This window comes from Coleofasciculus sp. B1-GNL1-01 (genome assembly GCF_040220235.1).
GTDB lineage: Bacteria > Cyanobacteriota > Cyanobacteriia > Cyanobacteriales > Coleofasciculaceae > Coleofasciculus.
Window position 1 is genome coordinate 57,672 of sequence record NZ_JAVJTO010000047.1, and the last position, 57,671, is coordinate 115,342.

Sequence of the window (57,671 nt, forward strand, 5' to 3'; positions counted from 1 at the left end):
CGATTATTCGCCGCTTGGTCGCGGATCTAAATTTGCCTGTCACTATCGTATCTTGTCCGATCGCCCGTGAGCCATCGGGACTTGCCTATAGTTCTCGCAATCAGTATTTGACATCAGCACAAAAGGCACAAGCTCCGATTCTCTACAAGGGTTTACAAAATGCCCAAAATGTGTTCCAAGCTGGGGAGCGCGATCGCACCTCCTTAATTGCCGCCGTTACCTCAGAACTCAGCTGGATAGAGGAGATTCAAGTTGAGTACATCGAATTAGTGCATCCCACTACTCTGACTCCCCTAGAACAAGTAGAAGATCAAGGATTACTCGCGATCGCGGCTCGTCTGGGTTCAACTCGTTTAATTGATAATATTCTGCTGCGAAATCGCCGACCGATTATTGCTATTGATGGACCGGCGGGAGCGGGGAAATCGACGGTGACTCGGTTAGTGGCGCAGCAATTAGGCTTAATGTATCTGGATACGGGAGCCATGTATCGGGCGGTGACGTGGCGAGTGCTGCAAGCCGGAATTGATTTCACCGATGAACCTGCGATCGCGGAATTGGTGAGTCAATGTCAAATTTCCTTAATCAGTAGTGGTTCCCAACCCCAAAGTTTGAGGGTGTGGATTGATGGCAAAGAAGTCACCCAAGCGATTCGCTCCTTAGAGGTTACCGCCAATGTTTCTGCGATCGCGGCGCTCCCGGTTGTACGTCACGAATTAGTCAAACAGCAGCAGCGCTGGGCGTCTAAAGGTGGCGTTGTCGCTGAAGGGCGAGATATCGGGACTCATGTTTTCCCCGATGCTGAACTGAAAATTTTTCTCACCGCCTCAGTTCAAGAACGGGCACGCCGACGCCTGCAAGATCTCCAAGACGAAGACCAAGGTACTGTTAGTTTAGAACAGCTAGAGGCGGATATTCAACTGCGAGATCAGCGTGACAGCACTCGCACCTTAGCCCCCCTGCGCCAAGCTGCTGACGCGATCGAAATTAATACGGATGGATTAACAATTCCTGAGGTTACCGATAGAATCATTAGTGAATACCACACAAAAGGATTATTGTCAACTAACGAATAAAAGCTTGCCTAAAAGCATTACCCTTCTACCTTCTGCTACACCTCCCACTAAAAAAAAACTAATCCTTTATCCCGGATATACTGCCATTTGCGTCGTAACTAACAAAAGAATCATTAACACTAAGGCGGATTTCGGTATCCAGTTGCCCTACAGCGAACTGAATATCCCCCGAAATGGTTGCGTTTAACGATTGAGACGCAGGGTTTAGCATCAGAATTCATCAAGCGGGTTGATCTACGCTTAGACATTTATGTCTGGCGATAGATTAACCCGCCGCTTGGATTATTCTGCAACAAGAATGATCCAAACATTGCTGATCGGCTAAACAACCATGACGCGCCGCCTGTGTATTTAGAGGAGTGAAGGAGACGTAAGGTGGCAAACCCTTGTCAGTTAGTTTGGCAGTACAAATTATTCATTAGTTTAACCGCTGCCACACTTGGTTTTATTGCAAGTTTGAGTGTATCGGTTGCTCGTTCAGTTAACCCAAAGCTAGCGATTCCTAGTCCAAAGCTGAACCAACAAGAACGCTCTAATTCCCAGAGTTTACAAATCAAGGGTTTAATTGGAGAGGAACAAGAAATCTATGAAAAAATGTTGGCTCACTTGGCAGAGGAAGAAGCCAAACGCTTAACTTTTTCTGTGCCAGTAGAATTTCAAGGCAAAACCATTCATTCTCGTGTCCTTAAGGATAAGGCTAAAGTAATTGCCCTCACGTTTGATGATGGACCTTCATCGCAGACAACTCCCCAAGTTTTAGACATTCTCAAACGAGAAAATATCAAAGCCACCTTTTTTGTTGTCGGTAAGACAGTTAAGAATCATCCCCAGCTTATGAAACAAATTGTGACTGAAGGTCATGCCATTGGTAACCATACTTGGAATCATCACTATCATCAGTACAGTCCATCGGCGGCAGCGCATGAACTGGAGACAACCGCCACTTTAATTCATCAACTCACTGGTGTCAAAACGGCGTTATTCAGACCGCCTGCTGGGATTTTAAATAACGGCTTAGTGAGCTATGCTCACCAAAAAAAGTATGCCGTCATTATGTGGTCAGCCGATACAAAAGATTGGCAAAGTCGCCGGATTACTGTGCCAAAATTAATCAATAACGCCCTTGAAGACGCGCAACCGGGTGGTATTATTTTATTACACGATGGCGGGGGCGATCGCTCTAAAACAGTGGCAGCTTTACCGAAGTTGATTACTGAACTTAAACAGCGCGGTTATCAATTTGTAACCGTGCCAGAATTATTGGATATGCCAGATTAATACTAATAGGATTTACTCAAAGAATTTACAGCTCTTTGCGCTGTAATAAAGTACAGTAGATCAAAGTCCCCCTTCAGATCCCCCTCCCGTTCCCCTTCAAAAGGGGGAAGCCAAAGGATGCTTCGCTTTTTTTGCACGGGGATTTAGGGGGATCGACAATGTACCGCATAGCAGAGCAAACTGCTGTATATGTAGGGTGTGTTAGCGTAGCGTAACGCACCTTAACTAAGTGGCTGCGTAAGTCCTGATTAAGTATTTAATTGAGTATATATCACCTTGGGTTATCCCGTAGGGGCGACCCGCTTACACCAATTCACAACGGTCGAAAACTCCCACTCCTCTAGTTAAAGTTACCCCATCACCCAATTAAATCTGGTGCGTTACGGCTTACTTATGTTCTGAATTAATAACTGTTAATCCAAAAATTTGCCTAACGCACCCTACGAGTATAACCAATGGTATTATTTTAGCGGTATCCTCTACATGACTAAGTCGCGTTCTAAGCTGTCATACATTGAAATACAAAGGACAAATGACAAATGACGAATGACAAGCGGCTTTTGTGAAGAGTTTGTGAACACAAAATTATTTCTAGGTAGATTTAGCATAATGGGTAAAGAAATGTAAACAACTAGCACCTAAAAGCAGTGCCACTCATAGCAAGGGAGTTGAGAAATGGAATTCTTCCATAAAATTCACCAGGTCATTCGAGCCAATTTTAACGAGAAGATTCAACCGGAGCAAAATTCCGAAACTGTAGGGTTGACATTTTCTTCTCGTGAGTGCTTAAAAGATTACCAAACAATTGCCGAAATAGCTAGAACCCAACGTGATGGACAGCAAGAAACAGTGGAGATAATAAACCGCAGTCTAGTAACCTTAGAAAAAAAACATGCTGCGGGAAAAAACCTAGAGTATCGGTTATTCGATAGCACTCACTTCAGCCAATTCCCGTTTTATGAGGATCAAGAGACTATCAACATACCCGATAATGTTCCTCAATTCCAGGAGTCTGCCTGGAAGGAGATAGAAGGGTTATTTATTTCCTTAACATCCTCTAGCGAGATGGATAATGAATGGCTAACCCTGGAAGAATTAGCTTCAAAAATCTCTGTTTGATTCAGACAGCCGGAATTGACTGTGATACCAACTTCATAAGTATGGCATCACCTTGCTCAGGGAAAATGTACCCTTGCTCCCCCAGCTCCCAGACGTAGCATGCTACGTCTCTACACCGCTTCCCCAGCTTCCCCAGCTCCCCCTCACCACAACACTTATTCAGCAGCCCCTAATTCCTGAGTACAGAATGTAGAATCCAGATAGGGTCGCAGTGGGACTAATCCGGTTTTAGACAATAAACATTGCGCCTGTTCAGTTCTGAGAATTTCAGCAAACTTTGTGCCAATGGGGGGACGGCTATTATCTCTTGGATAAATAACAGCTAAGGGATAAGCTAAGGGATAGGTTTGGCTAATAAATGCCTCCACATTAGCACCATAACTCCCTTTAGCATTACATAAATCTGTGTTCGGAGTAATTGGTTGTCGGTTATCTTGTACTAAGGGTGAAACCGGATCATTTTCTCCGTCCACGATGGCTAGGGGATAGACTGAACATTGTCCTAACACTTTACTCAAAGAATCAAATCCGATCGCGCCAATGTCTCGCCCCTCAAAATCCCGAATGACTTGTCGCAGTGTCTCAAAGGTTTGGGTGCGGATAATTGGCGGACGACCTAAGTTGGCAAATGATCGACTCGGTTGGTTACTTTGTTGCAGAAGTGCTTCAAATTCGGCAATATTACTTGTATTCGTATCCTCTCGCAGAACCCGCTGCTTAAACAGTTCAATGGCTTGATCACTGGGGGGAACATAGAGTTGAACGGGGAGATTAGGTCCTCCTAATTCTTGCCAATTGGTAATTTCTCCGGTGTAGAGTAAGCGTAATTGCTCAAAGCTAATTTGCCCCTTTAAGGCGGCGGGTAAGCTGTTTTCCCGTTGTGCATAACTGAAAGCGACAAAGACAACTAAGCCATCATGCGCCACTTCTTCTGTGTCTAAGGTAAATCCTAGGGGATTCAGGGGAGTCGCGATCGCAAACTCCGCCTCCTCCTCCCGAACCTGGGCGATCGCGTCTGTCCAAGAGGGTACAGGTTGATAGTTTAACTCTAATTTCGGTTGACGCTGGTATAATTCACCTGCCAAGGTGGTATCCTTAGCAATTAAATTGGGTTGCTCTAGGATATAATCCCACGCTCCGTATTCTTCTGCTGTATAAGTAAATGTTCCTGTGGGAATCCCGGATACCTGTTCAATACAGCAGGGAAATGGGTCGGTGTCCATCGCGGTTTGGGGTTGATTTCTGCCGAATAGCCACCAGATTAATAGTCCCAATAACAGGAGTAGCCAAAGTAGCAAAAATAACCGAGGACGCCACCATCGCCGTTTCTTTTTCTTCGCCTCGGCTTCGGCTTCCGGTTGGGAGAATGGTGGGATAATTTGCGGTTCAGGGGGCAATTGTAATAAAGCGCGGCGGGCAATTTCTGCGGTTTCAAAGGATGATGTACCAATACCAATCAGGGATAAAATATAGTCCTTAAACACGGGTTTAATGAGGGGCCAATGCTTGGTAATCCGGGGATTAAAGGGTTGAAGAGTAACCGGATCATGAGTACCGCCGTTTAAGAGATAAAATGCCACATACCCCAAGTCTTGTAAATCCTTTTTGGCAGAGATTAAAGGACGTTCGAGTAAGGGCGGATCAAATCGTCCTTCCCACAAGAGGAGGTCACACAAATAGATAAAAAAGCCTTGGAAACTGGGAACAATCAGTAAACTATCTAAACTGATATTGCCATCGGTGAGTCCCTCTTGGACTAAACCCGAAGGGAGACGAAATTTTTGTCCATGGAGAAATTCTAAACTTTGCAACACTTGTTCCAGGATTTGTCGCACCTGATAACTGGTCATCGCCCCAGTTTCTGCCACGTAACTGGCTAGACTAGGATAGGTATCTAAGATCCCCTGGCTAACTAAATAGCAGCGTTCAAAACGGGGATCTGCGATCGCGTCCCAGGGAGAGACAAGCCGAAAGTCTTGCATTCGCCCATCAGCTAAGGTGACACCAGCGAGATTGACAAAGGCTTCTTTGCGTAACTGAGTTTCTTGGAAATTAAAATAGCGATCGGGCAGGAGGTATTCTCGAATCACCACAGGTTGACGAGTCGGGAGTTGCAGGGCTTGATAAAGCCGACCTCGACCCCGATTTTTCAGGAAGCCTTCAATTTGATAGGTTCCCCGACGTCCGCGAATTTTTGTTTCTGGCGGTAACAGTGTCGGAAACCCACATTGAGTACAATAGTTGGCACCGGGTTGTTCAAGCAGGGTTTGTTGCACCCATTCACAGTACAAAGGATTTCCCCGAACACAGCGATACTCTGGATAGAGGGACTTTACCCCGGGCGGAACGACGACTTCTGTCACCACGCCACCTTCGGCTTCGGCTTCTAATCCTTCACCGGGTTTCGTTTTACCCGCCATGCGATCTTTGAGTTCATCCAAACTTGGCGCACGCTGTTTCAGTTCATCTTGCAGAAAGGGAACTAACCAAAGGAAACGCGCCGGGACAAACCGCAGCAGGATTGCCCGCAAGCGACCTGGGATCGTCTTGAAGCGATGGAAAACCCGACTCCCTTCAACGCTGCGAAATTGTTGGAATAAACGTCCCAGAAATCCTTTTGGGTTCCCCTTAACCATAATGGCTACTCCTGCCAAGCTGTGTTTCGCGGTGTACTGCTATCCTGCCATAGCTACGGTGTTACTATAATCAATTGTTTCCCAAAGTGTTGAGAAATTTAACACAAATGGCTTTGACTAGAGTCGGAAGTCTGCTAGTGTAGCATTATTTGGTCAAGTTAGGAGTTACCGGGAATGGCAAAGGAGCAAGTAGCGAAGCTGTTTCGAGATGCTAAGGCGAATCCGGCTTTAAGAGAGGAACTTAGTGCTGCCCCCAACGTAGACGCCTTTATCGAAATGGCGAAAGAGCGGGGGTATGAGTTCACGGTCGAAGAATGGCAAGAAATGACAGGGTTTTCGGTTGAAGAAGTCGAGGGTAAGTTGTCAGAAATTCCGGGGTTATAACGGTTTATTCGTAATTTGTAAAAATAATATTAAATCCATTGACCTTTTCCTGCGTTCGAGGGACTGCTTTTACCTGTTCATTGCTCCCTATTTTCTTTTTTAGTAGAGACGTTGCATACAATGTCTCTACAATAGTGTCGAACGTCCTAATCGATGTGTCTATTGCTATATCATCTGAAAAAAGCTTGTATCCCAGCCTTAAAGCACTGGAAACTCGGCGATTGATTATTTTGAGGTTGCATATACTCAGAAATTGTTCGCGCTGCTTCAACCTTGTTCAAGCCGCCTTGATGGTATCCCTTTCCTTTTAGTAAGGCTTCCAAAGCTTCCCAGGTTCCTCCTTTAATTGCATCAGGGTAACGATAACGTTGTTGAGTCGCAAAACTTTTTGCGATTTTGGGATATGCTTGGCAGATAGCAGTTGCGTCTCCTAAAAACCAGGCTTCAAGCTCTTCAATGGCAATGCGATTGAGTACGGTGAATTGTTGGCTTGAAGTGCTGGATTTAGTTGTAAATCCACTGAGAATGGCAAAATCTTCAAGCATTTTTTTTAAGTCTTGGCAATCATCATTGTCACGATCACAAAGGACAACAATCCGCCAATCATCTGGTAGCCAAGAGAGATAACCTTTGAGTCGTTGAGGAAGTTTCTTCAACAAATCCGGTTTTCCTTGGAATGAGTGAATTTCAAATTCAACATCAGAGGGAATAATTTTAGGCAATAGGTTTTTAAGAGCAACTTCTGCGGAATATTCTTCAACTAAAACTTCTAAATGTAATACCGTCATGTTGAGCATAACTACTAACGTTTAGTTTTAGGCGCACCCTGGTTTTTGAGCGGATCACCAAATTCAAAGTATCCCTCCATCCAGAGATTACCCAGGGTTGCACCTTCAGCCATAAATTCAGGAATACCGCGCATATCGGCAGCACACTTCGCCTGAGTGAAGCCCTCTTGATCACGATAGAGTACCCAAAGTTCTTCTGGGCGCAGAGCATCGACAAAGTACGGTGAGTGAGTCGTCACCATTAACTGGCTTTGTCCAGATGCAGTTCGGCACTCTTCGGCTAGCTCAGGTAGCAAACGAGGGTGGAGATGGTTTTCTGGTTCTTCAATGCCGATGAGTTTAGGTGGATCGGGATCATAGAGAACAGTCAAATAGGCAAACATTTTCAGGGTGCCATCTGAGGCAAATTTAGCCAAAATGGGTCTTTGGAATGGGGCATCTTTGACTTGTAAGAGCAATCGCCCATCCTGCATCATCTCAGCATCAATGCTTTCTAGGCGCGGAATCCGACGAGTCAGGGTTGTTAGAATTTGATCGAGCTGCTCAGGATACTGCTCTTTGAGATATTGAATGACATTAGGCAGGTTATCACCTGTTTCAGAGAGCCTTTCTTGAGGACCCGCTTCGGGTGTGCTACGAGTATGATCGGCTGTAAGATAAGACAGATACCAACCACTGATAAATCGACGCAGAGCGCTCACCCGAGGATTACTCGCGAATTGTCCCAGGGTATTCACTGCGAGAATGTCAGGAGAGTCTAGCTGTTGAGAAATACCTTCGTCTTCTTTCTCCGGCATTTCACCGCTGATGACTTCACCTGTCCCCTCCTTAAAGTTCAAAAACCGAAATGGCGCACCTTTTTGTCCTCGTCGCCATTGTAAAGATTCTTCGGCAACATAAGGACCACGAGAACCTTCGTCAATTGCCAGGTAGTAGGTGATAATTGGATCTTGTGGCTTTTCCCTATATTTCAACTCAAAAGATATTGGACCTTCCTCCCCCCGAGTTCGCAATTCTCGAAACCGTCCCCGCCGATCCCAAGCCCGACGTAGACCAAATTGAAAGCATTCGGACAGAAATGCGAATATATCAAAAATGGTGGATTTACCACTGCCATTTGGACCCAAGAAGACTGTTAGTGGTGTAATATTTTTCAGTTCAAGATCCCGTAAAGCACGATAGTTTTTGACTCTCAGTTGTTCAATGCGGGGAATAACGGGTTTGGGCATGGTGGATTGGATGGGTAGTCTTCTAGATTGTACAACCGCCTCCTTCCCCCTCAGTTCGTCAAACGCTGTCTATGATTGCCGTTCCCAAAGATTCCAGCCGATAAAGGAATCAGCCACGCCCTCTGACGTCGCTACAATAGGAAGACTGAAGCGTAATGCTTCCTATAAGTTAGGGGGATGACGATGGGTTTGCCAGTAGTTGCTGTAATCGGACGCCCGAATGTGGGCAAATCAACGCTTGTCAATCGGTTAGCCGGGGTGATGGATGCGATTGTCCATGATCAACCGGGAGTTACCCGCGATCGCACGTATCGACCCGCGTTCTGGCAAGACCGGGATTACTCGATTGTAGACACCGGGGGTTTGGTTTTTGATGATGATACCGAATTTCTGCCCCTGATTCGAGAACAGGCAATGGCAGCCCTCAGCGAAGCCAGCGCCGCTATATTAGTGGTCGATGGTCAAGCGGGTCCCACGGCGGCTGATCAGGCGATCGCAGATTGGCTACGCCAGCACCCTGTCCCGGTTGTTCTGGCTGTAAACAAGTGCGAATCCCCCCAACAAGGACTAATCCAAGCGGCTGAGTTTTGGGAACTCGGTTTAGGCGAACCTTTCCCCGTCTCGGCGATTCACGGTGCAGGAACAGGAGAACTTCTGGATCAACTGATTACCCATTTGCCCACGGTGGGAATGCTTCCCGACTCCTCAGAAATCAACGTGGCGATTGTCGGACGTCCGAATGTGGGTAAATCTAGTCTATTAAATGCCCTGACGGGAGAAAAACGGGCGATCGTCAGTTCCGTTTCGGGTACGACCCGCGATGCCATTGATATGATTGTCGAACGCCCCGGAAACCCAGAAACTGAGAGTGAATCTCAACTCTATCGTCTTATTGATACCGCAGGCATTCGTAGGAAGAAAAATGTCGAATATGGACCGGAATTTTTTGGCATTAATCGCGCCTTCAAAGCCATTCGCCGTGCTGATGTGGTTCTCTTCGTGGTTGATGCCCTAGATGGTGTTACCGAACAAGACCAAAAACTTGCTGGACGCATTGCTGAAGATGGACGGGCGGCGGTTATCTTGGTCAACAAATGGGATGCGATTGAAAAAGATACCTATACGATCTATGAATACGAAAAACTGCTGAAAAATCGCCTCTATTTTATTGAATGGGCACCGATGATTTTTGTCAGCGCCTTGACCGGAAAACGAGTAGACAAAATTCTCGATTTAGTCGATACTGTTGCCGCCGAACACCAGCGCCGCGTCAGTACGTCTGTGATTAATGAAGTGCTTGAAGAAGCCATTAACTGGCATTCCCCGCCCACCAACCGCCAAGGACGCCAAGGCAAAATTTACTACGGCACCCAGGTTAAAACTAAACCCCCAACGATTGCCCTGTTTGTCAATGATCCGAAACGATTTAATGAAAACTATCGCCGCTATATTGAGCGTCAATTTCGCCAACAACTGGGTTTTACAGGGACACCCTTGCGTCTATTATGGCGCGGTAAGAAAGTCCGCGATGTTGAAAGCAGCCGAGCTAATCGAGCCGTTCGGGTTTAATTTGTCCTTTGTCTTATGTCCTTTGTCAAGGGTCAATGGTCAAAACAAGAGTGAGATGGGATACATTGATTCTTGACAACCTTCGAGGGTATATTTTTGCCTATTCCCCATTCCCTTTTGCCGAATGACGTAGCTTGCTTCTCGCGAAGCGAGTATGACGAATGACGAATGACGAATGACAAATGACAAACCATGGACTTACTGCGATCGCTCCCGTTAGGGCTATACCTGGAACAACCTGTAACTTGGCTCCATTACCTGGATTCTCGGGTAAAACTTATCTGGTTAATGAGCTTTTTGGCAGTACCTTTATTAGCCAATCCCTATTGCCGTTTGGCAGTTGTTGTGGTACTTATTTTGCTCACCCTGTCAGCCCGTATCCCCTTACGGGTTTGGCGTCAGCAGATGGGTTGGTTGCTGATGCTATCAGTATTTGTGTTTATTCTCACCGCGATCGCACCCGATGGATTGGCGGTTGATCATCAGTATCGGCTTCCTGAGGCGGACATCCTCATGGTTGAGTCTGCTGAAACCTCAGCACAGGCATCGCCTCAACCTAGACCCTGGTATAATCCTTTTGGCATCGGACGTGAATTGGTTCCAGAGGCTTCTGAAAGTGAAACCTTTATCTTGACCAATTTACCCCAACCGACGGACTACAGATATATTCTCCTGGAAGCGGGTCCAGTAACAATTACCCGTCGCTCATTGGATCTAGCGGTTCGGGTCAGTACCGTAATTTTTACACTAATTTATAGTACCAATCTTTACTTGCTCACCACCGCCCCAGAAGAAATTACCGCCGGGTTAGAAAGTCTAATGCTTCCCTTACGGCGTCTGAATATTCCAGTGACAGAAATTGCTCTAACATTAACCTTATCCTTGCGTTTTATTCCCTTAGTTTTGGAGGAAGTTCAAAATTTAGTCCGTTCGATTCGGACTCGTGCGATTAACTGGAAAAAGCTAGGGGTTCGCCGCAGCGCCCAAGTTTGGATCATGGTGACTGAACGGTTATTAGAAAACCTACTCATGCGAGCTGATCAAATTGCCAAAGCGATGACAGTGCGTGGTTTTACCAGTCCCAACCAGCATCGAGTCCAATGGCATCAACTTCGCTTACACTGGGGAGACTGGATCGCGATCGCGACTTTAGCGCCGTTTTGGGTAGCGCGGCTGATTTGGGGAGGAATGGGGTGATGGAGGTAAACAGAATGATAACTGAAATCACATAGTTGTAGGGGCGGGTTTAGGCACTCAATCTGCTTATTACTGATGACGGAACAACAAAACCCGCCCTTCCTTACGATCAAAAATAGGTTCTTGAGTCGCTCGATTCTCTATTCATCGGTGAAATTCTGACAACGCGAATTGTGTGGATAAGACTCACAAAATTCATCTAAATCTGTTGAATAAGTCTCGGAATTATCGACTGTTGTTTCTTGAGTTTCCGGTTCCTCTTCGGCAGGAATTTCCGCGAAAATTCCCGTTAATCGTTCCAAATTGCTTCTTAACGTCAGTCCCAATTCCCGTTCGGTTACTAAGGTCAAAACCTGTGTCGTTGCGGGCTCAGATTCTCCGGTGAAACCTACCTCAATTTGGGCAATCTTATCCGGTTTGGTGAAAACGGCACCCAGAACGCCGAACAGCAAAGTATTACCAATAATCCGACCCACGTTAGCTTTTTTGCCTTCTTGATAGGTTAGGGTATCAACATTACTTGCCGCAACAGTAATTTCCTGGGTGGGTCTTTCATCATCCAAAACCGCAAGGCGATCGCCTTGTTCAATATAAGCGGTTATGATTCCCTCAGTGAGGGAGATTTTGCATTTACCGGATAGATCAGTTTCACCAGAGGTTAAGGCGCAGATTCCCTCATGACCCGAACGCTGTTTGAGCGAGACGGGGGGTTCGTAGCCTTCACAGCGCGAATTTAAGGGGAATTTCGTACATAAGGTGTAAAGGTCAACTTCCGGGTTAGCTTGTGCGGGACGTGAGGCGGTAAGAAAAAAACTGGTTAGGGAGGTGGTGGCTAGGATTATGGTTGTGGTTCCGCTGAAAACCAGGCGATTCAGTTTAGGGTAGAAGCTGGAAGTCATAGTCAATATCCAAATTATGCCGTCGCTGGAACGTATATCTCGGTAGTGTCAGCTTATGCAGTTTGAATTCCCTGTTCCCTGTTACACACCGAGCGAAGCCGAGGTGTTCCCTGTTCCCTAACAAATGACCAATGACCAATGACCAATGACCAATGACCAATCACAAGCGGTAGGATGATAAATCTACAGTTCTTAGTATCGGTCTATACTTAATCACTCTGCCCTTGTTGTCAGTTTATTGCTGATGACGGGAGTGAAACGCTGAAACTGAGAACTGTTGTTGTGTGTGTGAGGTTGGAAAACCCCTTCGTTCATGCTGTCTCTATTCGCCAATTTCTCGCTGGCTCAAGTTGTTATCCCTGTCCCCCCGACAACCCCAACTCCTCCTCCCGCCCAGGAATTGGTGGTGCAACCCCAGCAAATACGACCCCTACCCGGACAACTGGATCAGATACCTGTCTTTAATAGCAATAGTCCCGAAGTGATCCAAACCGAGGGGATTCTACTGTCAACCTTCCCCCCTTACGGAAAAGCGAGTCCCGGCGCTCATTTAAATTTTCCGCTTTCTGGACGCTTTGATATCTTTGCTCATCATATCGCCCGCTCCAATACGCCAGAGGAATGGCGACCCATGTACCAAGGGGTTCTGGTTCACAATGCAGGGAGTCAACCTGTAACCTTAGATATTTTGCAAGCGGTGAGTTATGTAACCAATCCGGATGCTCCGTTTATCAACTTACCGCCCTATATGGACAATCCCTTTGGTTTGGTCTACTCTGGTCCTGGTTCACGGGTAGCCACCGATATCCTGCGTGGTGTGCATCAATCCTCCTTTCCGTCTCAAGTTGTTATTCCGCCGCGACAGAGCGAAATGGTATTCAATTTACCGATTGCTTTGGGCAATTCCCGGTCTACGTTGATGCGTCTGCGAACCAATCGACCTGTTTATATGGCAAGTTTAGCCATGTATGCACCCCTGAATTCCGATCGCAAAGTGGATGGAAAACCTTTAGGAACACCTGGGCTTCCCTATCGTCCACCGACTCTTGACGAATGGCGGTATTTATTATTTAAAGGCAATTTAGCCGGACCACGCGATCGCATCCCGACACCACCCAACCAGACGGACGGTAAAATTGTCTATGGTCGGGTCGCAGGTGTGGCGGTCGGTTCTCAATGGCGTACTGAGGTTGTAGATCGCCCGGGTGCGTCGAATCTGAGTATTCCTCAACCGGGTCAAGCATTTTCCTATCCCCTAAGTACGGTACCGTTTATCACCTTAGGGACTGATCAAGTGCAGAGTGCGCCCCTGAAAGTCCGTTACCCCGATACTGCTTATCGCGCCCATGGTAATTATGGGGTGCATTATCACCTCACCTTGCCTTTAGTCAACCGGACAGATGCTTCCCAAACCGTAACTTTAGCCATTCAAACCCCGCTTAAACCCGACGAAGAAGAAGAAACCGACAACCTGCACTTTTTGAATCCTCCCGATTCCCAAGTCTTCTTTCGGGGTACAGTACAACTTCGCTACACCGATGATCGGGGATTAGCCCGTACCCGTTCAGTTCATCTAGTGCAACATCGGGGTCAAGCTGGAGAACCGTTGCTGACGCTAAAAATGCCTCCAGGCGATCGCCGTTTTGTCGAAGTTGACTTTATCTATCCGGCAGATGCAACGCCACCCCAGGTGTTAACCATTCGGACATTACGATCGCCTTAAGAAGGCTGGGGGCGCTGGGGAAGCTAGGGAAGCTGGGGAAGCTGGGGAAGCTTGGGAAGCAATTAGAACGTCTATTGTAGGGGCGGGTTTTACCATTAACATTGGCTTGTCATCCTGATATCACTAAACCCGCCCCGATTGAGTGCTTCGATAAATGACGTAGCTTGCTGGGAGCGAAGCGAGTATGAGCAATGACCAATGACCAATGACCAATGACCAATGACAATCTAAATTATTCCCACCTCCTTAATTTAGCCATCTGGGAACTGCCAACAGGGAATCCGTTCAATATTGTGGCTACCGCAGTGATTACAGGCACTCTTTAACGAGGAGTCCACCCATTCATCACCGCAATGGCGACAATGACAAAAAATATTGTTGTGATTGGCGATTTCGATTTTCTGACGCCATTGGTTCAACAGAGTATTATCTTGTTCGTTTTCGTTGCCAATTTCTGACATAGTATTATTCAACACCTGCAAAACCGTTGTAATGCGTTAAGCGAAGCCATGCCGCAGGCTTTGCATCTTGCTCGCTACCCATTCCCAATTTAAATGGGTGACAACTTATGCAGCAAACCCTAGCTTAAATCTGAGGTAGGAGCAGGTGCAAGTCACTCCAGAAAAGATATCATCGATACATTCAACTAAACCCGCTCTTCCAGGGCAAACCCCAACGAAGAGGGCGATACAATTAGTTAGTGCCAGCGCTCTTGGAAACATGGAAATTTACTGCACTCGTCCCACCTGTCCTCGCCCTCAAAACTTTTTTGCCGATCTCGATGACAAGGCGACACTGCAAACGGCACAACAGAAGTATTGTACGGCTTGTGGAATGCCCTTGATTTTAGTGGGTCGCTATCTTCCTACCAAGTTACTGGGTCAGGGCGGCTTTGGTACCGCATTTCTGGCACGCGATCGCTATACGCCAACGATGCGTGATTGTGTCGTGAAGCAGTTCCAGCCGTCTGGTGATTTAAGCCCCCAACAACTCGCTATTGCCCAAGGTTTATTTGAACGGGAAGCGGAGGTATTAGAACAACTCGGTAATGATCATCCCCAAATTCCCAATCTTTATGCTTTTTTCCCCTTAAGTGTTAGTAACCTACACCAATCGGGTAAAGAAGACCAGTTTTTCTACTTAGTCCAGGAATTTATTGATGGACAAGACTTGGAGGAGGAACTGCAAACCAAAGGGACATTCTCTGAAGCTGAAGTCTTAGAGGTGTTACGAGCAATGCTCAAGGTACTCCAGTTTGTCCATGATAATGGTTCAATCCATCGGGATATTAAGCCCTCTAATATTATGCGTCACCAGAATGGACGCTTGTACCTGTTGGATTTTGGTGCGGTTAAACAAGTCACCAAAGGCGCAGCCGGAACCCCCTCTGGTAAATCTACGGGAATTTATTCGATGGGATTTGCGCCACCCGAACAGATGTCAGGGGCGCAAGTGTACCCGTCAACAGACTTGTATGCGTTGGCGGTAACGTTGATTATGTTGCTGACGGGGAAAGAGCCAGAAGAGTTATATGATTCCTACAATAACTCTTGGAACTGGAGACCCTACACCCAGGTTAGTGATACGCTAGCAGACGTCTTAAACCGTATGCTTCTGCCAACCCCAAATAAACGCTTTCAATCGGCTCAAGAGGTGATGGACGCCCTCAAACCGCGTCGAACTCCCCCAGCACCACCGCCTCCACCTCCCCCCACTCCCAAACCCCAACCAGCCGTTCAACCCCAACCTGTGGTTCAACCGCAACCTGTGGTTCAGCAACAACCCGCGATTCAGCGACAAAAACCCAACTTTACCCTATCAGAAACCTTAATCGGGGCAGGGTTTACTGGCTTTGAAGGAGCGTTACTGTTTATTGCACTGAAAAGTTTTCTGGGAATCTCAGGGATTAGTGTGGGATTAGTGGGAATGATTGTCGGGGGTTTAATTTATACGCAATACCGCCGGATTATTGAAGGCAAAGACTTGCTAATTTTAGCTGGAATAACATTGGTATTACTGTTCATACCAGCATTACGGCTTGGGTTATCCATTCCTGGCGTCATCTTGGCTGGAGTGTTGGTTGGCGCAGGTGCGATCGCCATTACTGCTCTATTTCGCTTGATTTATTTACTACTGTCTCGTTTTCTGTGAAGCTAAGGGAGATACAAGGCGCGATCGCACCGCTCATATTTGATAACCGTCTTGGTACTATAGACTACCAGTTTAGTCATAAAATCGATCTAAAATTGACCCAAAACTGTAACTCAAACTAGGCAATACTTCATTCTATAACTTATAGATTCTGCCCTATGTCTTCTTTGGATATGAACAGTCAACAACTCACCGCTAAGTTCTAGCGAACTATAGCGGGAGCTTGTGAAAACAGGCTCTAGTTGACCAGACTAAGTTCTGCGAGAACTACGTTATTCAGCTCATGACACCCTAAGATGCGTGCCAGTTTTAGGCTCTGTCGTACAGTTTTAAACAGGTGTAGAGAGTTAAGCCAGTGAGCTGTACCCAACAAGGCTGGATAACATTGTCGAGGCAAACTTTACCAGTAATGAGAGTCTCAAAGTAATGCGAGTTTTCGTTCTAGACAAAAACCTACAGCCTCTTGACCCTTGCCATCCAGCACGGGCAAGAGAATTACTGAACAAAGGGAGGGCTAAAGTATTCAAGCGCTATCCATTTACTATCGCCCTACAAGACAGAACCGTTGAAGAATCGGTTACGCACCCACATCGGGTCAAAATCGATCCTGGTAGTAAAGTAACCGGATTGGCAATCGTCCAAGAAGAAACGGGGCGAGTAACAAACGCCATTGAAGTTTCGCACCGAGGCCAACAAATTAAAGATTCCCTCTTAGCTCGCAGGTCATTAAGGAGGGGACGCCGTAACCGTAAAACCCGTTACCGCCAGCCTCGTTTCTTAAACAGAACCCGTAAAACCGGATGGCTACCACCATCCCTTGAGAGTCGAATTGCAAATATTGAAACTTGGGTGAGGCGAATCAGAAAACTGTGCCCAGTTATCGCAATCTCTCAAGAGCTAGTCAGGTTCGATTTGCAGCATATCCCAAACCCTGAAATTAATGGGGTTGAGTACCAACGAGGTGAACTGTTTGGTTTTGAGGTCAAAGAGTATTTACTTGCCAAATGGAACAGAAAATGCGCTTACTGCGGGGTTGAAAACGTTCCGTTCGAGATTGAACACATTCTGGCAAAAAGTAAGGGTGGTTCAAACCGAGTCAGCAATCTTTGCCTTAGCTGTCATTCTTGTAACCAAGCCAAAAGAAACAAACCCGTTGAAGAATTCCTGAAAAAGAAGCCTGAAATCCTCAAGCGAGTATTAGCTCAAGCCAAAGCACCTCTTAAAGATGCTGCGGCTGTTAACGCTACTCGATGGGAACTGTATCGAAGGCTTCAGTCAACTGGTTTGCCAGTAGAGGTAGGTTCTGGAGGTCGCACTAAGTTCAACCGTAAAACTAGAGGGATTGAAAAACAACACTGGACTGATGCAGCCTGTGTGGGAGCATCTACTCCTGAACGGTTATTAATTCGAGGAATCAAACCTCTAAAAATTGCCGCAAAAGGACACGGAACCAGACAGCGTTGTCGTCCTAACAAGTACGGATTCCCTAAAGCTCACGCTCCTAAAGCAAAGTATTTCCAGGGTTTTCAAACTGGCGACATTGTTAAAGCTGATGTTCAAAAAGGCAAGTTCGCAGGTCAATATGTTGGTCGAATTGCTATTCGATTTAGACCGAGTTTTGTATTGCAGTTGCCAACACAAAAGTTTGATGTACATCCCAAATACTTGAGAACTATTCATAAGGCAGACGGCTATGAATACCAATCCTGAAAACAATGATTCGCTATCGCTCAATTTCAATGTTGGCGGCAATTCCCCTCCCGCTAACCTTCGGTATAACGGGAGTCCCCTTCCCGCATCTAAGATGGCACGTCTCTACATTGCTTCCCCATCTTCCCGACTTAGCGCCCTGTGTAGGTGACAAAGATATCCTTGTTTACGGTAACTTCTACAGGAGCAGTAGGATCGTACACTGATGAAGTAGTATTGCCAAAAGGTAAATTTCCCTCTGAGTCACATCCGGGTAAGAAAACCTCATAGAAGGGTTCAGCGACTGAGGGGACTAGCCTCAGTTGAGTTCCCATCGCCGCAGCTAGACTGTTGGCTCGGTTTTGAGCATCTTCAACGGCTGATTGATAAGCGGCTTGGACTAGGGCTTGACAGTTATTCACCGCATATTCTACGTTAACTGTACTGATCAGAATCTCTTCAATCGGGCTGGCTGCATCCGTTGCTGTATTGACAATTTCCTCTAAGCGATCGCGGTTAGGATTGTCCACAGTAACAACAAGCTGCGCTCCTCCTTCTGTGGCGGTGGAGGGAAAGGGAAAAGGCAAAAAACTACCACTGGGTTCAAGAATTTCTAAGTCAATCGCTTGATCAGAAACGCCAATGGCTTGGAGTGCATCCAGAATGGGTTGCAACATCTCTAAGGTTACGTTCTCTTCTGAAGGTTCAAATTGAGACAAGACTCCCTCTGGCGGCGACGGATAGTTTCTGGCAAATTTAAACAGGAGACTAGCTCTATCAGCAGGTTGGCTGGCTCGACCTTTGCCAATCACCCGAAATGTCGGTTCTTCGCTGGGTGGCGGATAAAATAACTGACTGATTTGACGAGCATCGGGCGTTGAGTCGTTACTGATAGTCTCAGTCTTACCTGGATTAGGAATAAAACTTGTCGTGATAACAGCGACAACCAAAGATGACATAACTCTTTTTTTCATCTGCCCGATTCTCCTGACCCCTTTGGCAAAAATAGTGGTTCAATTATCCAACAGCAAAATTATCCTAGCCCAGTTCCGCCCAAAACTATACCCGCTAGAACAAATAGTCATAAAATTCACCACCCCATCAACGATTAGGGTGGTGAACAATATCACGAGCAGATGATGTCTTGTCTTATAGCTAGCCCGGTACAGTCTCAAATCCGATTAACTGTCATACATTCGAGATTCCAGGGCTTCGGGATACTCTTGGCAATATTCCTCAAACGCTGTTTGGGGGAGTTTTTCTGCCCGTTGGTGTGCCGCTTCTGCTTGCAGTTCTTCCACAATATCCCAGGCGGCGGCACATTCTTTAGAGGTGGGTCCTTTTTCAGCGCAGACAGCCCGTGCTTCTTCTACCGCTTTGCGGATTTCGTCTTCAAGAAGTACGCTCTTGGGTTTATCGAGAAAATCTCCTTTGGTGAGAATATCGGTAACAGAGATAATACCCAATAGTTTGTCCTTGATCACTGGAGCGCGGCGAATACCTGTATTGGCAAACAATCGCGCCACGTACTCGACACCGAGGTCAGGATTGACCACAATGCAGGGCTTATTCATAATTTCATAAACCCGGACTTTTTTGGGATCTTTGCCATAGGCAATAATTTTATAAACAATATCCGTTTCCGTGACGATGCCATAAGCATCTTGGTCATGGCGGCGATCTACAATTAAAGCCCGTAGACCCATATCGTTCATCAAATCCACAGCATCAGCTACGGTGGCTGAACCGCGAATGGTGACCACATCAGTAGTCATGATGTCTTGAGCCTTCATCATCATTTGAGTTTCTCCTGGACGTTGATCTGCCTTTATGATGTGACAGGTAAGTCAATCAGTCCTCAGACAATGCTTACGTTGGAAGCTGATTCTTCCAAGCCCCGAACTCTGAGAGATTAGGGTCATTGACCTGTAGGGACTTCTATCGTGGAGCATTTTGGATTAAGGTTGTCTCTTGTTGCTCTACCTGGAGAGTCCCACGGACTTTACCGCCATTTTAGCGTGATTTAGGTACTATTGCTTATCTAGAACCTATGCACCAATAGCGAAGGATGACTGGTTTCCCTGAATCTCCTGGTTTTGAAGGGAGGGTTAAAATCTTGGGGAGGAACGCGATCGCACTCTTGGGCTTTTCTATAATAGAGCGTTAGCGTAAGGCTTGCTATAGCTGGGTGAGGTGGATTGGAGAAAAGCTGAGACTATCCTCGATGAACTGGGTTCACCTTTTGAGGGAAAGGTTAAAATTTTGCGGAGGAAAGCGATCGCACTCTTGGGCTTTTCTATAATAGAGAGTTAGCGTAAGGCTTGCTGTCGCTGGGTGAGGTGGATTGGAGAAAGGCTGAGACTATCCTCGATTAACCGGGTTCACCTTTTGAGGGAAAAGTTAAAATTTTGCCGAGGAAAGTGATCGCACTCTTGGGTTTTTCTACAATAGAGAGTTAGTGTGAGGCTTGCTATAGCAGGGTGAGGTCAGCGATGGAGACAGCACAAGAATGGTATGACCAAGGTGTTCAGGAATATGAGGCAGGGAATCACGAAGCGGCATTGGCTAGCTTTGACAGGGCGCTGGAGATTGAGGCGGACTATGGTGCGGCTTGGTTTCTAAAAGGATTTGTTTTATATGATTTAGGACGCTATCAAGAAACATTAGACTGTTATGATAAAACACTACAGTCTAACCCTTATTTCTACACTGCTTGGTATAACAAAGGGGAAGTTTTACAAAATTTACAAAAACACAAAGAAGCGTCAGAATGCTTTGATAAAGCACTACATTTTATTGATAAAGTCATAAACTATAAACCTGATTACTACGATGCTTGGTATTGCAAAGGGAATGTTTTTGTAGATTTAAAAAAATACCAAGAAGCTGTAGTATGCTTTGATAAAACACTACAGTTTAAACCTAATTTCTACAAAGCTTGGCATAACAAAGGGAATGCCCTTGTACATTTACAAAGATATCAAGATGCCGTATACTATTTTGATAAAGCACTACAGTTTAAATCTGATTCCTACAAGTCTTGGAATAGTAAAGGCGAGGTTTTTTTGAATTTACAAAGATATAAAGAAGCCATCGAATGTCTTGATAAAGCACTACAGTTTAAACCTGATTCCTACGAGGCTTGGTCTAACAAAGGGAATGTTTTTTTGAATTTACAAAGATATAAAGAAGCCATCGAATGTCTTGATAAAGCACTACAGTTTAAATCTGATTCCTACGAGGCTTGGTCTAACAAAGGGTATGTTTTTGTAGATTTACAAAGATATAAAGAAGCTATCAACTGTTTTGATAAAGCACTACAGTTTAAATCTGATTCCTGCGAGGCTTGGCATGGTAAAGGGAATGTTTTTGTAGATTTACAAAGATATAAAGAAGCTATCGAATGTTTTGATAAAGCACTACAGTTTAAACCTGATTCCTACGAGGCTTGGTCTAACAAAGGGAATGTTTTTGTAGATTTACAAAGATATAAAGAAGCCATCGAATGTTTTGATAAAGCACTACAGTTTAAACCTGATTCCTACGAGGCTTGGCATGGTAAAGGAAATGTTTTTGTAGATTTACAAAGATATCAAGAAGCCATTGATTCCTATGATCGCGCCTTACAGCTAAGTAATAATCAAGATTGGGGCGCTTGGGCAAATCGAGCTGTAGCTGTCTCTTACCTAGACGGTTATGAAGCAAAAATACAAAACTATAATAACGGATTGCAAGCCCTCCAACCCGACAACCCCGAATATAACGAAGGGTGTGGCTATTTACATTGGCAGAAAGGCAAAGCACAATATCAACATGGCAAAGAACATACACAATATATGCCTGACTGGTTCGATGCCAGAAACAGCTATCAACAAGCCCTAGAATTCCTCACCACACCGCATTTACGATTACAGCGTCTAGAAGTCTTACAAGACCTCATTCAAGTCTACCGTGGCTTAAATTCACCCCAAGACGTGCAGGTATTACTCGCAGAAGCCACCGACTTACTCGGACGCTTATTGCAAGAAATGTCCTTAGACGCTGATAAAATCAGACTCTCCCGAAAATTTGCCAGCTTGGTGCAATTGCGGGTTGATGAACTCGCCCACTCCCCCGAACCCACTCACCCGATAAAAGCCCTGGAATTAGCCGAAGAACGCAAAAATCTCTGCCTGCGCTGGCTGCGCTACGGTACTTATAAATCGACCGAAGACAGTCCCAGTTATGCACAAATGCAACACCTCTTAAATCCCCATACCGCGATTATTTACTGGCACATTAGTCCAGCGGCGATTACCACATTTATCCTGGGACACGAACAGCCACTTCATGTTCTCAAACCCAGGAATCCAGCCACTGACAATAACCATCCCCAATCCCTGCCCCCATCCTTTCAACAACTGCTCAAATTTGAAGACTGGATGACAACCTGGAAACAGGATTATCAAGCTTATCGCCAATTTGACCAACGGCGCAACCAAGCCAATTCCAGAGACAGGGGAAATCCTCAACGCTGTATTCCTTCAGACGAGGAGAAACGCTGGACAAAAACTATGCCCAAATCCTTAAAACGCCTCAAAGAACTGCTGGATATTCCAGGAATTATGCAGTACCTCCAGCAGCATTGTCCCTCCATCACCCATTTAATTTTAGTTCCCCACCGAGACTTACACCTATTACCCATTCATGCCTTATTTCTCGATACCTTTACAATTACCTATTTCCCCAGTATCCAAGTCGGACTCGATAATCAACAGCGAAAAGCCACCCAGCGAACTCAATCCCCATCCTTATCCCTCCTCAGTGTAGAAAATCCTCTCGGTGATCTCAAATATGCTTCCCTCGAATCGGTAACAATTTGTCAACTTTACCCCCAACCTTACCGCTTACCCAAATCACGCGCCACGCTATCTGCTATTCAGCAAGCCTTCTCCCAACCTATCAATATTTTGCACTTCTCAGGTCATGCAGAACATAATCTAGAACACCCCCATCAATCCCACTTGAAATTAGCCAATGATGAAGAACTGACATTAAAGGATATCTTTGCAGCAGATTTAAGTCACTGTCATTTAGTCTGTCTCTCCGCTTGTGAAACTGGATTAACCAGTCAATCGGGATTAATTGATGAATTTGTCGGACTTGCCAGTGCTTTTCTGGCGGCGGGTGTGACTCATATTGTCGGGAGTCTTTGGAATGTGAATGATTTATCCACCACGTTTCTGATGCTGAAGTTCCATGAAACCTTACAGGAGAATCCAGATGATGTATCTCGCGCCCTGAATCAAGCGCAATCTTGGCTAAAAAATGCGACGAAGCGAGAACTGAAACCGATGATTAAGCGATTACCGTTGAAGAGTACTTCTAGAATTAAGTTGAATAAGTTCTTAAATAAGATTGATGATAAAAGGAAGCCCTTTGCTTCTCCATTTTGCTGGGCAGCATTTTGTCCAATTGGCTAAATCATTCTCTTGAAATTGTATAAATTGTATAAATTGTATAAATTGTAGGGTGCGTTAGCGAAGCGTAACGCACCATGATTGGGAGCATCCCAATTTGGCAGGTTGGCTCTTTGAATGGGGCTGAAACCCTTGCAATTGCGTTACTTGAGGTAATGCTTTGTCCAAAACGGGATGCTCCCCCATGATTCTATTGCCTATTCCCTATTCCCTGGCGCGTAGCGCTATAGCATCACCGACTCATTCCATTTTCTTGTAGCCAGTTTGATAAGTCTTCTAAACTATTGAACCCTAAAACATCATTTCCTAGCTGTTCTACTTGTTCAAAAGACAAGTTTTGAATTTGGTTAACAATTTCTGGAGCAATTAAGCCAAACTGTCGCTCCAGTAAACGGAGTGTCCATCGGATTCCTTCCTCTCGACGCCCTCGTTCTAATCCATCCTGCTCTGCCTTAATAATAAATCCCCGTTGGTCTTCGAGAAACATTTCTTGTTTACGCAATTTTTCCAATTCCTCTACACTTAAATTCGCTTGATTCGCGATATTCATCGCTTTATCTAGTGCCGGAAGTTGACTAAATGTGGGTGGAATAACTTCCAAGCTGGGAGCTTCTTTAATAAAGTAAATCCATTTATCCGTTAAACTGTCTAATTCATCCAGTGTTTTCGTGAATTTGGGTAATTCCACAAAGATTAACTCGATTTCCGGATCAGGATAATCAAACAACTCCTGGGTTTCCTTTAAGCAAAAGCGTGTCAGGAACCGTTGCGTTTGGTCAAACATGAGAAAATCGGTAATCGTTAAGGCAATGGCGGGTTTAAGATAAGAGTATCCTTCCCCATATTTGAGTTGATTCGCATAAGTTTTGGTCAGATTATAAATGACGCGCTTCTCAAAGGATGCCACGTTGAGTACCTGCATTTCAATTAATACGGTTGAGCCATTATCGAGTAAGGCTTTGACATCTAGATAGCTATCTTTGAGATTAACGACATCTCCGGGATTATAAGGATCAAGGATTTCTAAATCCTGAATCACAGAATTGGCATCATAGATTAAGGCATTTAAAAAGCTAATCAAGATATCTTTGCTGTCGTTTGACCCAAATATTTTCTTGAAGGCAAAGTCAGTTTTAGGGCTAATAAATCTCAGCGTCATAATTATTCAACCATTTAATCTAGGTAAAAATGATTATATCGTTTCCGTTGTACCCAAATGTAACTAAGCTGTCACGCATTTAAGTTGGGAATGGGTAGCGAGCAAGATGCAAAGCCTGCGGCATGGCTTCGCTAAACGCACTACAAGGATTTCGTCATTATTGATATTAAGGTTTAAATGCCAAACAGCTTAAGTTGTCGGACATAAATAAACGGTACTGCATCAAGACGCGAAAAATTATTGTCACCTTTACTTCCAGGGAATTTGAGCGTTTATGGCGCTAAAGCGCAACTACGAACTTCAAACTACAAAGTTTTCCCTTAACTGAACATTCCCTAATTTCAATTCAACGGTAAACCCTTTTTCTAATGAAATTGTGAAGCCTACCTGACTGTAATAATCCCCCGACTGTGCTGTCGTTTTTCGCCAAATTTGCCCCAATTCATCCAATACAATTAACTCTAACCCTTCCGGTAATGTATCCTCTAACTCTGTCGAATACACCTGCAACACAACATCAATCTGTTGCTCTGAATTCCGCTTCACTCCCACCAATAATTCTACCGCTTGTCCTGCTAATTCTATGGTTTTATGTTGGGCAAATGCGGCTTGCGGATGGCTGGGTTCTAGTTCTCCTAAACTTAAAGCAATTTGCCAATAGGTTTCCTCATGGTGACAAGTTTGCAATCCTTTAACTAATGCCTGAATAATTGCTGGATGAGGATTTCCGCTTTCCCCTAATTCCAACGCGGCTTGAAAACTTACCTGTTTATCGGGATTATCTAGTAATTCCATATAGCGGTGAATCACCCCGGATCTCGACCCGCCCCGCACCCCTTCTAATTCCTGACGCCAACTGGATGTATCATTCATTTCTTGGGCGAAAAATGTACCAATCAGTGTTGCTTCTGCTTCCCATTTATCCAGTACATTTTGCTGAAACCATTGTCGTAACTGCACCCCGATTGATACAGGGGCGGTGGGTTGATACTTAGAGACGGCATAAACATCCTGCACCGGAACACCCAGCAATTTTTCTAACTCTCCTGATAAAAATAAGGTCATAATCTGGTCAAAGTTGGCATAGGTTCCCTCAAGGATAAGTTCCGTCTTGGATTCGTTAGGATTAGGATTATTGTTAGGAGTCATAAGGTTCTCGTTTAATTAATTCAGCTAAACCTGGAATTTGTCTAAGTTTATTAAATATGGCATCTATATCCTGATTCCCTGATATAACCAGACGAATCTCTAGTGGTTCCTCGCGAATAGACGATGTTATCGCTTTGCGGTATTTGGATTGATTGTTCTCTGTCGCTAAATCCAGATAGACTCTAACTTGCGCCCAATCCTTAATTGGCTTATTTGTCAATCGTTTGACATATTTATATAAGGTCTTAGAAAGAGCGGGTCTAACGGTACTTTTGTAACTAATATTAAATCGTTCAGCGATTTGTTCTGAACTGACGCCTTGTAGCAAAAGACAGAACCAACAAACTTCCTTGGGTGTGAGGGGTTGGGGTTGAATCTTTAGCTGCTGAATATCTGCATCGCTAATCTCTCCATCCCCTATATACTCTTGCACCCCTTTTGCCCATGCCATATCGTTTAATAGCTGTTGCAAATGCCATTGTTCCTCCACAACTGGACATTCACGGCAATGGTGTTGATTGTTAGACGCAGGGCAACACTTCGTTAAATCGGGCATCTTTTACCATACAACATCTAGGGTCATTTGTGCTAACCAACATGGGTTGGTGAATGTTCGGGCAAATACCAACAACGATGGGTTAGAGAAATGAGAATCAATAGAGTCCAATGGACATAGACAAGTTCAGTGTACTCCTTCCCCATGAAACTTAAACGTCTACCCATTGTACTCAGTAGTGTCAGCCTAGTAAGCTGCACGGCTGTTTCTCAACCGCCAACCCCACCACCGCCCCAACCTGGCGTCTGTCGCACTATCCACGGTGGAAGTGAACTCTCTCTCAACCGCCCCCTGCAAACTATCCGGGTTCCGGTGAGTCGGGAGAGTGCAACCGAAGGGTTTACCACGCTAATTCTACCTACCTCGGCGGAGAAAATGAGCATTCAGCTACTGATAGGAGACAAGAATGGATGGTCAATTCTGCCCAAAAATCAAGTCGTTGTTTGGCAAAATGCTAACACGCTGGACTTTTCCCCCAACCTAAGAATTATAAAAGGCGATCGCAAACTTTTGGTGCTGAATCTTCCGGTTAATCATTTCACCCTAACTGTGCAACCTGTTGTCAATCCTGAAAGTCAGGTGGCGGGAACAACTCAAGTTTATCCTGTCACTCTTTCCGCCACAGGGATTACTTCCCCATTTCAATTCTTAGAGAATTCATTCACCCCAGGCAAATCCTTCCCCGCCTCTGTGAACTCAATTCTCAATCGCACTCAACCCGGTGATGTATTAATCCCCAATCGCTTTGCCCGTGAACTGACTCTCTCAGAAATTATGGGCGCTGAACTCAACCGTTGTCCTCGTTCTCACTAATGGAGTGAATCATGACTTCAACTCACGACTCTGCTGACAAAACTTCCACGGTTTTACCTGAACAAGAAACAAAACCACCCTTGATTGACAACTCAAACCAACGACTGAAAGCAATCCTGACCTGGATAGGATTTGGTGGAATTTGGGGATTCTGGTGTATCTCGGCTTTGGGAACGTTTATCGCGTTAGAAATTCTCTTGGGCATTCTTGGCGGTGGCGTTAGCGGTAAATACAAACTCGATCTTTTTGGCTTCAAGGTTCCCACAAAAACTCTCGTTTCGACTATTTTTGCAGGTGCGATTGAAGTAGGCGGTCTGGGTGCGAGTTGGTTTAACCGGAAGCAAAAATCAGATGAATTGGACTGACGCTTAAAACCCAAATATCATTGTCCGGTGTTGGGTTTCGACTTCGCTCAACCCAACCTACACATTTTTGAATTCAATCACAGTTTCGCTTAACTAAGTCTCATGCAACGTTTAATTTTACCTAAAATAACCCCTCCTTTAGTCGTCCACATTGGCATCGTTATTACCCAGTTCTTCCTATTCTCATCCGCCCTATCAATTGTCTTGTTGGGTCAATCTTCAACCATGGATTTTAATAGCTGGACAACAGAGGAAACTTTGGCTGAAGTTAAGACTGAATCACCGATTCCTTTTCCCTCTGATCCTCTATCTGCTGGTCTAATTTACAGTTTAGCCTTAACCGCCGCGATTTGCAGTTCCTGGGTGATTCCAGAGGTAGCTTTAGCGATGAGCGATCGCGTGACTTCTTTGCACTCTACTCCTAACCAGAATACCTCTGGGACATCTCCCGATCAACTGATTCCCGAAGACAGTAACACCGAGACTCAAGATGAACCCAACAGCACTCAGGATATCAATATGAAAATGCTCAGATTTATTCAACAATTTAGGCAAGTTTTGGGACAGCAGATGCTGGAAGACAGCATTCATCGCCAGCAAAGGTTTATCCATCAAACAATTGATACACTCAATGCCCAAAATGAGCAGTTAAATCAAGACTTGGAACGGGCAAAGACGTTACCACTAGAGATTGTCGATCAGGTTCTCCAAGGGGAAGCGGTGCAATATATTCCCAATCTGGATGATTATATTGAGCAAGAAATACTCAAGCGCAACAAGCAGGACTGAATAACAAATTTTTGTGCTATTCAATTGGGCGCACATCAGTTAAGCTGTTCGGCATTTAAACCTTAATATCAATAATAACGAAATCCTTGCCGTAGTGCGTTAAGCGAAGCCATGCCGCAGGCTTTGCATCTTGCTCGCTACATTGAGCATCTTGCTCGCTACCAATACCAAATTTAAATGCATGACAGCTTATCCGTATCAACTTAAGTCTCTGCTAATAGACGTTCCACCGGAACTTCCTCTATTTTCCCTGCTTTATCTAAGCGTTTTAGTCCCTAAATTCGGTTGGGTTGTCTGGCGTCAACCCAACCTACACCTGATTCCACTTTTTTAACGATTAATGCAAACGAATCACCCCTACACAAAAACCCGTAACCTTAGCATTAATTAACAATTACATATTCCCTAAACTTAGGACGAAAGCGAACCAAACAACGCTGGTAAAAACTGTTTAGGGTCGATATCTTAATCCCCAACTCGTTAGAAATTTCTTTCCAGGAGTAGCCAGCCATCACCTTGAGGGCTAAAAACTTGAAATTAGCGACAGGCTGATTCACAATATGGGTACTTTGGAAAATTCCTTCTGGATCTTCCTGCAAAACATCAATGACTTCTTGTAAAATCGAAGGCGTTGATGAATGAGTAAATTGTAGTGACGTTTTTTGTTCCAGTTGTTCCAGCGTTAATCGAGTCACTTGACGCTGGTATGCCCGCTGAAACCCCTTGGGCATCACTTCACGACTGGCTTCGATAAAAAACCGCTTTGCGAATAGAAAGTTGACCCAGGATAAGACCTCATATTGCGGATTATACCTATCAATGTTTTCGCAGATATAACAAAATAGTTTTTGCTGGGCTTCGGCATAGATATCGTCATAAAAACCTCTAAATTTACCTTTATACGGACGGCAAAGCCTACCCGATTGTAAAATTTCTTTGATCAATTTAGCTAGAGCCAGTCGTCTGTTTTGGCTTTTCGCCGGAGATTGCTGGGCGGTGAGAGCCAGTTGTTTTAGGCGGGCGTTGAGTTCGTTCATGGGTGGGGTGTCGTTATACTGGAAACAAGGTGGTTTAATAGCTTGCTGACAGTATCGAACGCCCTTTGGATGACTTCAATGGGAAAAAGTCGGATGGTTCGCTGAGGCTCGTATCAGGTTTTGTCAGTTCCGGGGGTAAGTAACATCAGGAAAAGTCTGTCATTTGTCATTCGTCATTCGTCATACTCGCTCCCTTGAGAAGCAAGCTACGTCATTTGTGGAAGAGTGCTTGCACTCCATTGGGGCGGGTTTAGTAACATTCGGGTGAAAACGAAACGTTAACGGTAAAACCCGCCCCTACAACAGACGTTCCATCTCCCCCTGCTCCCCCTGCTCCCCCTGCTCCCCCTGCTCCCCCATCTTCCCCAACTCCCCATCCCCCCATCCTCAAAGCTAAACTGGTAACATCTCAATCACTAACCTGAGATGCAAACGATCGCCATTACTCTTACGGATGACCACTGGGTGAAGTTGCAAGGCATGGCAGCTCACCTAGACACTTCCCCTGAAACCTTGATTTTGATGGGTGTTGAGCAGATTCTCACTCATACCCCCTCTTCAACATCAGCGTCAGAATCACAGCCACAACAGAGTCTTCCTGAATACCCTCAACTCAACTCGGAAATGGACAAACGCAAGCAAGGCGAAGCCGAAATTCTGCAGGCTTTAGCCAAAGAGAAACAACGGGGAGACTTAAAATCTCAGGTTCTATCCATCACTTCTCATGAGTTCCGCACACCCCTGACGACGATTCTGTCTACGGCTGAATTGTTGGAACATTACCAATGGACAAAAGCTGAACAAGTAGAACAGTTGCATCTGATTCAGGAAACCGTACAACAGATGCTGCAATTGTTAGAAAATATGCAGTTCGTCGGTACGGCTGATGTGGAACAACTCCTTTTTACTCCCGCCCCTGTGGAACTCCATGACTTTTGCCAACAGTTAGTGACTCAGATTCAGCAAGGTTTAACCGTCAAACACTTAACCGATGATCCCAATCAAGCCTATACTCTCACCTTCATGAGTCAAGTTACTTGTTTACCCGCCATGATGGATGAAAAACTGCTGCGACAAATGCTGTCTAACTTGCTATCCAATGCGATTAAATACTCTCCGGTGGGCGGTACGATTCGATTCAACTTAGCCCGTGAGGGAGAGAATGCTTGCTTTGAGATTCAGGATCAGGGAATTGGTATCCCGGTAGAGGATATACCCCACCTGTTTGATTTTTTCTATCGGGGTAACAATGTGGGCGCGATCGCGGGAACAGGATTGGGGTTAGCAATTGTTAAGCAATGTGTTGATCTGCACCAGGGACAAATTGATGTAACCAGTGACATTGGTGTAGGTACGACGTTTACGGTTCGCTTACCTTTAATCAGCGATCGCCAGGGAAAAATGCCAGAGTCAGCAGACTGGGGCTAGAGATTAGCATTGAGACTCGCGCCTTTTCTCTAAAAACGGCGACAACTATCCACATCTGGGGTCATAAAAATTACAATCAACATCCAATTATTTTCTCTAGAAAAAGAAAAAACAGTAACAAATATCAATAAATTTCTATGGGTTTTAACGGTTTAATTTTAAAATACTGTACATAACCATCAACAAACATCTAAGTCATCATTTTTCCTGGCTTCGACAAGCCCAAATTTTTACCAGGATTGGGTTCTACCGCCTAACGTCTAACCTGTTCAACCGGAAAGCGATAATACTCGCCTCGTTTTCCAACTTGCTCCCATTGGGCGAGATATCCAGCGAGCTATAGTCATGACGACGATTTTAGTAATTGAAGACGAAAAAGCCATCCACAGGAATCTACTTAAACTACTGAATGCCGAAGGATTCGAGACGCTCAGTGCCGATAATGGTAACACAGGGGTGCAATTGGCTCAAACTCAACAACCTGATTTGATTATCTGCGATATCCTGATGCCGGGATTAGATGGTTATGGTGTACTCCATATCCTACAACAAGACCCCTCAACGGCGACAATTCCCTTTATCTTCCTCACCGCCAAGACAAAACAAGCGGATATGCGCCAAGGTATGACATTGGGGGCGGATGATTACCTGACTAAGCCCTTTACTCGCGCCCAAATCCTCAGTGCGATCGAGGCGCGATTACAAAAGGTAAAATTACGCCAACAGCAGTCTGTTATCAATCCAAATCTGCCCAATCGTCGGTTACTCCAGAAACGCTTTAATCAGCTAGATAAACCGGGAAATCAGGGTAAACTCCAGATTTTCCTCTTGTCGCTGGAAATTGAACAACTTAACCAACTCAACAATAACCTAGGACTTACCATTGGTGATCAATTACTCCAAGCCGTTGTCGAACGCTTAAACCGTCAGTTAGGACAGGAGGATGCGATCGCTCAAATCGGTAGCAATCATTTTATCATTCTCTTGAGTCGAAGTTATCACCAACCTGAGAGGATTCAACTTGTCGAAACCTTGCTAGAGGCGTTTGATTCGCCGTTTCAGGTAGGCTCTCATCAAATCTTCCGATCTGCCTACATTGGTATTGCTATTTTAGGACGTGATGGTCGAGATCTCGACACCCTAATTAGACACGCTAGTGTCGCCAGAGAAGAAGCTAAACAACTGGGGAATCGTCGCTATCAGTTTTACATTGCTTCAATTGGCGCAAAATCCCAAGAAGCGTTTGAGTTAGAAGCCCAAATGCGTCAAGCCTTAGAACGGCAGGAATTTCAGCTTTATTATCAACCGAAAGTCAATCTGCTCACCGGACAGATTGAGGGGGCGGAAGCCTTAGTGCGCTGGAATCATCCCCAACGGGGGATTATTTCGCCCGTTGAATTTATTCCCTTAGCCGAAAAAACCGGGCTAATTGTGCCATTGGGCGAATGGGTACTCAGACAAGCTTGTCACCAAGCGCGAGTCTGGCAAGATCAGGGAATTTATCCCTTACGAATTGCTGTTAATTTATCCCCTCGTCAGTTTAATCAATCTAATTTAGCTAATTTTGTTGTAGACATTCTCCAGGAAACGGGATTGAATCCCCATTATTTAGAGTTAGAACTGACCGAAAGTACATTAGTGCAAAATCCCGATACCGCAATTGCGACATTAAAGCAATTTCAATCTTTAGGAATTCGCATTTCTATTGATGATTTTGGTACAGGATATTCGGCGCTAAGTCAGTTAACAAAATTTCCCTTTGATGTCTTAAAAATTGACCGTTCCTTTGTCTGTAAAGTGACTGAAAATAGTCGGGATGAAGCGATTACAACAGCAATTTTAGACATGGCTCGTAGACTCAATTTAAAGGTTGTCGCCGAAGGGGTGGAGACGCTCAGTCAATTGAATTTCCTCAAAGGACATCAGTGTGATGAAATCCAGGGGTATTGGTTTAGTCCGCCTTTATCGGCTGAGGCGTTTGCTGATTTGCTGAGTACGGGAAAAAAGTTTCCCCTATTGTCAAGTTAAATCGATTGACCCAATAAAATCTCAGTGTTCTGATTACAGTCCTCTTCATATCACAGGCGTTTAAACATTGCTTTAGCTTCTCGATTTATAATGTCCCCTGAGATGGGCAATAGGCAACCTGACGAATTTCCTCTAAAACCACCTCCAGATTAGTCATAACATCTTGATTTTGGTAGCGAATCACTCGATAACCATAAGCTTCTAAATGTTTTGTTCTCGTTGTATCATAGTCCTGTCGTTGCTGATGAATTGCCCCATCAACTTCAACAACCAGTTTGCATTCTGGGCAGTAGAAATCGACTATAAAATGCCCAATAGGATGCTGACGGCGAAATTTTAAGCCATTGAGTTTTCGTCCTCTCAAAGCTTGCCATAGTTTTTGTTCGGCTGGAGTCTGAGTTTGACGAAGTTGCTTGGCGGCGGCTTCAATGTGAGGTGTGGTTCCTCGGATTCTTGTCATTGTTTCAGCCCTCATCCCCTAACCCCTTCTCCCAAATTTGGGAGAAGGGGAACCGGACTATTGTAATAATTTCCTTTCAGTTTACTACAAATTCAGATGTGCAAGATTTGACTGTTTTATTTATCCGACTCCCCCTCTCCCAGACTTGGGAGAGGGGGCTGGGGGGTGAGGGCGAAACGTCCATTCCTGATTGCCAATGCGGATAATATTCCCTGGCGTTAGGCTACAAGGCTGATGGGGAGTAAGCCGTTGTCCGTTGACAAATGTACCATTAGAACTACCCACATCAGTTAACTGGTACTGAATTTGACCCTGAGCATCTCTGGATTGGGTAATCTGAGCATGATAGCGGGAACTTAACCCATCATCCAGAACCAAAGTATTATTCGGTTCTCGTCCAATCGTGCAGGTGCTGACGGATAAATTGAATGTCGCACCCGATGCGTTGTGAACTAGATGCGCCTGTACTCCACTAGCGGGTTGGGCAATTATCGTGGGCGCTAATACGGGTTTATCTCTTACAGGTAACTTGGCTGGGGATTCTTCGGCGCTGGGTAAGGAATTGGGTTGAGGAGAAGTACCGAAAGCGGGAGGGTTCCCATTCGGGGACTGTGGTGCAACAATATTAACGTGCTGTATAGGCGGTGGGGGGATAACCGGACGATTTGCTTCGGCGATTTGCATTTTTAAGGCGGCTTCGTGTTCCGCTTCCTGTCGCGCACTCATTCCCTCAACTTGACGAATAATTCCTTTCGTCTGGGGAAAGTTGATATCACTGACTCGCACGTCTTCTAGGGCAAAGCCTAGGGAATAGGATATCTCGGCATGGTCAAGTAGGTATTGTCGGATATGGACTCGTCCCTGGTTTACTAATTGTTCCATCCGCAATTGACCCACTGCTACCCCTAAATTATCTTTTACCGCACTCGTCAGCGCTGCAATGGGATCGGAGAGTTCCAGGGCTACCCGTCTCGCATCCACGACTTGGTACATGACGTTGAGGGAGATATTAATCAAATATTGGTCACGGGATAAGAAATCTCCTTGGGAGACGATTTCCAGGTTGCGAATCTTGCTATCAACCAGAACCAGTTCACATTGTTCGAGAAGGGGTAAGGCGAAGCTGAAATGACGCCCCGGTTTCAATTTGCGGACAAATTTCCCATTTTTGACCAACAAACCGGTATAACCTGCGCCGATAAAGTCCATACTCCACCCAACCCAGCGTTCTGGGTTTAGCGTTTGGATAAGGGGGGAAGTGGTGCTAGACATGAGCGGTTCGTGAGTAACAGGAGTGGGCAGGTTATGTATTTTTAGACTAACAAAGCTTGGCTGGATTCCGGCATGGCAATGATGACGGGATGGATAGCCGTTCGGTTTCGGGTTCGTTCCCCGCTGAGTATCGCCTATTACCAGAAAACATTGTAGGGGCGACCCGCCGCACACAATTTACACCGCCCAGCCATTAATTGGATCGGGTCGCCCTCCAGAGGATATCGGTCATTAAAAACCCATACAAAATAGCGAGCGAGACGCTCGCACTACAACCGTTTACCGTTCTCTATTCCCTGTTCTCCTTTCCCTATCTTCACCACAATCCCAACCTTTACAGCGCTTTTCACGTTTATGGAATACAAAATTGTATCGGCTTGCTTTTCAGCGCAATGATCGTCTGTAGTCTACTAACTTGAAAACTGCTGTAATTAGCTGACCCGCTTACATAAAAAGGGCGAGTCGAGACAGGTTAATTCTCACACCGCCTGACTTTGTGCAGCGACTCGCCCCTACAATACAATATTTATTTGAAAACTCTCTATCTGTTAGTCCGCGATCGCTTACAGGAGGAAAACCGGATTCAACCGGATAGGATATTTATTTACTATTCCCTGGTTCTTTCCAAAAAACAATGGAATCACTTAAGGGTTGAACTTGGGTTCCCGGATAGTAAAATGTGAGAATGTCCTCCCCTGACCAACCGAGATTCGCTAAGTTATAGGAACCATATTGGCTCAAACCAACGCCATGTCCAAAGCCGCCGCCCACATAAGCATAGCCTTTGAGGGTTTTATCCTCTTTATTGCCACCGTAAAGTGGTTCAAGGTAAAAGAGGGTACTGCGAGGGGGATAAAAGGCGCTACGGATTTCATTTTTCTGGAGTTCAACCACACCCTTATCTGTTTGCACATCCAGTTTGATGATACGTCCGGCGGGCGATCGCTTGACAACTTGCATCTGTTGTATGGTGGTAAACTCAGCGAGCGGATGTTTGATTTTTTCCAAATAGCGCCGCAAATCTTTCTGAATTTGTTCCAGGGAGTTTTCTACCCGCCACCGGAAGGGAGATCTGCCACTTTCGTTGAACCCTTCTTTCAAGTTAATGAATTCGCGGAAGTTTTGCTCATTTCCTAAAGGCTTCTCAGATAAATCCCAAATCGGCTGGGGCGAGTCAATCACGGCTTTTAAATACGGACGTTCTGACCCGTTCCAGGAATCACCAAAGGGGGCGGTGACACCGCCAGAGGTGGAGGAATATAAGGCGTCTACGAGCTGATTATTATAAGTTAAAACTAGCCCCTGAGTTTTCGCGATCGCGCGATCCGCCGTGGGAACGGTTCCTGTGAGTCCGCGATAGACTTGACAATGGGTATTTGCACAGAGTTGGTAATTGTCTGCTGTAAATCGACGCAGATTGCGGAGGGCGTAGGTGCGAGCAATAATGGTTTGTGCTTCTACGGCTGCATAGGGTGCCCCTGGTCCAATTTCATGGGGGACAACACCACGCAGATAGGTTTCTAAGGGAACGTCATTCACCAGGGTGTAAGTCCCGTAAGCATTGGGCTGGATTTTCAGACTTCCTGCATACAGACGCGGGTTGCGCTTATCTTCACCGCGAATCACCTGGATTAAATCATTCTCCGAGTCAATCTCTATCCATTGGCGATTATACCGATAGCCATCCACCACAAATGACACTCGCGGTACTTGGGGTAGAACTTGACTTTCTAGTCTGACTGTGCTATGCCCTTGAGCTTGGAGACTTTGCAGCAACAGGCGTCGCAGCAGGGGCGTCTGATAGACATCGCGTTTTGCCCAAACTTGCCAGCGTTCCGGCTGCGCCACTTCCACCTGAATCCCCCGTGAACGCCACTGATTTGCCGCATCTTCGGCGGTTTCAAAGGTGGCGTGATCGCTGAGGACTAAATATTCAGCTAAAACGGGTTGGGATAAGGGTTGCGTCGCCACTTCCAGCGTCACCTGATCGGTTTCCAGGGTTTGGGGTTGCATATCCCCTGCCAAAAACCGCAAACTCAAGCTATCCCCAGGTGTCGCTTTTAGGGTCAGTTCGTCGGTGGGTTCTGAGCCAAAACGCTGCACCACACCCACTTTCAGATTTACATCCTCCGCTTGAGCTGGCTTACTTCCAGAGAGTCCCCAAAAACATAACGCGATCGCGCAGGCTTTCAGGACAGTGGGGATTGATGATTTGTGATTGGGGATTAGGGAAGAGTTTTTCGTCTGCATGATACCAAGTTACATGTTGTAGGTTGGGTTGAGGGACGAAACCCAACTTATTATTTCAGCGTTGACACATTAGTCAGGGCGGGTTTAGTTACGTCTTGGTGCTGTCATAAACGATAGTAGTGAAACCCGCCCCTACATACTCAACACTCAACACTCAAATTAATCAAGCCTCACTACCACTAAACAGGACTTCACCCTGAATCATCCGCTGAGCTGCATCGAGCAGCACTTCTTCCAGATAAGGTTTGGTAAAGTAACCACTCGCGCCCAGTTGGGCTGCCATTTGCCGATGTCGTTTCGCCCCACGAGAGGTGAGCATGGCAATGGGTAACTGGCTGAGATTCTCATCTTTCTGGAGTCGAGAGAGGAGTTCTAATCCATCCATTCTCGGCATTTCGATATCGCAGAATACAATATCACAGGGTAAGCCTGACCGAAGTTTATCCCAGGCTTCTTGACCATCGCGGGATTGTTCCACCCGATAGCCCGCTTTGGCAAAGGTCATTGACAGGAGTTCACGAACTGTAATTGAGTCATCCACAATCAAAACGAGTGGCTCATGGGGAGTTTCTGGGGCTTGCTCAATTCCTGCACCTTCGCTGTCCCCTCTCGACCAAATCGTCACACTGTCTTTCCGCAGGCGTCCGCTGGCGAGGTCAATCAGTTCTAACACATCGGCAATGGGCATGATTCGACCATCTCCTAAGACTGTTGCCCCAGCAATACCAATGGGTTTAGGCGGAGGACCTTCGAGTTGTTTAATCACGATTTCCTGTTCACCTAAGACCTGATCCACTTCGATGGCGATGAATGTTCCAGAACTGCGTAGCACAACAATTGAGACGAGGTCGTCTTCTCGCTTACCCCCATAAACATTACCCCGACTAATTGAACGGTTGTAAGAGAGCAATTCACTCAGGGGTTGCACCGAGACTAACGTGTCCCGCCAGGAGACACCGACTTGACCGTTGGCATCTTTTTGTAAGCGATCTTGAGGCACATCAAACATATCTTCCACCCCATCCATGGGAAAGGCAATGCGAGCGCGATCGCTCAAACAGCATAGGGCTTTACAAATACTCAGGGTTAAGGGTAGCCGAATGGTAAAGGTTGTGCCTTTTCCTAACGCCGAATCAATGTAGATTGCGCCCCGAATTTCGCTCAAACTGGTGCGGACAACATCCATCCCCACACCGCGTCCGGCGAATTCACTGGCTTCGTCTTTGGTACTAAAACCGGGGTGGAACAGAAAGTCATACAACTCTGTATTGGTTAGGTCTTTCGCCTCGCCTGGGGTGATCAGTTTCTTCTCAATTGCTTTTCGTTTAATCCGTTCGGGGTCAATACCCGCGCCATCGTCGGAAATGGCAATCACCGTTTGGTTCCCTTGGTGGAACGCTCGCAGACTAATTTGACCCACAGCAGGTTTACCCATATCTTGCCGTTCGTCTGGGGATTCAATGCCATGGGTAATGGCATTATTGACCAAGTGGGTTAAGGGATCATAAAGGTGTTCTAGGATCATTTTGTCGAGCAAGGTTTCTCGACCATCCACTTGCAGTTGGGCTTCCTTGCTTAACTTGATAGAAATTTCCCGCACCGGACGAGTCAAACGGTCAGCAGCATTGGCAAACGGAACCATGCGCGATCGCGTCAGTCCTTCTTGGAGTTGAGTGGTCACCTGTCGTAAGTTGCGAGCCACCTGATCGGTTTCATCCACCAAGAATTCCACGTCAGACGCCGATTCCCGCACTTGCACAATTAACTCGATCATCTCTTGGGAGAGTAAATGGAAGCCAGTAAAGCGATCCATTTCCAAGGGATGATAATCTTCAGAGGATTCAGAATCAGACTCTTGGGATGCAGGTGCAGCATTTTCTGACCCAAATATAGAACGAGAGCGCTGTTGACTTTGACTACTGGCTAACAGAGAACTCTCCAGCAGCGATCGCTCATACAAATCTCGCATCCGCGCCCCGACATCGCTCAACGCCGAAACTTGATGCTGTAAATTATCCAAAAATTGCCGCAGCCTTTCTTGGTCTTGTTCTAAGCTATTACGACTGACAACGAGTTCTCCCACCAAGTTATTGAGACTATCGAGGTGCTTGACTGGAACTCGCATTGTCTGTTCAAAGATGCGAGGGGGACGCCGACTGGGTAAAGGGGCGGTTTGTCGCGAACCTGTAGTTGTTGTTGTAGCTGAACCTCCCATGGTTTTATCAGCGTCCTGGAGGAGGATTTCCAACTCTTTATCTATATCTAGGTCATCTTTAGTTTGAGATTGGGGAGTTTGAGCTACCTCTTGAGTTGTTTCCTGGTCGCCTAAGAGGATTTCTAAATCCTCAAACGACTCGGTTTGTGAGGGAGTATCACTCAGCATGGCTTCTAAATCCGCAAACTCATCGCCGCTTTCACTGGTCAATGCTGCTGGAGTTTCCCCATCCAGCATGGCTTCTAAATCCGCAAACTCATCGCCACTTTCACTGGTCAATGCTGCTGAAGTCTCCCCGTCCAGCATGGTTTCTAAATCCGCAAACTCATCGCCACTTTCACTGGTCAATGCTGCTGAAGTCTCCCCATCCAGCATGGTTTCTAAATCCGCAAACTCGTCAGCGCTTTCTCGGGGTGAATCCAAATCCCATTCGGTTTCTGCCAGGGTTGCTAATGAAAAATCATCATCAACAGTTGCTTCTTCCAGACTAAAAAGTGCGTCTAGATCTTGATCCGATGGGGTTTCTGGGATGTCCCAATCCCCAAATACATCGGCAGCACTGTCCGATGTTTCTGGTTGCGGTGTCTCTACAGATTCATCCGTTAACCAATCTTCATCTAAATCCTCTAGTTCGGCGCTTGGGGCTACTTCTGCCTCCTCTTCGGCAGCAAATAAGTCGTCTAGATCTTCGTCCGATGGTGTTTCTGGGATGTCCCAATCTCCAAATAGATCAGCAGCACTGTCCGATGTTTCCGGTTGCGGTGTCTCTACAGATTCATCGATTAACCAATCTGCCTCTAAATCCTCTGGCTCGGCGCTCTCAGCTAAGGCTTCTTCCTCTTGTTCGCCGAATAAGTCGTCTAAGTCTTCGCTCGACGCTGTTTCTGGAGTTTCCCACTCGCCCCATATATCCGTTTGAGTGTCCGATGTTTCTGGTTGCGGTGTCTCTACAGATTCATCCGTTAACCAATCTGCCTCTAAATCCTCTGGCTGGGCGCTCTCAGCTAAGGCTTCTTCCTCTTGTTCGCCGAATAAATCATCTAAGTCTTCGCTCGGTGCTGTTTCTGGGATTTCCTCATCCCCAAATAGATCGGCAGCACTGTCCGATGTTTCCGGTTGCGGTGTCTCTACAGATTCATCAGTTAACCAATCTGCCTCTAAATCCTCTGGCTCAGCACTCTCAGCTAAGGCTTCCTCCTCTTGTTCGCCGAATAAGTCGTCTAAGTTTTCGCTTGATGGTGTTTCTGTTGTTTCCCAATCCCCAAATAGATCGGCGGCGGTGTCTAATGTTTCCGGTTGCGGTGTCTCTGGAGACTCATCAGTTAACCAATCTGCCTCTAAATCCTCTACTTGGGCGTTTGAATCAAATGACTCCTCACCGTCTTCAGCAAATAAGTCGTCTAAATCTTCGTTAGATGGAGCCTGTGGTGTTTCCCAATCGCCAAATAGATCGGCTGCTGATTCCGTTTCCGATGTCCACGGTTGTTGTGTCTCTTGAGATTCATCCGTTAACCAATCGATATCAAAATCTTCTACCTGTGCCGTTGAGCCTTGTGACTCTTCATCCTCTTCAGCAAAGAATTCGGCGGCATCTTCTGTTACTTCTGGCAGAATTTCGTCGCCTTGTTCCTCAAACAATGACTCCGAACTATCTCCATCCTTTTGGGCTGAACTTGTGGTTTCATTTAATAACGCTTCATCCGTAGATGTGGGCAGTTCAACGATAGAATCGTTTTCTGGCTCAGTCAAGCTATCGACTGGTGTTGATTCAACTCCAGGTTCTGAATCAAAGAAGTCATTGAGCGCCTCAAAATCGGGGAGGTCTTCTGAGTCTTCCCAAGCTTCTTGATCAAAATCGTCGAGAGATGTTTCTTCAAAGGGATTTAATACATCCCCCACTTCTGGTGTTGCTGATTCGATGTCGATTGTCTCAGCTTGATTGTTATTGTCTAACTGGTTTTCTAGATCTAAATCATTACTTTCTAGATAGTCTTCCAGATCTAAATCATCCTGATTAACTGATTCTCCTAGGGTTTGGGGATTTTCCTCAGTGCTAGAAATTTCTAGCAGGTCATCAAAGTCCCAGTCGGACTCTGAGACTTTTTCATCGCCCTGAAGGGAGGATTGAGGAAAGTCCTCCTCTACATCCAAATCCTCAAGTTCGGAATGACTGAGAATTTCCGCTGACGCAGCTTCTCCTTCCTCGTCAAAGAAACTCTCACCAAATAAACCATTCAAGTCATCGTCTGAGTGACTCATCTGGTCTGAATCCTCTGAGCTATCTGACTCAAATAGTAGATCAGAAAAGTCATCGGTTAAGCTGGATGAGATATCAAGGGAATCCGATGATTCTTTTGAGGCTTGAGGATTGGCGATCGCGTCTGGGGCGAAGTCATCATCTAACCCTTGCATTAACAGATCATCGGCTGTTGAATTCTCTTGCTCACTTTCCCCAATTAGATCCGAAAAATCATTCGAGTCTTCAAGATCCAGGAAGTCATCTGAATCCGAGTTTAAGGATTTATCGTTTAGGTTGATAACGGCTTCTTCTTCTTGCCAAGTTTGATCTAAATCAGGTGTTTGAGTTTCAAAAATATCGGCTAAACTATTAAGTTCAGCAATACCCACTTCGGGTTCGCCCTGATCAGAGAGGGGAGAGATAGAGTTTGAGGATTGAACCGTCGAGAATTGGAGTTGATCACCTCTAAACCCGGCGGTGTCGTTTGGGTCTTGGATATAGGTATCCTCGGCTTGGATATAGGTATCTCGACTATCGGGGAGATGGGTGGTTTCTTTTTGGTTTTGGTTAGATTCCTCGGTTGTAGGAGTTGGTTGAGGGGAAGAATGGGTGCTAGAATCAGATGCTGTCGTTGATTCGACTGTTGTCGCGTCTGGTGCAAGGGCTTTGAGTTGTTCACTGGGTACAATCTCGACGGATCGCCCAGTCAGGACTAATTCTTGAGCTTGTTTAATTTCTTTAATCGTGACGCTAGCAAGTAAGCGATAAGTATTTTCGGGATTCGCGATCGCACGTTTTGATATCTCTAATAGTTCACCCCACCCCGGTAAGTCCAATCGATCACCTAATTCGATCAACCGTTGGCAATGATCTTGCAGGGCGCGACGGTGTTCGGGAGTATCCGACTGCTTATACAGTTGCAACATCTCCCGCAGTTCTACCAGGACATCTCGCTTAAAGGTGGCGGGCAAGGTTTTTGTTCCTTTACTAGAGGATTGAGAGGAGTTTGCTGGGGAAGGGGTATCACCAGCCGTTTGGGTATTTTGGGCTAACTGTTGTAGATAGCTGTTGAGTTGCTCAAAAACAGGCTCAGCATCAGACATAATTGTGCTAGCTGTTTCCTCGGTCAAGCCATAAGATTGAAGCTGGTTTAACAGAGCGCTGAGGGTATCAAAAACTCGCAGCAACAGGGTTTCTAACTGAGTATCTACTTGGATTGGAGTCTCTTGAAGGACTTTGAAGTAATCTTCTAGGCGATGGGCAGTTTGATGAATGCTATTAAGTCCTAACATCGCTGCTCCGCCCTTGACCGAATGAGCAGCGCGGAACATTTCGTTCAGCGTCTCAGCGTCTTCGATGGTGCTTTGCAGATTTAGCAAACCTTGCTCTATGGTATTGAGGTGGTCTTGTGCCTCCTCCATAAAGTAGCCCATGATTCGCTGTTGTTGTTCCGACTGCATAGCCATATCCCTCAAAGCGTAGTATTGTGGGGTATTTTGCTTCCCTAACTGCCCTGATTCAGTGCAGCGCTCGATTAAGGTTTACCATCAATAGTTTTTTTAATGTAGCTAATCTATTTGGGATTGACCTTAATTTATGGCGAATCAAACCTAGCTTTCCCCCTTACCCCCTCTGATTGTAGCATTGCGGTCTACCGACTCTTTTCCTCGATTCGTCTTTGTCCTTTGGTATGCTGAAACCGACGCTCTAAAGGTTATCCTCTGCCTCTTGCCGATCTTGTTTTGCCAAGTTCCGTTGCTGCTGGGCAACGGCTTTTTGGTGAGACTGTTCACCCGTCCAATCCGCACCTCGTTGGTCTAACTCATTCAGCAAGGGTAATCGACCATACAGAATCAATACATCACCCGCACAAATGCGAGTGTGTCCTTTCGGTGCGCCCACATAGCGACCATTCTCCCGTTGGATTCCCAGCACTACCACACCTTCTTGCCTCAACCCCAACTCCCCTAACGCTCTATCTGCTAACCAATCATCAGGTTGTACTTCCATCTCCATTACGGTGTAATCACCAGACAGACGTAGCAAATTGGCATAATCTTGCACATTCAGCGTAGTCCAGCGGTGCAATGCCCAATTAATCAGTCGTGACAAATAACGGTCAATCCATTTACTCGTGGCTAAAACCCACAGCACCGCTAGTCCTATCCCCAATATCAGCGATCGCACTAGCCATTGCTGATTACTCGCTGTGTTCAAAAATGTCAAGATTAGGGATGAAATCGTGGTGATCACTCCCACATTCCCTAGCAACATCAACAGCATCAAGATGCGACGCCGTACCGGATGGCTAACCACTTGTTCGGCTTCGTTGGTGGTAAAGCCTACCCCTGTAAACGCTGAGCGAGCCTGGAACTTTGCCGATTCCCGTGACAGTCCGGTGAGTGCCAGCGCCACAGTAGCAATGCGAGTAATGAGTAGCGACAAGCTGATCACAGTCAACAGTGAAATCAGTGCAGCCAAGTTTTACCTCCCCTAATGTTTTTCTCAAAAGAACACGTTTGCTTTATTAATAAATAGTGTAATATGATCTCTATCTAAAGAAGGTTGATTAAGTTATAGTTAAACCAGTAAAATTCAGTTTTATTAGCGCTAAATAATCGTCAGTATTTTGCGTCGGTTAAGTCGAAGTAAGAAAATCAACTTTTTATTTTTTTTAAGTGGTCGGGCAAAAGAAAACAGCACTGTACTAAGTTTTGCAAATAAGCCTCAACCCCTTACAAATGAAGAATGACGAACGACGTAGCTTGCTTCTCAAGGGAGCGAGTTTTTCACCGTTCACGTTAATTATGTCCACCTACTTAACAGTTTAATTAACTATGGTAAAACAGTTCCAAACACGACAGCGATCGCAGGCTTGGGCAAGAGAAATTCAGCAGATAATTCGCGGGGTTTTGGGCGGATGTTTGTTTGGCATTCCTCTACTCTATACAATGGAAGTTTGGTGGATTGGATCATCGATTGAACCAATTCTATTACTATCAATTATCAGCATTACGTACAGTGTTGTGTTTTTATTTAATCGCAGTGAAGGCTTTCGCAAAAGTAGGCGTGATGGGATGCTTCATGCCGCTATGGAAAGTGTGGAAGCATTGGCAATTGGCATTGTCTGTGCGACGTTTATTCTAATTTTGCTGCGTCGCATTACCGGAGAAACTCCCATTGATGAAGCATTGGGAAAAGTTATTTTTGAGAGTGTGCCATTTTCCTTGGGTGTGGCGATGGCGCGATCGCTACTACCGGAGCAATTGGCTGAATCTGAATCCAGTCAATACTTACAGCCGATCAAAAAACTGGGTTTCCGGACGATGATAGCTGATATTAGTGCCACCTTAATCGGTGCAATCATTGTCGCCTTTAGTATTGCCCCGACTGACGAAATTCCCACCCTAGCGGCGGCGGCATCACCCCCTTGGCTGTTGATCATTATTGCCGCATCCCTATTCATTTCCTATGGGATTGTTTTTGCGGCTGGCTTTGCCAACCAAAGTCAACATCGCCTCTTCAAAGGGATTTCATTAACTCCTATCGGGAAAACTATTTTATCCTATTTAATATCACTGTTGGCTTCAGCATTGATGTTGTGGTTCTTCAACCGTCTTAGCTTGAGTGATCCGTGGTTTTTGTGGTTACGGTATACCCTGTTATTAGGGCTACCTGCAACTATTGGTGGTGCTGCTGGACGTTTAGCGATATGATATGAGTGATCAGTCTCCCGATCAAACGAATTCCTATCATCGTTCCCCGGCGGAGTGGGTCAGCTTTACAATTGCCCTGTTCATTTTAATTACAATTGTGGGACTGGTCACATTTAGAGGACTGGGTAGAGACAGTCAACCCCCTATCCTCTGTGTAACTGTTAAACAAATAGACATTCGCCAAATAGAAAGGCAATATTATGTTCCCTTCACAGTCACCAATAGCGGGGGGAGAACGGCAGAATCTGTTCAGGTGGTGGCGGAACTCACAACAGCAGCGGGCGTTCAAGAATCAGGGGAACAAACTATTAACTTTTTGTCCAGTGGTGAAATTCAAGAGGGAGCCTTTATTTTTAGCTACCCTCCTCAAGAGGGAGACTTAAAGGTACGGGTTGCTAGTTATAAACTACCGTGACATCCTCCCACACCAAATCAAAGATTATGGTGTGGGCTTCCCCAAATCACTTTGAAGATTTCCTGGTTACTCCCCTGTCGAAGCTCAGGGGATTTCGACACTTGGATGGTTTTGGCTTTCACCAACCCCCAGTAGATCGTCTGCACAGGCAGTTTCGAGTTTTTGGCTAGGGGAACTTCAGGAAGTTGGAGATGTCAATCTTCCACCTTCATCGCCTTCGCCAATTCCGCCGCGACTAAAGGTCGAGAAAACTGCGGCGGAGGTAACTCACCTTTACGCAACAGTTCCCTTACCTTAGTTCCTGATAAGTGAATGCGTTGATCTGGAGTGCTGGGACTTGTCTTGGCTGTTGCCATTGTCTCCGTCACTTCGCAGTAAAAGGCGTGTTCAAATTTCAGGGGTATAATCCCCAATTCATCCGGCTCAAACTCATCAAAGATATGCTGAGCATCGTAGGTGCCATAATAGTCACCCACACCTGCATGATCCCGCCCCACAATAAAGTGAGTACAACCGTAATTCTTACGCACGATCGCGTGAAAAATCGCTTCCCTTGGACCTGCATAGCGCATAGCGGCTGGGTTAATCGCTAAAATCACCTGGTTTTGGGGGAAATAGTTATCCATCATAATTTCATAGCAACGCATCCGCACATCGGCGGGGATGTCATCGCTTTTGGTTGCACCAACTAAGGGATGCAGGAATAAACCATCAACAATTTCCAAGGCACACTTAATGATATATTCATGCGCCCGATGGATGGGATTTCGGGTTTGGAAACCCACCACCGTTTTCCATCCCCGTTCTTTAAACAACGTCCGAGATTGAGCCGGATCAATTTGATACTTAGGAAACAGAGGATGGGGATACCGTTGCAATAACCAAACTGGACCCGCCAGATTTACGTCTCCTTGGTTATAAACCACCTTGACACCTGGATGCTTCTCCTCATCGGTGCGGTAAACATTCATCGCTTCCCGCTTTTTGTCATAGCGATATTTTTGCGTGAGTTCTAAAACGCCGACAAAGCGCCCATCCTGGTTATCCAGACGCACTAAGTCGCCTTCCTTTAACGATTCAGCAACGTTCTCATCAACGGATAGAGTAACTGGAATAGACCAAGGTAAACCATTCGCCAGACGCATATTATCCACGACTGACTCATAATCCCCTTGCTCCATAAACCCGGTCAAGGGACTAAATCCACCGATCGCGATTAAGTCTAGATCAGATGCTGCCCAGGCATCAAGTTGCACCCTGGGTAGGGAATCCGCTTTCTCTAAAAATTCAGATCGCTGTTGTTCTGAGGCAATGCGATTGATGAGTTGACCCCCATGAGGGGCGATTCCATCCGAATGCTTACTCAATGTTTTTTCCTTTATTGCGTCAACTGCACCTCTAAAATAATCTGCTTTATGGGTTCTGGGCAATTATTCGTCATTTGTCATTTGTCATTTGTCGTTCGTCATTTGTCATTTGTCATTCGTCCAGCTTACCCAGTTATAGCGGTACTAAGACAGGTTAGGACATTCTTTACTGTTCCCTCTTGGACTAACTGATGTCCTAATGTATCCTCGTAGTGCTATATCGTGGCTGTTGAGAGGTTCTTTGTCAAATGGCACGCTTAATAAGCATTTGGGGAGCGTCAAAACCTTTGATATACCGTAGGGTGGGCATTGCCCACCAGAATACGAGGAGGAGATCTAAATCAGGGCACGATGGTATCGTGCCCCTACCCAATCAATTCTTCCGTAGGGGCACGGCATTGCCGTGCCCTTGGTTTAAGGCTACGCTCCCTAGAGAATGTGCTGGATTGAGGAACGAAACCCAGCCTACTCATGGACAGATTGAACCATTGCCAAAATAGTTACCGTAGGTGGGCAATGCCCACCCTACAGAACAACTCCCCATATCCCAGACGTGCCATGGCACGTCTCTACACTGCATCCTGCTTTCGTTCAATAATTCCGCCGCCTAGCAGCATTTCTCCATCATATAAGACGGCGGCTTGTCCGGGAGTAATGCTAAACTGCGGCTGATCAAAAATTAGTTTTATCCGATTCCCGTCTAGGGGAATAACCGTCACATCTACGGGACGACTGCGATAACGGACTTGCACAGACGCCTGAATTGGAGTCGTTGGCGGATGAATCGATACCCAATTGACTCGCCCCACGGTACAATCAGGTTGAGTTGCACTAGCGCGATCGCCTACAATGACACGATTCGCCCCTGCATCAATCGCCACCACGTATAATGGTTCAGGTGCAGCAATGCCGAGTCCTTTGCGTTGCCCAATCGTGTAATGGTGAATTCCTTGATGCTGACCTAAGACTTTACCATTAGTATCAACAATATCTCCCGTGGTTTGGGAAATATACTGATCCAGAAACTTCCGCATTGAACCATGGGACTCAACCAAACACAAGTCCTGACTTTCGGGCTTCTCAGCCGTCTTGAGTTGATAGTCAGCCGCAAGCTGTCGCGTTTGCGTTTTCTCAAGTTCGCCTAAAGGAAATATCGAGGCGGCGAGTAAGTTTTGGCTTAAGTCGTACAGGAAATAAGACTGGTCTTTATTCGAGTCTACCGCCCGCAGCAATTGATAGCGATCGCTCTTGGCATCATAGCGAATCCGCGCATAGTGACCTGTGGCAATTTTATCAATGCCTAACGTCTCCCGTGCGTAGGCGAGCATCGGACTAAATTTAACGGTTTTGTTGCACTGGGAACAAGGTAAGGGCGTGATTCCCGATTCATACCCCGAAACCAGATAATTGACAATATTTGCCTGAAAAACCTCACGACTATCCACAATATGATGAGGAATGCCCAGTTGCTCACAAATAAACGCCGCATCGACCATTCCCTCAGAACAACATTGACCCTTGCCTTTCATTAACCACAGGGTCAGACCAACGACTTCATAGCCTTGATGATGTAGGGTAGCGGCGGCAACTGAACTATCAACTCCACCGGATAGACCGACGACGACTTTCTTCATGACATGAATGGACAACTAATCCTTTTGAAACATCAATTGTTGATCTAGGCTAACATCCCCACCTGCTAAGTAGTCGGACTTTCATTCAAGTTGGCGGTTGAGATGAGGGAACACCTCGGACTTCGGCGAGCGCTCAGTCGAGCCGTCGAACGCTTACCTCGGCTTCGCTCGGTGTTCCCCCGCTCCCCCTCACCACAGCACTTATTCAGCTTTCACTATTGTCGGTTGGGTTAACGTAGGAAAGCCAACAAAATTAAACCGGGTTGTGTTGTTTGTCTGTCATACCTGTAGTTCACTGCAATACAAATCTTACCCTTCAACTATTGTTATCTTTGTTGCGTTGGGTCTCTTACCTTGACCCAACCGACTTGCTACCCGTTTAGTCTTCTACTGATTACTTTTTAATAACCCAATCTTAACCTTGTTTTATTTGCTTAACTTAATGTAAATCTATTGAGTAAAAATGTATAATTTAAATCCGAACTATTTGCAAATCGGTGTTAAAATTTTAATTTTAACAGTTGCTAGAGAGAAGAGAGAACCCTTATGGATTCATCGATGTATTCCATACAACAGCCATCTATGCAACTTGAGACATCTTACCCAGAGATAAAACAATTGAGTGTAAATGCGACACTGCAAGAATTACCTCTCTATAATTTTCAATTTGAAGCGTCTCAACCTGGAGAGGAAGTGGCTCAGATATTCCAACAAAACCCTGTATTACCAGGAGTTATTTTAATTGAACAGGGGACATTTATGGGGATACTTTCGCGGCGACGGTTTCTGGAACAGATGAGCAGTCCTTATGGACTGGAACTCTTTTTGCGGCGACCACTCAAATCATTATATCGTTTTGCCCAGACTGAGGTGTTAGTTTTAACCGGGGATACCCAAATTGTTACAGCAGCACGTCATTGTTTAGAACGTCCTCCCGCCTTACTCTATGAACCAATCGCTGTGGAGTTAACCACCCAAACCTACCGCCTATTAGACGCCTATCAATTATTAGTGGCTCAGTTGTATATTCACGAACTAGCTACCCGGTTACTCAAGCAGCTTTATCAGGAGTTAGAAGTCGCCAACCTGCAACTAGAGGAACTCGCCAAGTCTGATGGTTTGACTGGGGTTGCTAATCGTCGGCGATTTGATGACTATTTACAAACATGCTGGAAACAACATTGTGTGGGAAACTCTTGGCTGTCGCTAATTATGTGTGATGTTGATTGTTTTAAATACTACAACGATACTTACGGTCATCAAGCGGGTGATGACTGTTTACGAAAAGTTGCATCGGCTATCCAGCGTCAAGTTAAGCGTCCCGCCGATTTAGTAGCGCGTTATGGGGGTGAAGAATTTGTGGTCATTTTACCCCTGACTCCTCTCGATGGTGCAATTCAGGTGGCTCAAGCGATTGGAGAAGCCGTGAGGACTTTAAACATTCCCCATGAAACCTCTTTGGTGAGTCAACGGGTTACCTTGAGTCTTGGTGTCGCCAGTATTATTCCGAATCCACAACGATCGCCAACAACATTGACTGCCGCCGCCGATGCTGCATTATATCAAGCTAAATCAGCCGGACGCGATCGCGTGATTGTTTATACCCGTTAGCATTAATGCTGATGGATAACTTCAACCGTCTCTCTTTTATATTTATATCAGGGATTCTCTACTTAAATTGGATTAATTTCCCGTGTTCACTTGATCTTTATTAAAGTTTAATCGTTTCTTAAAACGATATTAACGTTTCAGGGCATCTTCATTTTCTAGAATATTTTGTACAAACCAACTATTAAATCATTTTACAAACCAAATGACAAATAGCTGATTTGTGAGTTTACATACAAATTAGAGGTTTAATTTTATAGGTTTATGGTTTCTCTCCAAGACTTTTACCCCGAATTATGCGTCTTGCCTCAATTCGAGACCGCTAATCTGACGTTGGATTCTACCATCCGAGAACTCAATCTCTATCACTTTCAGGTGGAGTCGGTTCAACCCGGTAGAGACGTGGCTCAATCGTTCCAATTAAATCCTCTATTACCCGGAGTTATTCTCACCCAACATAGAAAATTGATCGGCATGATTTCGCGAAGGCAGTTTTTGGAACAAATGAGCAGTCCTTATGGATTAGAACTGTTCTTAAAACGTCCGCTGCACTCGTTATACCGCTTTGTCAATGCAGATGTTTTAATCCTCAGAGGAGATACAAAAATAGTTGATGCGGCTCGTCGCTCACTTCAGCGTACACCAAAATTTGTTTACGAACCCATTATTGTAGAACTAGAGTCAGGAACCTACCGCTTGCTAGACGTGCATCAATTACTCGTGGCTCAGTCGCAAATTCAGGAACTCACTACCCAGCTTTTGCATGATCAAACTCAAGCTCAAATGATTCAAACAGAAAAAATGGCAAGTTTGGGACAAATGGTAGCGGGGATTGCTCATGAAATCAAGAATCCAGTCGCGTGTATTACCGGAAACTTTGAATTTTTAGATGATTATTGTGACAAGTTAATTGAACTCTTGACAGCCTACGCCGCAGAAGTTCCACAGCTATCAGAAGATTTAAGTCAACTCAAAGAAGATTATGAACTCGATTTTATCTTAGAGGATTTACCGAAAATCCTGAAAAGCATGAAATTAGGCTCAGAACGATTAACCAAAATAGTTGGTAGTCTACAAAACTTCTCACACATGGATGAGTCAAGACATCAGCCTGCTAATATTCATGAGTGCATTGAAAGTACATTAATTATTTTGACAAATCGCCTCAAGAAAGGAATTAACATTATTAAAAACTATGCGAACTTGCCCCTTGTGAATTGTTCATCGGGTCAACTAAGCCAAGTTTTCATGAATCTGATTAGTAATGCTATTGACGCGCTAAATGAAAAATCAGAAAAAGCTGGGAATGGGTCTGGCTCATGGCAGCCTCAGATTGAAATTAATACTCGCCTGGTGCAACAGGATAAAAGGGACTGGGTTTTGGTAAAAATTAGTGATAATGGTTCAGGAATAGCACCCGATATTCAAGAGCGGATATTTGAGACATTCTTTACGACTAAGCCAGTTGGAAAAGGGACAGGATTAGGGTTAGCGATTACTCATCAAATTGTCACAGAGAAACATGATGGAAAGTTGTTAATGCAGTCGCAGTTAGGAAAAGGTACAACATTTGAAATTTTATTGCCATTAGAGTAATTAATCTATAACAAAAAGACATACGTACTGTAGGGGCGCACCGACGTGCATCCGTGTCAACTTAAGAGGAAATGTTCCCTCCCCTTGATAAGGGGAGGGTTAGGGTGGGGTTAGCATCAAGGTATTGCTTTCGTTTTAAGCTTAAGTTGACACTAATGACCGACGTGCGTCCGTGTCAACTTAAGGCGAATGGCACTGACTTTATAGTTTGTAGTCAGCGCTTTAGCGCTTCTGGCACTAAAGTTCCTACTACGAAACCAGCTTACTGATACTTCTCAGACTGTTCTAACTCTTGTTTTAATTGTTGATACTGACGAGTCAGATTTTCCAGTTGTTGTTCGAGTTGCTCAAGTTTCTGCCAAGAATCGAGAGAACGTCTATTTAAACGACCCAAAGAATCAGTTTTATCTCTACAATTAATTTCATCGGCTAAAACGGCATCATTCCAGGTGACTCGTTTCACTTCATCGAATGTGGTAACTCCTTGTTTAACAAGATTTAAGCTATAGTTATATAAGGTTTTCATTCCTTGTTGGATGGCAACATCTTTGATGGAATGTTCTGGTGCATTTTCCCGAATTAAACGTTGTATCTGCTCACTATTTCGCAAGACCTCATAGACACCCACTCTCCCTTTGTAACCTATTCCATGACATTTGGGGCAAAGTGTTCCTTTAACTCTCGCCTCAATAATTTCTTCAGGTTGCAAAGTATTTGCCTTATAGAACGTACATTGCTCCTGACTTAATGCAGATAGACCAAATCGCTCTAATTCAGAGGAGTTTGGTTGATAGGGGATACGACAATCGGAACAGACTCGCCGCAGCAATCGCTGGGCAATGACTCCTAGGAGTGCTTCAGAGAGTATCCAAGGATTTACCCCAAGCTCCTTTAAGTTCATTATTGCACTAACCGTATCTTTTGTATATAATTCAGTGATAATTAAATGTCCTTGCATCACTGCCTTGGTCGCCATAATTGCCGTTTTTTTATCTTGAATTTTACCAACAAGAATGACGTCAGCATCTTGACTGATTATAGACTCCAAGTTACTCACAACATCAAGATTAAAGTTGTGCTGAACTTGAACCTGAGTAATGCCAGGTAACGAATACTGAATTGGATCTTCAATTGTCAAAATATTCATGTCCGGCTGATTCTGTTCTGCTAAGAGCGAAAATGAAGTCGTTGTTTTCCCTGAAGTTGTAGGTCCAGTGACCAGAATCAGTCCAAAGGGACAACTTTTCATATCTCTAACAATCTTTAGGGTATCTGTATCGGTAATAAGAATATCTAAGCCAATCTTGGTACTGGAATCATCTACTATGTTTAGAACTATTCTTTCTCCATAACGGCTGGGTAGAATGCTAACCCTAAAATCAACAAAGCGACCTTGAAACATGCGCCGAATTCTACCCTGTTGTGGTATTCGCCGTTCAGTAATGTCAAGATATGCCATAATTTTGAAGCGAGCAGAAATTGCATTTTTGATTGTCTTGGGGAGAGGGTTAAACGCTTGGTGTAGGACTCCATCTTTCCGAAAGCGCACCCTTAAGTACTCTTGTTGAGGTTCGATATGAATATGAGAGACTCCATCTTGCAATGCCTTAGCCAAAATTCTATTGACGAGATTAATAACGGGATCGCCACCGCTTTCATTCAATGGTTCAGATAAATCTGTCTCAGTTTCTTCGGGTGCATCAGAGACTGTATCTAGATCATCAAGATCTCGGCTTATATCAGTCTGTTTTGCTGCTTCTTCTTTCTTCTCTTGTGCCAACTTTTGATCGCGATATTGATTCAGTAGATGCTGATAGTCTTCCTGGGTAATCACCATCCGTCGTAATTTAATTCCTTGAGGGCGCAGAATCCGGTTCAAATCATCTTGAGCGTCTAAATTATCAGGATCAACCATGGCGACAAGTAGGGATGATGGTTGAGTCTCCGTTTGCGATAGAGGAAGTACTCGATAGCGACTACAGATATCACTAGAAATTAGGCGTTCGATGAGTTCCTTAATTTTTTGATTGGAAATTTCACTCCGTTCGGGATCAAGAGATTCAACACCGTAAAGTATTTTGAGTTCAAAGAGTTGTTGTTTCTTGTACTGGCGCAATAAGTCGGGTGGCAACTGACGACCCGTAATTGATTCAATAACATTAGTCAGAGGTCTTCCTGACTTTCGACTTTCCCTCAAGGCGGTTCGCATTTGCTCCAGATTCACATAACCCGATTGAATCAATTTTTTAGCAAAGGGAGGCAAGGGTAAAAAGAAGTGGGTAACTTGACACCGTAAATGGGGTGGGATTTGAGACTCGGTGAGGGATTCGAGAATCTCAATCAGGATAGCGGCGCGTTGGTGGGGCGATTGAGTTGTGCGTCGTGAGCCTTTAGCGGTAGACTGTTGTTGGACAGATTCGCTCCATTGTAAAAAGAGCGCGATCGCTTCCTCCATCTGCTGAGGGTTAACATACCTCGCCTTAATCAAAATTTTCGCTAGCGCCGAGAAATAAATCGGTACAGACATGACAGTTGTTGCGATTGATGGTCATTTCAGTCGATGCACCAGATTTGCTGCAACTATAGCAGATATTGTCATTGGTCATTGGTCATTGGTCATTGGTCATTCGTCAATTTGCGAGAATTGAACGGTTAGGTCAGGGCGGGTTTAGTTATATCAGGATGACAACGAAATGTTAGTAGTAAAACCCGCCCCTACACAATTTTCCCATCTTCCCCATCTCCCAGACGTTCCACCGGAACGTCTCTACAATCTCCCCCATCTTCCCTATCTCCCCCATCTGACACACCGAGCGTGTTACCGAGCGGAGTCGAGGTAAGCGATACCCTGAGCCTGTCGAAGGGTCGAGGTGTTCCCCATCTTCCCTATCTCCCCCATTCCCCTGTCAGCCTCAACGATCAAATTAAATAGGTGACAACTTACGCTTGTGTGGGATCATAGACTATGATGTCCCCTTGTCTGCACAAAAGTTGATCGATGAAACAGTTAATCCAGGGTCTACATGAGTTTCAGACCAATTACTTTACAGCTCACCGGGAGCTATTTGAGTTACTTTCTCAAGGACAACATCCGCGAGTTCTGTTTATTACTTGCTCCGATTCTCGGATTGATCCCAATCTGATTACCCAAACTGAGCCGGGTGAAATGTTTATCATCCGTAATGCGGGTAATATTATCCCCCCTTATGGTGCGACGAACGGCGGAGAAGGTGCAGCCGTAGAGTATGCGATTCATGCATTAGGGATTGAAGATGTGATTGTTTGTGGTCATTCCCATTGTGGTGCGATGAAAGGCTTACTGAAACTCAGCAAGCTGGAAGAGGAAATGCCAATGGTTTACGAATGGCTCAAACACGCGGAAGCGACGCGGCGAATTATTAAGGAACATTACCAAAGCTACGAAGGGAAAGACCTGCTCAATGCTTCTATTCAAGAGAATGTGCTTAACCAATTAGAAAATCTACGCACGTATCCGGTGATTCAATCTCGACTTAAAGCGGGGAAATTGCAACTCCATGCTTGGGTGTATGAAATTGAAACGGGAGAAGTGATGGAATATAACCCAGTTCAAGGTCAGTTCGTACCCCCAAGAACTCAGTTTGCTAGGGCGACTTGGATTACGCCAGAACAGCAAGAGCGTATTTTTAAAGGGTCTTATTAGTTGTTATTGGTCATTGGTCATTGGTCATTTGTCCTTTGTCCTTTGTCCTTTGTCCTTTGTCCTTTGTCCTTTGTCCTTTGTCAGGGGAATAAGCTGTTATGCATTTAAATTGGGTATTAGTAGCGAGCAAGATGCAAAGCCTGCGGCATGGCTTCGCTTAACGCACTACAAGGATTTCACCATTATTGACATTAAGGTTTAAATGCCGAACAGCTTAGATTTTACCATTGAAGTAGGCAAACCGTTTATTTTTAAGTGTTTCCGGTTGTTGCAGCCAGTCCCAATTTGAGCAGGAAAAAAGGACATGAAACAGGTAGGGGCACGGCATTGCCGTGCCCTTAGGGTTTCGATAAATTGAATCCCCTCTTACTCAACAGCAAAAGGGGAAAGGTTTACATTCAACTTGTTTTCCCAGCGAGTGGGAACACTTGGGTCAAAACAATGGAGGGCTGACAATCAAGGCAACGTTTACATTCAACTTGTTTTCCCAGCGAGTGGGAACTCTCAAACTAATTCCGTTGGCTCAATTTCCATGTTTACATTCAACTTGTTTTCCCAGCGAGTGGGAACAGTTCGCTCAGGGAGCCTTACGGAGACTGGGTTTCAGCCGCCGAATCGACACCACTGATAAAATTATACGCCATCTGCCCAAAAATTGAACCCAACATAGCTCTCAAACCCTTTCCCAGTAAGCCATCGACACCACTCGACGGAAACTATAGGGTTTCAGCGATTTGGCGACTGGTGTCAATTTGTCGATTTTACCGCTATCTTATCGATGTGTGATTCTAGTCCGATGAATCAATCAACGCTTTAATAACGCCAATTTTAGCTTGGGAGACTTTTGACCCTAAGCTGGGATTCGTGGAACCAATAAAATATTCTCCAGTTGGCAGATAATGTAATGCCAATTCCGGATAGGTAATAATTTCCCAATCTTTATAGATTTCGGTCTTTTCATGATTATGGCTGGGTCGATTGCTTTCATAACACCAGCCTGCTGCAAGTAATTTTTCAATTAAGGTTGACATGGAAAATCAGCTAATTAATTCTTGGATAGAAATTTCGGGAAGCTGTCATGCATTTACATTGAGTCTCGATGAATGATACTGACTAAGCGTTGGTGGGCAATGCATTGGTGTCAACTTAAGGTGAAAAGCAATAGGGGGATGACAGAGGATGCTATCGCTTTTTTGCACGGGAGAAAAGGAACCGGATTCTCTTGCTGCCCTCTTGCTGCCCTCTTGCTCCCTTCTTGCTCCCCTCTCCCAAGCTTGGGAGAGGGGCTGGGGGTGAGGGCTGGCTTGGGTGAGGGGTTGAGCTTAAGTTGACATGGATGTGGGCAATGCCCACCCTACGGTAGAGTTTAAATGCTTAACAGTTCCGACTAGCTTTTGGTAGATTTCCCTGTATCTGTCTCTACCCTAACATTCGTTATTCGTCATTTGTCATTTGTCATTCGTCATGTGTTTGCACCTGATACCAAGTCCCAGTCACAGAGGTAATCTGTCATACTTCTTGAAAGATCATACGCCATGTCCGATCTTTTGAATCGAAAAATAAAGTCGGGGCGGGTTTAGTTGCATCTGGGTGCAATCGACAAGATAGTAGTGAAACCCGCCCCTACACAATCAAAACTATACGCCGTGACAAGTCAGCCGTCCCCCCCTCACCCCCAGGCAACGGGCAGAAACTTCACGAAACTTTACAATAGTGGGGTAGAGATGAAATTATATTAGTCGGACTGCCAATGCACCTAACCTACTTCGGCGCCAATAGCTGGCTACTCGAACTTGGGCAAAAACACATCCTGATTGATCCCTGGCTTGTGGATTCCTTAGTCTTTAGCAATCTTCCCTGGTTGTTCAAAGGCGACAAATCTCCAGCCTTGGATGAACTTCCTGATCAGATAGACTTGATTCTGCTGTCCCAGGGATTAGAGGATCACGCCCACAGACCCACTCTAGAAAAGCTGGACAAGACTATCCCTGTTGTTGGTTCAGAGAATGCAGCAACGGTGGTAAAAGAGTTGGGCTATACTCAGGTGACGGCGTTAGCCTTTGGTCAAACCTTCACCCTCGCTGACCAAATTGAAATCCGCGCCTTACCAGGGGCACCGATTGGTCCTTTTTTGCAGGAAAACGCCTATCTGGTCAAACAGTTAGAGAGTGGCACAAGTCTATATTATGAACCTCACGGGTATCCACCCGATCAGTTAAAAGAGTATGCTCCCATCGATGTGGTGATTAGTCCCGTGGTGACGTTGGAATTACCTGTGCTTGGACCGATTATCCAAGGTCATCGTACCGCACTGCAATTGGCACAATGGGTGCAACCCCAAGTGTTTCTACCCACAGCCGCCGGAGGTGGAGTTCAGTACGAGGGAGTGCTAGATTCCCTGTTGAATCAGGTTGGTAGTCTGGAGGAGTTGCGATCGCAACTGGCACAGCACAACCTATCCACTCAAGTGATTGACCCTCAGCCAAAAGAAGCGCTGGAACTTAACCTGACACCTCAAATGGCTTAGTATTTTGCACATTACTGTCCTGGGTTATTGGTTCAATTTAGGCAATCCTCAAGGACAAAGGACAAACGATCAAACTAAACCCTAAGGAGATCAATCATGTTGGAACTGTATCAATTTGAAATGTCGCAGTTTTCGGAAAAAGTGCGGCTGATTCTCGATTACAAAGGGC

44 protein-coding genes (2 of these 44 cut by a window edge) are annotated in these 57,671 nt (G+C 45.4%); 23 read left to right on the forward strand and 21 right to left on the reverse strand.

Translation table 11 applies throughout. From position 1 onward, the window contains the following. From RID53_RS10980 to RID53_RS10990, 3 genes are all read left to right on the forward strand, one after another. A protein-coding gene (locus tag RID53_RS10980) for a bifunctional pantoate--beta-alanine ligase/(d)CMP kinase (protein ID WP_446388134.1) crosses the window boundary here: on the forward strand, window positions 1-1,076 show its 3' portion. The gene continues 487 nt to the left of window position 1, outside the view; only the last 1,076 of its 1,563 coding nucleotides appear in the window; its start codon lies beyond the left edge, outside the window; its stop codon occupies window positions 1,074-1,076. Between the two features lie 375 nt (window positions 1,077-1,451). Beyond that, on the forward strand, window positions 1,452-2,354 hold the full coding sequence (locus RID53_RS10985) for a polysaccharide deacetylase family protein (RefSeq protein ID WP_446388135.1): 903 nt from the start codon (window positions 1,452-1,454) through the stop codon (window positions 2,352-2,354). A 675-nt stretch (window positions 2,355-3,029) separates the two neighbouring features. After that, window positions 3,030-3,473 carry a hypothetical protein gene (locus tag RID53_RS10990; RefSeq protein ID WP_446388136.1) on the forward strand — a complete coding sequence of 148 codons (444 nt, stop codon included), beginning with the start codon at window positions 3,030-3,032 and terminating at the stop codon, window positions 3,471-3,473. 155 nt (window positions 3,474-3,628) lie between these two features. On the opposite strand, the gene RID53_RS10995 is transcribed toward RID53_RS10990, so the two are convergent. Beyond that, the gene (locus RID53_RS10995) at window positions 3,629-6,109 is read right to left on the reverse strand and encodes a substrate-binding domain-containing protein (RefSeq protein ID WP_446388137.1); all 2,481 of its coding nucleotides are present in this window, start codon (window positions 6,107-6,109) and stop codon (window positions 3,629-3,631) included. Between the two features lie 174 nt (window positions 6,110-6,283). Between RID53_RS10995 and RID53_RS11000 the strand changes: the two genes are divergently transcribed. Next, complete coding sequence (locus RID53_RS11000; protein ID WP_446388138.1) at window positions 6,284-6,493, forward strand: Nif11-like leader peptide family natural product precursor; 210 nt, start codon at window positions 6,284-6,286, stop codon at window positions 6,491-6,493. Between the two features lie 170 nt (window positions 6,494-6,663). Here RID53_RS11000 and RID53_RS11005 read toward each other — a convergent pair whose 3' ends face one another. Both RID53_RS11005 and RID53_RS11010 read right to left on the reverse strand, forming a co-directional pair. After that, window positions 6,664-7,281, reverse strand: a complete 618-nt coding sequence (locus RID53_RS11005) for a DUF4276 family protein (RefSeq protein ID WP_446388179.1) — start codon at window positions 7,279-7,281, stop codon at window positions 6,664-6,666. 14 nt (window positions 7,282-7,295) lie between these two features. Next, complete coding sequence (locus tag RID53_RS11010; protein ID WP_446388139.1) at window positions 7,296-8,510, reverse strand: AAA family ATPase; 1,215 nt, start codon at window positions 8,508-8,510, stop codon at window positions 7,296-7,298. A 183-nt stretch (window positions 8,511-8,693) separates the two neighbouring features. On the opposite strand from RID53_RS11010, the gene der reads away from it, so the two are divergent. Together der and RID53_RS11020 are read left to right on the forward strand one after the other, a co-directional pair. Beyond that, a complete protein-coding gene (der, locus tag RID53_RS11015) occupies window positions 8,694-10,079 on the forward strand; it encodes a ribosome biogenesis GTPase Der (protein ID WP_446388140.1) in 1,386 nt (461 codons plus the stop codon). 192 nt (window positions 10,080-10,271) lie between these two features. Continuing rightward, window positions 10,272-11,276 carry an energy-coupling factor transporter transmembrane component T family protein gene (locus RID53_RS11020; RefSeq protein ID WP_446388141.1) on the forward strand — a complete coding sequence of 335 codons (1,005 nt, stop codon included), beginning with the start codon at window positions 10,272-10,274 and terminating at the stop codon, window positions 11,274-11,276. A gap of 140 nt (window positions 11,277-11,416) precedes the next feature. On the opposite strand, the gene RID53_RS11025 is transcribed toward RID53_RS11020, so the two are convergent. Further along, a complete protein-coding gene (locus RID53_RS11025) occupies window positions 11,417-12,175 on the reverse strand; it encodes a hypothetical protein (protein WP_446388142.1) in 759 nt (252 codons plus the stop codon). A 313-nt stretch (window positions 12,176-12,488) separates the two neighbouring features. On the opposite strand from RID53_RS11025, the gene RID53_RS11030 reads away from it, so the two are divergent. From RID53_RS11030 to iscB, 3 genes are all read left to right on the forward strand, one after another. Next, window positions 12,489-13,898: a DUF3370 domain-containing protein gene (locus RID53_RS11030; RefSeq protein ID WP_446388143.1), complete on the forward strand. Its 1,410-nt coding sequence runs from the start codon at window positions 12,489-12,491 to the stop codon at window positions 13,896-13,898. 720 nt (window positions 13,899-14,618) lie between these two features. Continuing rightward, on the forward strand, window positions 14,619-16,049 hold the full coding sequence (locus RID53_RS11035; protein WP_446388144.1) for a protein kinase domain-containing protein: 1,431 nt from the start codon (window positions 14,619-14,621) through the stop codon (window positions 16,047-16,049). A gap of 426 nt (window positions 16,050-16,475) precedes the next feature. Further along, the gene (iscB, locus tag RID53_RS11040) at window positions 16,476-17,759 is read left to right on the forward strand and encodes an RNA-guided endonuclease IscB (RefSeq protein WP_446388145.1); all 1,284 of its coding nucleotides are present in this window, start codon (window positions 16,476-16,478) and stop codon (window positions 17,757-17,759) included. A gap of 131 nt (window positions 17,760-17,890) precedes the next feature. On the opposite strand, the gene RID53_RS11045 is transcribed toward iscB, so the two are convergent. Next, window positions 17,891-18,712, reverse strand: coding sequence for an SIMPL domain-containing protein (locus tag RID53_RS11045; protein ID WP_446388146.1), 822 nt, complete (start codon window positions 18,710-18,712; stop codon window positions 17,891-17,893). Between the two features lie 207 nt (window positions 18,713-18,919). Next, entirely contained in the window at window positions 18,920-19,537 is a 618-nt protein-coding gene (locus RID53_RS11050) for a CP12 domain-containing protein (protein ID WP_446388147.1), read from the reverse strand. A 693-nt stretch (window positions 19,538-20,230) separates the two neighbouring features. Here RID53_RS11050 and RID53_RS11055 point away from each other — a divergent pair. Then, window positions 20,231-23,200, forward strand: coding sequence for a CHAT domain-containing protein (locus RID53_RS11055; protein WP_446388148.1), 2,970 nt, complete (start codon window positions 20,231-20,233; stop codon window positions 23,198-23,200). A 229-nt stretch (window positions 23,201-23,429) separates the two neighbouring features. On the opposite strand, the gene RID53_RS11060 is transcribed toward RID53_RS11055, so the two are convergent. The 3 genes from RID53_RS11060 to RID53_RS11070 form a co-directional block, all read right to left on the reverse strand. Then, entirely contained in the window at window positions 23,430-24,350 is a 921-nt protein-coding gene (locus tag RID53_RS11060) for an Rpn family recombination-promoting nuclease/putative transposase (protein ID WP_446352528.1), read from the reverse strand. 306 nt (window positions 24,351-24,656) lie between these two features. Then, a complete protein-coding gene (locus RID53_RS11065) occupies window positions 24,657-25,505 on the reverse strand; it encodes a DUF1822 family protein (protein WP_446388149.1) in 849 nt (282 codons plus the stop codon). After that, a complete protein-coding gene (locus RID53_RS11070) occupies window positions 25,495-26,061 on the reverse strand; it encodes a hypothetical protein (protein WP_446388150.1) in 567 nt (188 codons plus the stop codon). The genes RID53_RS11065 and RID53_RS11070 overlap by 11 nt, the downstream gene beginning before the upstream one ends. A gap of 144 nt (window positions 26,062-26,205) precedes the next feature. Here RID53_RS11070 and RID53_RS11075 point away from each other — a divergent pair, with 144 nt between their 5' ends. The 4 genes from RID53_RS11075 (at window position 26,206) to RID53_RS11090 (ending at window position 28,362) form a co-directional block, all read left to right on the forward strand. Further along, window positions 26,206-26,874, forward strand: coding sequence for a hypothetical protein (locus RID53_RS11075; RefSeq protein WP_446388151.1), 669 nt, complete (start codon window positions 26,206-26,208; stop codon window positions 26,872-26,874). A gap of 11 nt (window positions 26,875-26,885) precedes the next feature. Beyond that, window positions 26,886-27,239, forward strand: a complete 354-nt coding sequence (locus RID53_RS11080) for a hypothetical protein (RefSeq protein ID WP_446388152.1) — start codon at window positions 26,886-26,888, stop codon at window positions 27,237-27,239. A 102-nt stretch (window positions 27,240-27,341) separates the two neighbouring features. Next, window positions 27,342-28,028 (forward strand): hypothetical protein, encoded by a 687-nt coding sequence (locus RID53_RS11085; protein ID WP_446388153.1) that lies wholly within the window; start codon window positions 27,342-27,344, stop codon window positions 28,026-28,028. 181 nt (window positions 28,029-28,209) lie between these two features. Beyond that, entirely contained in the window at window positions 28,210-28,362 is a 153-nt protein-coding gene (locus tag RID53_RS11090) for a hypothetical protein (protein WP_446388154.1), read from the forward strand. A gap of 49 nt (window positions 28,363-28,411) precedes the next feature. Here the strand turns inward: RID53_RS11090 and RID53_RS11095 are convergent, their stop codons facing one another. Together RID53_RS11095 and RID53_RS11100 are read right to left on the reverse strand one after the other, a co-directional pair. Beyond that, entirely contained in the window at window positions 28,412-29,065 is a 654-nt protein-coding gene (locus RID53_RS11095) for a sigma-70 family RNA polymerase sigma factor (RefSeq protein ID WP_446388155.1), read from the reverse strand. A 250-nt stretch (window positions 29,066-29,315) separates the two neighbouring features. Continuing rightward, window positions 29,316-29,450, reverse strand: coding sequence for a hypothetical protein (locus RID53_RS11100; RefSeq protein ID WP_446388156.1), 135 nt, complete (start codon window positions 29,448-29,450; stop codon window positions 29,316-29,318). A gap of 41 nt (window positions 29,451-29,491) precedes the next feature. On the opposite strand from RID53_RS11100, the gene RID53_RS11105 reads away from it, so the two are divergent. Then, complete coding sequence (locus RID53_RS11105; RefSeq protein WP_446388157.1) at window positions 29,492-30,493, forward strand: sensor histidine kinase; 1,002 nt, start codon at window positions 29,492-29,494, stop codon at window positions 30,491-30,493. A 345-nt stretch (window positions 30,494-30,838) separates the two neighbouring features. Then, entirely contained in the window at window positions 30,839-32,521 is a 1,683-nt protein-coding gene (locus tag RID53_RS11110; protein WP_446388158.1) for an EAL domain-containing response regulator, read from the forward strand. An 85-nt stretch (window positions 32,522-32,606) separates the two neighbouring features. On the opposite strand, the gene RID53_RS11115 is transcribed toward RID53_RS11110, so the two are convergent. The 5 genes from RID53_RS11115 to RID53_RS11135 form a co-directional block, all read right to left on the reverse strand. Beyond that, a complete protein-coding gene (locus RID53_RS11115; RefSeq protein WP_446388159.1) occupies window positions 32,607-32,981 on the reverse strand; it encodes an endonuclease domain-containing protein in 375 nt (124 codons plus the stop codon). Window positions 32,982-33,101: 120 nt separating this feature from the next. After that, window positions 33,102-34,253 (reverse strand): FHA domain-containing protein, encoded by a 1,152-nt coding sequence (locus tag RID53_RS11120; RefSeq protein WP_446388160.1) that lies wholly within the window; start codon window positions 34,251-34,253, stop codon window positions 33,102-33,104. Between the two features lie 600 nt (window positions 34,254-34,853). Further along, complete coding sequence (locus RID53_RS11125) at window positions 34,854-36,503, reverse strand: SpoIID/LytB domain-containing protein (protein ID WP_446388161.1); 1,650 nt, start codon at window positions 36,501-36,503, stop codon at window positions 34,854-34,856. Between the two features lie 163 nt (window positions 36,504-36,666). After that, entirely contained in the window at window positions 36,667-42,417 is a 5,751-nt protein-coding gene (locus RID53_RS11130; protein ID WP_446388162.1) for a response regulator, read from the reverse strand. A 247-nt stretch (window positions 42,418-42,664) separates the two neighbouring features. Continuing rightward, on the reverse strand, window positions 42,665-43,438 hold the full coding sequence (locus tag RID53_RS11135; protein WP_446388163.1) for a TrkA C-terminal domain-containing protein: 774 nt from the start codon (window positions 43,436-43,438) through the stop codon (window positions 42,665-42,667). A 356-nt stretch (window positions 43,439-43,794) separates the two neighbouring features. On the opposite strand from RID53_RS11135, the gene RID53_RS11140 reads away from it, so the two are divergent. Together RID53_RS11140 and RID53_RS11145 are read left to right on the forward strand one after the other, a co-directional pair. Continuing rightward, window positions 43,795-44,673 carry a TIGR02587 family membrane protein gene (locus tag RID53_RS11140; RefSeq protein ID WP_446388164.1) on the forward strand — a complete coding sequence of 293 codons (879 nt, stop codon included), beginning with the start codon at window positions 43,795-43,797 and terminating at the stop codon, window positions 44,671-44,673. Window position 44,674: 1 nt separating this feature from the next. After that, on the forward strand, window positions 44,675-45,088 hold the full coding sequence (locus tag RID53_RS11145) for a TIGR02588 family protein (RefSeq protein ID WP_446388165.1): 414 nt from the start codon (window positions 44,675-44,677) through the stop codon (window positions 45,086-45,088). 194 nt (window positions 45,089-45,282) lie between these two features. On the opposite strand, the gene sat is transcribed toward RID53_RS11145, so the two are convergent. Together sat and mnmA are read right to left on the reverse strand one after the other, a co-directional pair. Then, complete coding sequence (sat, locus tag RID53_RS11150; RefSeq protein WP_446388166.1) at window positions 45,283-46,455, reverse strand: sulfate adenylyltransferase; 1,173 nt, start codon at window positions 46,453-46,455, stop codon at window positions 45,283-45,285. Between the two features lie 569 nt (window positions 46,456-47,024). Beyond that, window positions 47,025-48,089 (reverse strand): tRNA 2-thiouridine(34) synthase MnmA, encoded by a 1,065-nt coding sequence (gene mnmA, locus RID53_RS11155; protein WP_446388167.1) that lies wholly within the window; start codon window positions 48,087-48,089, stop codon window positions 47,025-47,027. 546 nt (window positions 48,090-48,635) lie between these two features. On the opposite strand from mnmA, the gene RID53_RS11160 reads away from it, so the two are divergent. Both RID53_RS11160 and RID53_RS11165 read left to right on the forward strand, forming a co-directional pair. Next, window positions 48,636-49,700 carry a diguanylate cyclase domain-containing protein gene (locus tag RID53_RS11160; protein ID WP_446388168.1) on the forward strand — a complete coding sequence of 355 codons (1,065 nt, stop codon included), beginning with the start codon at window positions 48,636-48,638 and terminating at the stop codon, window positions 49,698-49,700. A 261-nt stretch (window positions 49,701-49,961) separates the two neighbouring features. After that, window positions 49,962-51,293 carry a sensor histidine kinase gene (locus RID53_RS11165; RefSeq protein WP_446388169.1) on the forward strand — a complete coding sequence of 444 codons (1,332 nt, stop codon included), beginning with the start codon at window positions 49,962-49,964 and terminating at the stop codon, window positions 51,291-51,293. 262 nt (window positions 51,294-51,555) lie between these two features. Here RID53_RS11165 and RID53_RS11170 read toward each other — a convergent pair whose 3' ends face one another. Continuing rightward, a complete protein-coding gene (locus RID53_RS11170; protein WP_446388170.1) occupies window positions 51,556-53,820 on the reverse strand; it encodes a GspE/PulE family protein in 2,265 nt (754 codons plus the stop codon). Further along, the gene (locus RID53_RS11175) at window positions 53,774-53,899 is read right to left on the reverse strand and encodes a hypothetical protein (RefSeq protein WP_446388171.1); all 126 of its coding nucleotides are present in this window, start codon (window positions 53,897-53,899) and stop codon (window positions 53,774-53,776) included. Before RID53_RS11175 ends, RID53_RS11170 begins: the two co-directional genes overlap by 47 nt. A gap of 392 nt (window positions 53,900-54,291) precedes the next feature. On the opposite strand from RID53_RS11175, the gene RID53_RS11180 reads away from it, so the two are divergent. After that, a complete protein-coding gene (locus RID53_RS11180) occupies window positions 54,292-54,975 on the forward strand; it encodes a carbonic anhydrase (RefSeq protein WP_446388172.1) in 684 nt (227 codons plus the stop codon). A 788-nt stretch (window positions 54,976-55,763) separates the two neighbouring features. Here the strand turns inward: RID53_RS11180 and RID53_RS11185 are convergent. Then, a complete protein-coding gene (locus RID53_RS11185) occupies window positions 55,764-56,006 on the reverse strand; it encodes a hypothetical protein (protein ID WP_446343977.1) in 243 nt (80 codons plus the stop codon). 719 nt (window positions 56,007-56,725) lie between these two features. Between RID53_RS11185 and RID53_RS11190 the strand changes: the two genes are divergently transcribed. After that, entirely contained in the window at window positions 56,726-57,502 is a 777-nt protein-coding gene (locus RID53_RS11190) for an MBL fold metallo-hydrolase (RefSeq protein ID WP_446388173.1), read from the forward strand. 96 nt (window positions 57,503-57,598) lie between these two features. Continuing rightward, window positions 57,599-57,671: the 5' end (the start) of a glutathione S-transferase family protein gene (locus tag RID53_RS11195; protein ID WP_446388174.1), read on the forward strand. The gene runs 719 nt beyond the window's last position; only the first 73 of its 792 coding nucleotides appear in the window; the start codon lies at window positions 57,599-57,601; its stop codon lies beyond the right edge, outside the window.

What these genes read in the sequence shown, in the direction of transcription:
- RID53_RS10990 (WP_446388136.1), top strand. Translation starts at nt 3,030, where the DNA reads ATGGAATTCTTCCATAAAATTCACCAGGTCATTCGAGCCAATTTTAAC.
- RID53_RS11095 (WP_446388155.1), bottom strand. Translation starts at nt 29,065, where the DNA reads ATGAACGAACTCAACGCCCGCCTAAAACAACTGGCTCTCACCGCCCAG.
- RID53_RS11165 (WP_446388169.1), top strand. Translation starts at nt 49,962, where the DNA reads ATGGTTTCTCTCCAAGACTTTTACCCCGAATTATGCGTCTTGCCTCAA.
- RID53_RS11035 (WP_446388144.1), top strand. Translation starts at nt 14,619, where the DNA reads ATGGAAATTTACTGCACTCGTCCCACCTGTCCTCGCCCTCAAAACTTT.
- RID53_RS11140 (WP_446388164.1), top strand. Translation starts at nt 43,795, where the DNA reads ATGGTAAAACAGTTCCAAACACGACAGCGATCGCAGGCTTGGGCAAGA.
- der (WP_446388140.1), top strand. Translation starts at nt 8,694, where the DNA reads ATGGGTTTGCCAGTAGTTGCTGTAATCGGACGCCCGAATGTGGGCAAA.
- RID53_RS10995 (WP_446388137.1), bottom strand. Translation starts at nt 6,109, where the DNA reads ATGGTTAAGGGGAACCCAAAAGGATTTCTGGGACGTTTATTCCAACAA.
- RID53_RS11055 (WP_446388148.1), top strand. Translation starts at nt 20,231, where the DNA reads ATGGAGACAGCACAAGAATGGTATGACCAAGGTGTTCAGGAATATGAG.
- RID53_RS11185 (WP_446343977.1), bottom strand. Translation starts at nt 56,006, where the DNA reads ATGTCAACCTTAATTGAAAAATTACTTGCAGCAGGCTGGTGTTATGAA.
- mnmA (WP_446388167.1), bottom strand. Translation starts at nt 48,089, where the DNA reads ATGAAGAAAGTCGTCGTCGGTCTATCCGGTGGAGTTGATAGTTCAGTT.
- RID53_RS11105 (WP_446388157.1), top strand. Translation starts at nt 29,492, where the DNA reads ATGCAAACGATCGCCATTACTCTTACGGATGACCACTGGGTGAAGTTG.
- RID53_RS11070 (WP_446388150.1), bottom strand. Translation starts at nt 26,061, where the DNA reads ATGCCCGATTTAACGAAGTGTTGCCCTGCGTCTAACAATCAACACCAT.
- RID53_RS11190 (WP_446388173.1), top strand. Translation starts at nt 56,726, where the DNA reads ATGCACCTAACCTACTTCGGCGCCAATAGCTGGCTACTCGAACTTGGG.
- RID53_RS11030 (WP_446388143.1), top strand. Translation starts at nt 12,489, where the DNA reads ATGCTGTCTCTATTCGCCAATTTCTCGCTGGCTCAAGTTGTTATCCCT.
- RID53_RS11115 (WP_446388159.1), bottom strand. Translation starts at nt 32,981, where the DNA reads ATGACAAGAATCCGAGGAACCACACCTCACATTGAAGCCGCCGCCAAG.
- RID53_RS11110 (WP_446388158.1), top strand. Translation starts at nt 30,839, where the DNA reads ATGACGACGATTTTAGTAATTGAAGACGAAAAAGCCATCCACAGGAAT.
- RID53_RS11100 (WP_446388156.1), bottom strand. Translation starts at nt 29,450, where the DNA reads ATGGGGGGATGGGGAGTTGGGGAAGATGGGGGAGCAGGGGGAGCAGGG.
- iscB (WP_446388145.1), top strand. Translation starts at nt 16,476, where the DNA reads ATGCGAGTTTTCGTTCTAGACAAAAACCTACAGCCTCTTGACCCTTGC.
- RID53_RS11025 (WP_446388142.1), bottom strand. Translation starts at nt 12,175, where the DNA reads ATGACTTCCAGCTTCTACCCTAAACTGAATCGCCTGGTTTTCAGCGGA.
- RID53_RS11020 (WP_446388141.1), top strand. Translation starts at nt 10,272, where the DNA reads ATGGACTTACTGCGATCGCTCCCGTTAGGGCTATACCTGGAACAACCT.
- RID53_RS11090 (WP_446388154.1), top strand. Translation starts at nt 28,210, where the DNA reads ATGACAGCTTATCCGTATCAACTTAAGTCTCTGCTAATAGACGTTCCA.
- RID53_RS11145 (WP_446388165.1), top strand. Translation starts at nt 44,675, where the DNA reads ATGAGTGATCAGTCTCCCGATCAAACGAATTCCTATCATCGTTCCCCG.
- RID53_RS11175 (WP_446388171.1), bottom strand. Translation starts at nt 53,899, where the DNA reads ATGACCAATGACAATATCTGCTATAGTTGCAGCAAATCTGGTGCATCG.
- RID53_RS11085 (WP_446388153.1), top strand. Translation starts at nt 27,342, where the DNA reads ATGCAACGTTTAATTTTACCTAAAATAACCCCTCCTTTAGTCGTCCAC.
- RID53_RS11010 (WP_446388139.1), bottom strand. Translation starts at nt 8,510, where the DNA reads ATGCCCAAACCCGTTATTCCCCGCATTGAACAACTGAGAGTCAAAAAC.
- RID53_RS11065 (WP_446388149.1), bottom strand. Translation starts at nt 25,505, where the DNA reads ATGACTCCTAACAATAATCCTAATCCTAACGAATCCAAGACGGAACTT.
- RID53_RS11075 (WP_446388151.1), top strand. Translation starts at nt 26,206, where the DNA reads ATGAAACTTAAACGTCTACCCATTGTACTCAGTAGTGTCAGCCTAGTA.
- RID53_RS11120 (WP_446388160.1), bottom strand. Translation starts at nt 34,253, where the DNA reads ATGTCTAGCACCACTTCCCCCCTTATCCAAACGCTAAACCCAGAACGC.
- RID53_RS11005 (WP_446388179.1), bottom strand. Translation starts at nt 7,281, where the DNA reads ATGACGGTATTACATTTAGAAGTTTTAGTTGAAGAATATTCCGCAGAA.
- RID53_RS11080 (WP_446388152.1), top strand. Translation starts at nt 26,886, where the DNA reads ATGACTTCAACTCACGACTCTGCTGACAAAACTTCCACGGTTTTACCT.
- RID53_RS11170 (WP_446388170.1), bottom strand. Translation starts at nt 53,820, where the DNA reads ATGTCTGTACCGATTTATTTCTCGGCGCTAGCGAAAATTTTGATTAAG.
- RID53_RS11125 (WP_446388161.1), bottom strand. Translation starts at nt 36,503, where the DNA reads ATGCAGACGAAAAACTCTTCCCTAATCCCCAATCACAAATCATCAATC.
- RID53_RS11045 (WP_446388146.1), bottom strand. Translation starts at nt 18,712, where the DNA reads ATGAAAAAAAGAGTTATGTCATCTTTGGTTGTCGCTGTTATCACGACA.
- RID53_RS11000 (WP_446388138.1), top strand. Translation starts at nt 6,284, where the DNA reads ATGGCAAAGGAGCAAGTAGCGAAGCTGTTTCGAGATGCTAAGGCGAAT.
- RID53_RS11130 (WP_446388162.1), bottom strand. Translation starts at nt 42,417, where the DNA reads ATGCAGTCGGAACAACAACAGCGAATCATGGGCTACTTTATGGAGGAG.
- RID53_RS11160 (WP_446388168.1), top strand. Translation starts at nt 48,636, where the DNA reads ATGGATTCATCGATGTATTCCATACAACAGCCATCTATGCAACTTGAG.
- RID53_RS11180 (WP_446388172.1), top strand. Translation starts at nt 54,292, where the DNA reads ATGAAACAGTTAATCCAGGGTCTACATGAGTTTCAGACCAATTACTTT.
- RID53_RS11050 (WP_446388147.1), bottom strand. Translation starts at nt 19,537, where the DNA reads ATGATGATGAAGGCTCAAGACATCATGACTACTGATGTGGTCACCATT.